General features: G+C 66.4%; 41 protein-coding genes. 36 read left to right on the top strand and 5 right to left on the bottom strand.

Going from position 1 to position 41500, the window contains the following annotated elements:
• Positions 1 to 46: 46 nt before the first annotated feature.
• On the bottom strand, positions 47 to 415 hold the full coding sequence (locus tag GM1_RS18860; RefSeq protein WP_008381540.1) for a VOC family protein: 369 nt from the start codon (positions 413 to 415) through the stop codon (positions 47 to 49).
• A gap of 182 nt (positions 416 to 597) precedes the next feature.
• On the opposite strand from GM1_RS18860, the gene GM1_RS18855 reads away from it, so the two are divergent.
• Genes GM1_RS18855 through GM1_RS18835 form a run of 5 tightly spaced genes read left to right on the top strand, consistent with a single transcriptional unit; the run spans position 598 to position 4440 of the window.
• A complete protein-coding gene (locus tag GM1_RS18855; protein ID WP_008381538.1) occupies positions 598 to 1638 on the top strand; it encodes an NAD(P)/FAD-dependent oxidoreductase in 1041 nt (346 codons plus the stop codon).
• Entirely contained in the window at positions 1635 to 2495 is an 861-nt protein-coding gene (locus tag GM1_RS18850; RefSeq protein WP_008381537.1) for an RNA polymerase sigma-70 factor, read from the top strand. The genes GM1_RS18855 and GM1_RS18850 overlap by 4 nt, the downstream gene beginning before the upstream one ends.
• Before the next feature lie 35 nt (positions 2496 to 2530).
• On the top strand, positions 2531 to 3361 hold the full coding sequence (locus GM1_RS18845; protein WP_008381534.1) for a shikimate 5-dehydrogenase: 831 nt from the start codon (positions 2531 to 2533) through the stop codon (positions 3359 to 3361).
• Positions 3362 to 3370: 9 nt separating this feature from the next.
• The gene (locus tag GM1_RS18840; protein ID WP_008381532.1) at positions 3371 to 3757 is read left to right on the top strand and encodes a DUF1304 domain-containing protein; all 387 of its coding nucleotides are present in this window, start codon (positions 3371 to 3373) and stop codon (positions 3755 to 3757) included.
• A complete protein-coding gene (locus tag GM1_RS18835; protein ID WP_008381530.1) occupies positions 3754 to 4440 on the top strand; it encodes a haloacid dehalogenase type II in 687 nt (228 codons plus the stop codon). Before GM1_RS18840 ends, GM1_RS18835 begins: the two co-directional genes overlap by 4 nt.
• A gap of 12 nt (positions 4441 to 4452) precedes the next feature.
• Here GM1_RS18835 and GM1_RS18830 read toward each other — a convergent pair whose 3' ends face one another.
• On the bottom strand, positions 4453 to 5052 hold the full coding sequence (locus tag GM1_RS18830) for a maleylpyruvate isomerase family mycothiol-dependent enzyme (RefSeq protein ID WP_223291335.1): 600 nt from the start codon (positions 5050 to 5052) through the stop codon (positions 4453 to 4455).
• A 116-nt stretch (positions 5053 to 5168) separates the two neighbouring features.
• Here GM1_RS18830 and GM1_RS18825 point away from each other — a divergent pair, with 116 nt between their 5' ends.
• The 8 genes from GM1_RS18825 (at position 5169) to GM1_RS18790 (ending at position 16190) form a co-directional block, all read left to right on the top strand.
• Positions 5169 to 6524 (top strand): hypothetical protein, encoded by a 1356-nt coding sequence (locus GM1_RS18825; RefSeq protein ID WP_157436199.1) that lies wholly within the window; start codon positions 5169 to 5171, stop codon positions 6522 to 6524.
• 49 nt (positions 6525 to 6573) lie between these two features.
• The gene (argS, locus tag GM1_RS18820) at positions 6574 to 8226 is read left to right on the top strand and encodes an arginine--tRNA ligase (protein WP_008381524.1); all 1653 of its coding nucleotides are present in this window, start codon (positions 6574 to 6576) and stop codon (positions 8224 to 8226) included.
• Positions 8223 to 9647 carry a diaminopimelate decarboxylase gene (gene lysA / locus GM1_RS18815; protein WP_040520701.1) on the top strand — a complete coding sequence of 475 codons (1425 nt, stop codon included), beginning with the start codon at positions 8223 to 8225 and terminating at the stop codon, positions 9645 to 9647. Before argS ends, lysA begins: the two co-directional genes overlap by 4 nt.
• Positions 9644 to 10954 (top strand): homoserine dehydrogenase, encoded by a 1311-nt coding sequence (locus GM1_RS18810; RefSeq protein ID WP_008381521.1) that lies wholly within the window; start codon positions 9644 to 9646, stop codon positions 10952 to 10954. The genes lysA and GM1_RS18810 overlap by 4 nt, the downstream gene beginning before the upstream one ends.
• Complete coding sequence (gene thrC, locus GM1_RS18805) at positions 10947 to 12032, top strand: threonine synthase (protein WP_008381519.1); 1086 nt, start codon at positions 10947 to 10949, stop codon at positions 12030 to 12032. The genes GM1_RS18810 and thrC overlap by 8 nt, the downstream gene beginning before the upstream one ends.
• Positions 12033 to 12040: 8 nt before the next feature.
• On the top strand, positions 12041 to 13006 hold the full coding sequence (gene thrB / locus GM1_RS18800; RefSeq protein ID WP_040520699.1) for a homoserine kinase: 966 nt from the start codon (positions 12041 to 12043) through the stop codon (positions 13004 to 13006).
• Positions 13007 to 13169: 163 nt separating this feature from the next.
• Positions 13170 to 15140: a transcription termination factor Rho gene (gene rho / locus GM1_RS18795; RefSeq protein WP_008381515.1), complete on the top strand. Its 1971-nt coding sequence runs from the start codon at positions 13170 to 13172 to the stop codon at positions 15138 to 15140.
• Between the two features lie 174 nt (positions 15141 to 15314).
• On the top strand, positions 15315 to 16190 hold the full coding sequence (locus GM1_RS18790; protein ID WP_040520697.1) for a type IV toxin-antitoxin system AbiEi family antitoxin domain-containing protein: 876 nt from the start codon (positions 15315 to 15317) through the stop codon (positions 16188 to 16190).
• Between the two features lie 92 nt (positions 16191 to 16282).
• Here GM1_RS18790 and GM1_RS18785 read toward each other — a convergent pair whose 3' ends face one another.
• Complete coding sequence (locus GM1_RS18785) at positions 16283 to 17464, bottom strand: diflavin oxidoreductase (RefSeq protein WP_008381511.1); 1182 nt, start codon at positions 17462 to 17464, stop codon at positions 16283 to 16285.
• A gap of 152 nt (positions 17465 to 17616) precedes the next feature.
• Here GM1_RS18785 and rpmE point away from each other — a divergent pair, with 152 nt between their 5' ends.
• From rpmE to GM1_RS18705, 16 genes are all read left to right on the top strand, one after another.
• Entirely contained in the window at positions 17617 to 17829 is a 213-nt protein-coding gene (rpmE, locus tag GM1_RS18780) for a 50S ribosomal protein L31 (RefSeq protein ID WP_008381510.1), read from the top strand.
• 124 nt (positions 17830 to 17953) lie between these two features.
• The gene (gene prfA, locus GM1_RS18775; protein WP_040520695.1) at positions 17954 to 19021 is read left to right on the top strand and encodes a peptide chain release factor 1; all 1068 of its coding nucleotides are present in this window, start codon (positions 17954 to 17956) and stop codon (positions 19019 to 19021) included.
• Positions 19018 to 19929: a peptide chain release factor N(5)-glutamine methyltransferase gene (gene prmC / locus GM1_RS18770; RefSeq protein ID WP_008381506.1), complete on the top strand. Its 912-nt coding sequence runs from the start codon at positions 19018 to 19020 to the stop codon at positions 19927 to 19929. Before prfA ends, prmC begins: the two co-directional genes overlap by 4 nt.
• Positions 19926 to 20585, top strand: coding sequence for an L-threonylcarbamoyladenylate synthase (locus GM1_RS18765; protein WP_008381504.1), 660 nt, complete (start codon positions 19926 to 19928; stop codon positions 20583 to 20585). The genes prmC and GM1_RS18765 overlap by 4 nt, the downstream gene beginning before the upstream one ends.
• Complete coding sequence (gene glyA / locus GM1_RS18760; protein ID WP_008381502.1) at positions 20582 to 21805, top strand: serine hydroxymethyltransferase; 1224 nt, start codon at positions 20582 to 20584, stop codon at positions 21803 to 21805. Before GM1_RS18765 ends, glyA begins: the two co-directional genes overlap by 4 nt.
• Positions 21802 to 22959 (top strand): glycosyltransferase family 4 protein, encoded by a 1158-nt coding sequence (locus tag GM1_RS18755; RefSeq protein ID WP_008381500.1) that lies wholly within the window; start codon positions 21802 to 21804, stop codon positions 22957 to 22959. Before glyA ends, GM1_RS18755 begins: the two co-directional genes overlap by 4 nt.
• A gap of 26 nt (positions 22960 to 22985) precedes the next feature.
• On the top strand, positions 22986 to 23474 hold the full coding sequence (locus GM1_RS18750) for a Cg1360 family ATP-synthase-associated protein (RefSeq protein WP_008381498.1): 489 nt from the start codon (positions 22986 to 22988) through the stop codon (positions 23472 to 23474).
• A gap of 296 nt (positions 23475 to 23770) precedes the next feature.
• Positions 23771 to 24511: a F0F1 ATP synthase subunit A gene (gene atpB / locus GM1_RS18745; protein WP_085950684.1), complete on the top strand. Its 741-nt coding sequence runs from the start codon at positions 23771 to 23773 to the stop codon at positions 24509 to 24511.
• A 115-nt stretch (positions 24512 to 24626) separates the two neighbouring features.
• Positions 24627 to 24869, top strand: a complete 243-nt coding sequence (locus GM1_RS18740; protein WP_008381495.1) for an ATP synthase F0 subunit C — start codon at positions 24627 to 24629, stop codon at positions 24867 to 24869.
• Positions 24870 to 24885: 16 nt separating this feature from the next.
• Positions 24886 to 25455, top strand: coding sequence for a F0F1 ATP synthase subunit B (locus GM1_RS18735; protein ID WP_008381493.1), 570 nt, complete (start codon positions 24886 to 24888; stop codon positions 25453 to 25455).
• A 102-nt stretch (positions 25456 to 25557) separates the two neighbouring features.
• Positions 25558 to 26379 (top strand): F0F1 ATP synthase subunit delta, encoded by an 822-nt coding sequence (locus tag GM1_RS18730; protein ID WP_008381492.1) that lies wholly within the window; start codon positions 25558 to 25560, stop codon positions 26377 to 26379.
• 46 nt (positions 26380 to 26425) lie between these two features.
• Positions 26426 to 28060 carry a F0F1 ATP synthase subunit alpha gene (gene atpA / locus GM1_RS18725; RefSeq protein WP_008381489.1) on the top strand — a complete coding sequence of 545 codons (1635 nt, stop codon included), beginning with the start codon at positions 26426 to 26428 and terminating at the stop codon, positions 28058 to 28060.
• A 1-nt stretch (position 28061) separates the two neighbouring features.
• Positions 28062 to 29015 carry a F0F1 ATP synthase subunit gamma gene (locus tag GM1_RS18720; RefSeq protein WP_008381488.1) on the top strand — a complete coding sequence of 318 codons (954 nt, stop codon included), beginning with the start codon at positions 28062 to 28064 and terminating at the stop codon, positions 29013 to 29015.
• A 34-nt stretch (positions 29016 to 29049) separates the two neighbouring features.
• Positions 29050 to 30498 (top strand): F0F1 ATP synthase subunit beta, encoded by a 1449-nt coding sequence (atpD, locus tag GM1_RS18715; RefSeq protein ID WP_008381486.1) that lies wholly within the window; start codon positions 29050 to 29052, stop codon positions 30496 to 30498.
• Positions 30499 to 30507: 9 nt separating this feature from the next.
• A complete protein-coding gene (locus GM1_RS18710; protein WP_008381484.1) occupies positions 30508 to 30885 on the top strand; it encodes a F0F1 ATP synthase subunit epsilon in 378 nt (125 codons plus the stop codon).
• A 106-nt stretch (positions 30886 to 30991) separates the two neighbouring features.
• The gene (locus GM1_RS18705; RefSeq protein WP_008381482.1) at positions 30992 to 31438 is read left to right on the top strand and encodes a DUF2550 domain-containing protein; all 447 of its coding nucleotides are present in this window, start codon (positions 30992 to 30994) and stop codon (positions 31436 to 31438) included.
• A gap of 8 nt (positions 31439 to 31446) precedes the next feature.
• Here the strand turns inward: GM1_RS18705 and GM1_RS18700 are convergent, their stop codons facing one another.
• Complete coding sequence (locus GM1_RS18700; protein WP_008381479.1) at positions 31447 to 32037, bottom strand: cob(I)yrinic acid a,c-diamide adenosyltransferase; 591 nt, start codon at positions 32035 to 32037, stop codon at positions 31447 to 31449.
• 37 nt (positions 32038 to 32074) lie between these two features.
• On the opposite strand from GM1_RS18700, the gene murA reads away from it, so the two are divergent.
• From murA to GM1_RS18665, 7 genes are all read left to right on the top strand, one after another.
• Positions 32075 to 33331: a UDP-N-acetylglucosamine 1-carboxyvinyltransferase gene (gene murA, locus GM1_RS18695; protein ID WP_008381477.1), complete on the top strand. Its 1257-nt coding sequence runs from the start codon at positions 32075 to 32077 to the stop codon at positions 33329 to 33331.
• A 171-nt stretch (positions 33332 to 33502) separates the two neighbouring features.
• Positions 33503 to 34774 carry an NDMA-dependent methanol dehydrogenase gene (mdo, locus tag GM1_RS18690; protein WP_008381476.1) on the top strand — a complete coding sequence of 424 codons (1272 nt, stop codon included), beginning with the start codon at positions 33503 to 33505 and terminating at the stop codon, positions 34772 to 34774.
• A gap of 4 nt (positions 34775 to 34778) precedes the next feature.
• Positions 34779 to 35801, top strand: coding sequence for a MadB family AAA-type ATPase (locus tag GM1_RS18685; protein WP_008381473.1), 1023 nt, complete (start codon positions 34779 to 34781; stop codon positions 35799 to 35801).
• Complete coding sequence (gene madC, locus GM1_RS18680; RefSeq protein ID WP_008381471.1) at positions 35798 to 37327, top strand: MadC family VWA domain-containing protein; 1530 nt, start codon at positions 35798 to 35800, stop codon at positions 37325 to 37327. Before GM1_RS18685 ends, madC begins: the two co-directional genes overlap by 4 nt.
• A gap of 42 nt (positions 37328 to 37369) precedes the next feature.
• Positions 37370 to 38551 carry an iron-containing alcohol dehydrogenase gene (locus GM1_RS18675; protein ID WP_008381470.1) on the top strand — a complete coding sequence of 394 codons (1182 nt, stop codon included), beginning with the start codon at positions 37370 to 37372 and terminating at the stop codon, positions 38549 to 38551.
• On the top strand, positions 38548 to 39864 hold the full coding sequence (locus GM1_RS18670) for a MadS family sensor histidine kinase (RefSeq protein ID WP_008381469.1): 1317 nt from the start codon (positions 38548 to 38550) through the stop codon (positions 39862 to 39864). Before GM1_RS18675 ends, GM1_RS18670 begins: the two co-directional genes overlap by 4 nt.
• Positions 39861 to 40511 carry a MadR family response regulator transcription factor gene (locus GM1_RS18665; RefSeq protein ID WP_008381468.1) on the top strand — a complete coding sequence of 217 codons (651 nt, stop codon included), beginning with the start codon at positions 39861 to 39863 and terminating at the stop codon, positions 40509 to 40511. The genes GM1_RS18670 and GM1_RS18665 overlap by 4 nt, the downstream gene beginning before the upstream one ends.
• Here GM1_RS18665 and mftM read toward each other — a convergent pair.
• On the bottom strand, positions 40481 to 41248 hold the full coding sequence (gene mftM, locus GM1_RS18660; protein ID WP_008381465.1) for a mycofactocin oligosaccharide methyltransferase MftM: 768 nt from the start codon (positions 41246 to 41248) through the stop codon (positions 40481 to 40483). The genes GM1_RS18665 and mftM overlap by 31 nt on opposite strands.
• Between the last annotated feature and the right edge of the window lie 252 nt (positions 41249 to 41500).

The following is a 41500-nucleotide window of genomic DNA, read 5'->3' as shown; positions in this document are numbered from 1 at the left end:
ATTCCCTCGGGTGTCGATCCCAGTACTGAGTTTGGAGAGATCTGGATCAGAGATACGCCTGCGTGAGCATTTCGAGCAGGTGGCCGGACGGATCTTTGAAGTACACGCGCTTGCCTTCATCGGTGGAGATCTCGTCCGGGCGTGTCATCTGCGGGTCGGCCCAATGTTCCACGGCGAGCGTCCTGAGGGCGTTGTACCCGCGGTCGAATTCGTCGTCGTTCATGAGGAACGCCATGTGAATCGGATCGTTGACCGGCGCGGGAGCGAACTGCAACAGCGTGTCGTCGTCGAGCTGAATGTTGATGAACGGGCCCCAGTTCGGAGCGGGCCGCGCGCCGAGAACTGCGAGATAGAAGTCGGCAGACAACGCGGGGTCGTGGGCGCCGATGATGGTGTGATTGAAACTGACTGGCATGGTGAGACTTTCGTCTACGGCACCTCCATGTCTGACGCAGTCCGTCACCGACACGCGATGCTGAGCCCAACGCTATCAGGGCCCGATCATCGTGATGGGCGACATACTGGCGAAGTGTCACAGGCAGGCGTCGGCCGGTGTCCCATGTATGTCAACCACCGACGCTAAAGGGAGGCCACACCATGAACATCGTGATCGCAGGGGCCGGATACGCGGGAACCGTCGCGGCGAATCTGTTGGCGCGCAAAGGAAGAGGACTGAAGGTCACGGTCGTGAGTCCGCACTCCGAATTCGTCGAGCGCGTCCGGCTGCACCAGGAGATCGCCGGAAGCGGACCGGCGACACGGCCGTTGTCAGAGATGCTCGACAGCCGTGTCGTGCACCGGAAGGCCGCTGTCGAGAAGGTCGGCGACGGCGTCGTCGAGCTGTCCGACGGAACGTCGCTCGACTTCGACCGCATGATCTACGCGGTCGGAAGTTCGGCCGCCGCACCCGAGGGGACGCTCGCGGTCGGTGACGTCGACCAAGCCCGTGAGGCCGCTCGACGACTGCGGGCCCTCGAAGAAGGGGCGACGGTGACCGTCGTCGGTGCTGGATTGACCGGTATCGAAGCGGCGTCGGAGATCGCCGAACAGCGACCCGACCTTGCGGTTCGGCTAGTCGGCGACGAGATCGGCGCGTCGCTCGGAGACGCCGCGCGGCGTAGAGTCGTCGAGGTGCTGTCGTCCCTGGGCGTCGAGGTGGTCCGCGGCACGTGGACGGCTGTCGACAACTCGGACCTCACACTGTGGGCAGTGGCCGCGCAGGCCGGGGACCTGGCCGCGCGCAGCGGTCTCGACACCGATGAGACGGGCAGGGTGCGAGTCGATCCGCAGCTCCGCAGTACCAGTCACCCGAACGTGTACGCGGTCGGTGACACCGCCGCGGTGGCGGGAACACGCGCCAGCTGTCAGGCCGCCTTACCGCAGGGCGCGCACGCGGCGAAGAACGTGCTCGCTGAACTCCGCGGCGACGAGCCGAAGCCGTTCTCGATGTCGTTCGTCGGGCAGAACGTGTCCCTCGGACGTCAGAACGCCGTGATTCAGCACGCCCACCGCAACGATGTGCCGACGCGCATCTGGTTCGGCGGTCGGCCGGGCGCGTACTTCAAGGAGCAGGTGTGCAGGTTCGCGGCGACGTCGGCCCGCAAGGGTTCCGCGGTGACGATCCCGGGCCCACGATGACCGACGACTTCGTAGAGCACCGGCCGCTGCTGTTCTCGATCGCATACGAGATCCTCGGTTCGGTGGCCGACGCCGAGGATGTGGTCTCCGACAGTTGGCTGCGGTGGCGAGACGTCGATCAGGCGAGCGTCGCCAACCCGCGCGCGTACCTGGCGCGGATCGTCACTCGGCAGGCGCTGAACACGGCGCGGTCGGCGGCCCGGCGGCGTGAAGACTACGTCGGGCCCTGGCTGCCGGAGCCTCTCGAGACGGCGTCCGGCGATGCCCTCGACCACGTTCTGACGGGAGAAGCGGTCACGACCGCGATGCTGCTCGTCCTCGAATCGTTGACTCCCGCCGAACGCGCGGTGTTCGTTCTTCGTGAGGTCTTCGCGTTCGAGTACAGCGAGATCGCGGCGGCCGTCGACAAGACGGAGCCCGCGGTGAGACAGATCGCCAGTCGCGCTCGAAATCACGTCCGCGCGAGGCGAAGTGCGGCTGTCGCGGAACCGTCACAGGCGCAGGCAGTTGCCGAACAGTTTCTGGCCAGTGCGATCACGGGCGACGTTCAGGGCCTGATGGACGCACTCGCGCCGGGCGCCGTGTTCCTCGGCGACGGCGGCGGGGTGGTCTCGGCTGCACGACGTCCCGTGCACGGAGCCGACCGAGTCGCACGACTCCTCGTCGGTCTGCTCGCAAAGGGGACGGGGATGGGCGAGCTCGGGTTCCGGATGACCGTCGTCAACGGGATGCCCGCGGTGATCTCATCGATCGACGGCGCGATCGACAACGTCACCTGCATTGAGGTCGTCGACGCGCAGGTGACTGCGGTATACGCCGTCCGGAACCCGGCGAAACTGCGGTCGCTCAGCCTTTGAGGCGGCAGCATCGCAGTCCGCATACGATCGAAGCCATGAGCGCACCCCACTCCCGAACTCTCGATCGCGACACGGTCCTCTGCGTCTCGCTTGCCGCCCGGCCGTCCAACATCGGGACGCGGTTTCACAACTATCTGTACAACGAGCTCGGCCTCAACTACGTCTACAAGGCGTTCGCGCCCGCCGACATCGAGGCGGCCGTCACCGGTATTCGAGGACTGCCGATCCGCGGTGCGGCTGTGTCGATGCCTTACAAAGAAGCGGTGATTCCGCTGGTCGACGTGGTTGAGAAGTCGGCTGCGGCGATCGACTCGGTGAACACGATCGTGAACGACGACGGCGTCCTCCGGGCGTACAACACCGACTATCAGGCGGTGGCGGACCTGCTCGCGGCGTCGTCGTTCGATCGGTCGGCTCCGGTCGCAGTGGCGGGCAGCGGTGGTATGGCGAAGGCGGTTGTCGCCGCACTGCGTGACGAGGGGTTCACCGATGTCACGGTGATCGCGCGGAACGTCGAGGCCGGCGGTGTACTCGCCGCGAAGTACGGATTCGCTCATGCCGCGGAACTGGGTGACGCGCGCCCGACGACGTTGGTGAACGCGACGCCGATCGGAATGGCCGGCGGGCAGGCAGCGGAGGATCTCCCGTTCCCGCAGGAAGCGGTCGATGGCGCGCAGGCCGCACTCGACGTTGTCGCCATGCCCCCGACCACGCCACTGGTCCGCGCGCTCCGCGCCCGCGGTGCAGAGGTCATCAGCGGCGACGCGGTGATCGCCGGTCAGGCGGCTGCACAGTTCGCGCTGTACACGGGAATCACTCCGACTCCGGAGCAGGTTCGCGAGGCGTCTGCGTACTCGCGGGCATAAAATCGCCGCATGCTCATCGCAGGTCTCGTCTTCGCCGCCGTCGCGGCCCTCGTCCACGTCTTCATCTTCTATCTCGAATCCATCGCGTGGACGACACCTCGGGCGCGGGCCGTGTTCGGGACCTCCGAGGCGGAGGCGGAGGCGACCAAGCCGTTGGCTCTCAACCAGGGCTTCTACAACCTCTTTCTCGCGATCCTCATCGGTGCGGGCATCGCGGTGATCGCCGCGGGGCAGCAGGCCGTCGGTGCGACGCTGGTCTTCGCGGGTGCCGGAAGCATGGTGGCGGCGGGCATCGTGCTGATCGCGTCGGACCCGTCGAAGACGTCGGCTGCGCTCAAGCAGCTCGTCCCACCTGCGATCGGTGTGCTGTTGCTGGCGATCGGACTGCTGGCGTGATCAAGGTCCTCGCGTTCGACACCTTCGGGACGGTCGCCGACTGGTACACCGGCGTGTCGACGGCGCTCGCAGAGACGTTCCCCGACCTCGATTCGTCCAAGCTCGCGCTCGACTGGCGACGCACCTACGTGCCGGGTCTGCTCGAGGTCGAGTCGGGTGAACGCCCGTGGACGCTGCTCGACGACCTGCATCGTGAATCGCTCCAGCGTCTGCTCGCCGACTCGTACGGCGTGACTGCGACCGCCGCACAGCTCGACGCGGCGGTCCACGCGTGGCATGTGCTTCCGGGATGGCCGGATTCGTCTGACGGACTGCGCCGGCTCAAGACTCGCTTCACGATCGGGGCACTCAGCAACGGCAATGTCGCACTGCTGACCGAGATGGCGAAGAACGCCGATTTCCCGTGGGACTTCGTCGGTGGGGCCGACCTGTGGCGGCACTACAAGCCTTCAGCCGAGGTCTACCTCGGCGTCGCGGACCTCTTGCAGGTGAGGCCGGAGGAAGTCCTGATGGTCGCCACGCACGTCTCCGACCTCGCCGCAGCGCGATCGTTCGGACTTCAGACCGCGTACATCGAGCGGCCCCGCGAGTGGGGTCCGGAGCCCAAGCCCGCCGAGCGCAATCCGCTCGATGAGTTCCACGTCTCCGGCATCGATCAGCTGGCAGACGCCCTCGGCTGCTGAGGAGGCTGGGGACTACCCGGCTCCGCGGCCGGAGACAGTCAGCAGCAGGTCGAGGGCGGTCCCCTCCACGTCGCGACCCTCGCCTGACACGTAGTCGCAATCGGTGGCGATCAGGCGTAGTCCTTCGGCGCGCTCGGCTCCTCCGCCCCAGCTGACGGCCGTTTTCAGTTGGTAGTCCAACGCGTCGAGGACGGCGTCCACGGGGTATTCACCGATGAGCCCGAGGGGTCGCCGCACGTCCTCGCCGTGGACGATCGCCTCCACCAACCGGGTGGCGGGCGGCGCCGGGGGCGTGCGTGTCAGGTCGGCAGCCGCACGGAGGTCGGCGACGAGGTCTGCAGGCTGGGGACGGCGGCGACGTCGTACGCCGAGGTCGTTTGCCCGGTCGAAGTCGAAACGCGCGAGCACCATGTCGCGGACGAACGCGAGACGACCCATGTGTGCGGTGTCGACGATGTGCGCGACGACGTCGGCGACATCCCAACCCGGGCACAGCGACTCCGTCTGCCACATCTCGTCGGGGATATCTGCGAGGTCGTCGGCGAGTCGCCGGCGTTCGTCGTGGACCATCGCCCACACATCGCGACGGCTGAGTCTCATCGATGGGCCCATGCCGTCCATTGTCGACCGAACAGACGAATCGTGAAGGTGTTCTCGCAGTCTTGTCGTGTTTGTCGACGTCCGTCGGGTGACCGAACGGTGTGTTCGCCGTCGATACGATGCGACTCGTGAGCACACCCGGGGAAGCAGGCGAAGTGTCGGATGACATGCGGCCGCACACGTTGGTCGTGGGTGCGGTGATGTCGCTCGCGCTGACAGCCGTCATGTCGGCACTGGCGGGATCGGTGACTGCAGCGGATGTCGTCGAGCCGCTTCCGGTGATGGTGTGGCTTCCGGTCACCTCATGCGTGATCTCGGTGCTGGCGCTCCTGGCTGCCGGATGGGACCTCACCGGTCGGGGAGCGGCGCCCGCAGTTCGGGGCGCGGCTGTCCTCGCAGCACTCTCACCCCTGGCTGTCGTGGCGACCGCGGACGGCGACTGGGCTGGCGCCCGATTCGTCGACGAGGCAGGTTCGGTCGTCTGGACGCTCACCGCGGTCGTCGCGTCGTCGTCGGCATTGCTCGTGTGGGCGGGGGCCCCGCGTGGAGGACCTCGCGGATCTGTGGGACTCGGAATCGCGATCGGAGCGGGCTGCTCGATGCTCGTCGTTCTGCTCGGGATCGCAGCCGCTGTGCCGTACCTCCAGAAGACGGAGCCGGTGGTTCACGGCGAGGGCTCGCAGACAGCTGAGCCCGCCGACGTGGGCACGCCAGGATACCGGCTGTCCGTCGAAGGCACGATCCATGCGGTCGGCCCAGGGTTCGCTCGTGTACGCGGCTCGACGCTTGAGGTGTTCGACGGGCTGGCCGGGACGAAGGTGTGGTCATACGATCTCGGAGAGTTCACAGATGCCGGCCCCACGGTGGTCGTCGGCGCCTCGGTGAACCGGACTCCGACGGTCACCGTCCAGCGAGGACACCTTCTCGCGGTGCTCGACTCGTTCTCGGGCCGGGTCGAAGACACCCGATGGACGGCCGACTCCGCAGTCGACGACGGCGCCTCGCACAGCGACCTCGCCTACGACGGCACACAAGTACAGGTGTCGACTCTGCCAGGCGAAGCGGTGACCAGAGCCCTCATCCGCGACCCGCACGGGGTGAGGATCGACGTGTTCACGATTCCGGGCCCCGTCGAAGCGACCGCACAGACCACCGATCGCCGAGTTCTGATCCAGTTCCGGCAACAGGCGCCTCTGATTCGCATCGTCGGATCCCAGACGACGATTCCGGTTGCTCTCGCGTTGGGGTCGGACGGACGCCCGCAGGAGGTCGTCGCGGTCGCATCCCTGCAGGATCGATTTCTCATCGCGACGTACCGCGAGATCTTCACTGTCGATTCGGGCTCGGGCGAGATCGAGGCGACAACGCCCTCCCCGTGCGCGGCGAACACGACCAATCGGGCGCTGACGGTGGTGCGCGGAGCCGTGATCGTCACCTGTTCCGATGTCGGCACAGGTCGCTCTGAAGTCGTCGGGATGCGATGACCCCCGCCGATTGTCCAGAACCGCGTCGGGGCCAATAGGATAGGGACCCGTGACTCCCACCGAACTCGCTGCTCTGCTGCGCGCTGCGACGCGCACCGTGTTCGCCGCCCACGACCTGGACGTCGACCTGATTCCGGAGACCGTCGTGGTGGAGCGTCCGCGCAGTCCCGAACACGGCGACTACGCGACGAACATCGCCCTCCAACTCGGCAAGAAGGCGGGTATCAACCCGCGCGAACTGGCGGGCTGGCTCGCCGAGGAGTTCGCCGCCGATCCCGGCATCGAATCCGCGGAGATCGCCGGACCCGGGTTTGTGAACCTGCGTCTCGCCGCCGCCGCCCAGAACCAGACCGTCGCCGCCGTCCTCGCCGACCGTGAGAACTACGGCCGCGGCGACGAGATGTCGGCTCTCGACGTGAACCTCGAGTTCGTGTCGGCCAACCCGACCGGGCCCATCCACCTCGGTGGAACACGGTGGGCCGCCGTGGGCGACGCCCTCGGGCGAGTCCTCGCGGCGCGAGGTGCGAAGGTAACCCGCGAGTACTACTTCAACGATCACGGGGAGCAGATCAACCGTTTCGCTCGCTCCCTGCTGGCAGCCGCACTCGATCAGCCCGCCCCCGAGGACGGGTACGCGGGCGAGTACATCAAGGAGATCGCGGCTACCGTGGTCGAGAATCATCCCGGTGTGCTCGAGCAGTCGGAGGACGAGCGGCTGGAGACCTTCCGCGCTGACGGCGTCGACCTGATGTTCGCGCACATCAAGCGCACCCTCCACGAATTCGGCACCGACTTCGACGTGTACACCCACGAGAACTCGATGTTCGATCGTGGCCTGGTGGATGCGTCGATCAACGAGCTCAAGGCCAACGGCAATCTGTACGAGGCAGACGGCGCGTGGTGGCTGCGGTCGACGAACTACGGTGACGACAAGGACCGCGTCGTCATCAAGAGCGACGGCAACCACGCATACATCGCGGGCGACATCGCGTACCTCAAGGACAAGCACGACCGCGGCGCCAACCACCTGATCTACATGCTCGGCGCCGACCACCACGGCTACGTCGTGCGCCTCAAGGCCGCGGCGGCCGCGCTCGGATACGACCCCGAGTCGGTCGAGGTCCTCATCGGCCAGATGGTCAACCTCGTCAAGGACGGCACGCCGGTCCGGATGAGCAAGCGTGCGGGCACGGTCATCACGCTCGACGATCTCGTCGAAGCCGTCGGCGTCGACGCCGCTCGCTACGCGCTGATCAGGTCGTCGATCGACGTCAACATCGACATCGACCTCGACCTGCTGCGCAAGCAGTCCTCCGACAACCCGGTGTACTACGTGCAGTACGCGCACGCTCGACTGTCGGCGCTGTCGCGCACGGCTGCCGAGCTGGGACTGGCGGCGTCGACCGAGCACATCGAACTGCTCGACGACGACGCCGAAGGCGACCTCATCCGCACGATCGGCGACTTCTCCGAGATCGTCGCCACAGCCGCGACACTCCGCGAACCGCACCGGGTGAGCCGCTACCTCGAGACGCTCGCAGGGGCATACCACCGGTTCTACGCCCGTTGCCGCGTCCTGCCGCAGGGCGACGAGGAAGCGGGCGACGTCCACTCCGCACGCCTGGCACTGTGCGAGGCGACCCGTCAAGTGCTGGCCAACGGTCTCGGCATGGTCGGCGTGAGCGCACCGGAGCGTATGTGATGGCCCACCCCGCAGGTCCGCGTCACGCGGACATCCTCGCTGCTCCGCACCTCGCGGAACGGCCGAACAGTCCTGCCGAACTGTCGCAGATCCCCGCCAACGTGTACCCGCGCGGTGCGGCCCGCAACAGCGACGAGGTGCTAGAGGTCGGCGGCGTCGCCGTCGACGAACTCGCTCAGACCTATGGCACGCCGCTGTTCGTCTACGACGAGGCCGACTTCCGGTCCCGCTGCTCCGACATGCAGGAGGCTTTCGGTCCTCACGGCCGTGTGCACTACGCGTCGAAGGCGTTCCTGTCGTCCGAGGTGGCCCGCTGGGTCGACTCGGAGGGGCTCTCGCTCGACGTCTGCACCGGCGGTGAGCTCGCGATCGCGTTGCGCGCAGGCTTCCCCGCCGAGCGCATAGCCATGCACGGAAACAACAAGAGTGAAGACGAACTCGACTACGCGCTGGAGTCGGGCATCGGCCACGTGGTCCTCGACTCGATGTACGAGATCGAGCGTCTGGACCGTCTCGCAGGCGCGCGCGGTGTGGTCGCCGACGTCCTGATCCGAGTCACCCCCGGAGTCGAGGCTCATACGCACGAGTTCATCTCGACCGCGCACGAAGACCAGAAGTTCGGTTTTGCGCTCGCAGGCGGAAAGGCGATGGACGCCGTCCGCGCCGTCTTCGCCACCGACAACCTGCGGTTGGTCGGCCTGCACAGCCACATCGGATCGCAGATCTTCGAGATCGACGGGTTCGAACTCGCCGCGCACCGTGTGCTCGGCCTGTTGGCCGACGTGGTCGCGGAGTTCGGCCTGGAGAAGACGAAGCAGATCGAGGTCCTCGACCTTGGAGGCGGACTCGGCATCTCGTACATCCCGTCGGAGGAGCCACCCCTCGTCGCGGACCTCGCGCGGTCGCTGGTCGACATCGTGCGCCGCGAATCCGAGCGCCTCGGCTTGCCGATGCCCGCCATCGCGGTCGAGCCGGGTCGCGCCATCGCCGGGCCTGCCGGGGTCACCGTCTATCGCGTCGGCACCATCAAGGATGTCGACCTGGACGGGGCTGCGACCAGGCGATACGTGTCCGTCGACGGCGGTATGAGCGACAACATCCGCACCGTCCTCTACGACGCCGAGTACGACGTCCGTCTCGCCAACCGACTGTCCGATGCACCCGCCGTGGTCTGCCGCGTGGTCGGCAAACACTGCGAGAGCGGGGACATCGTCGTCCGCGACTGCTGGCTTCCGTCCGACCTGACACCGGGTGACCTTCTGGTGGTCGGAGCGACGGGCGCATACTGCTATTCGATGTCCAGTCGCTACAACATGGCTCCGCGTGCCGCGGTCGCCGCCGTTCGCGACGGACAAGCACGTCTCATCCTGCGACGGGAGACCGTCGAAGACTTCTTGAGCCTGGAGGTGGATCCCACATGACCGCAGAATCACCCCGTCCGATCGGCGTAGCCGTCCTCGGCATGGGCAACGTCGGAGCCGAGGTCGTCCGGATTCTCACCGAGAACGCCGACGATCTCCGCTCGCGCGTCGGTGCGCCGGTCGAACTGCGCGGCGTGTCAGTTCGTGACCTGAGCCGTCCGCGCTCGGGTGTGCCGTCAGCGCTGTTGACCGACGATCCGGCAGCCCTCGTGGCTCGTGATGACGTCGACATCGTCGTCGAGTTGATCGGCGGCATCGAACCGCCGCGCACGCTGATCCGCACTGCACTGCAGTCGGGCAAGTCTGTGGTGACCGCCAACAAGGCGCTCATGGCAGTCCACTCCGGTGAACTCTCCGACGCGGCCGCGACCAGCAACGTCGATCTGTACTTCGAGGCCGCAGTGGCCGGCGCGATCCCGGTGATCCGTCCGTTGACGCAGTCGCTTGCGGGCGACCGCGTGACTCGTGTGGCCGGCATCGTCAACGGCACCACCAACTTCATCCTGTCGGAGATGGACGAGACAGGCGCCGACTACGCCGACGTTCTGGCCGAGGCAGGTCGGCTCGGGTACGCCGAGGCCGATCCGACCGCCGACGTCGAAGGGCACGACGCCGCCGCCAAGGCCGCGATCCTCGCGTCCATCGCGTTCCACTCGCGTGTCACCGCGAGCGACGTGTACTGCGAGGGCATCTCGTCGATCACCTCCGACGACCTCGCGGCGGCGAAGAAGTTCGACTGCACCGTCAAGCTTCTCGCCATCTGCGAGCGCATCGAGGCCGACGGTGTCGAGAAGATCTCCGCCCGCGTCTATCCGGCGCTGATCCCGTTCGAGCATCCACTCGCGACGGTGAACGGTGCTTTCAACGCTGTTGTCGTCGAAGCCGAGAACGCCGGACGCCTCATGTTCTACGGCCAGGGTGCAGGCGGGGCGCCGACCGCGTCCGCCGTGCTCGGCGACCTCGTGATGGCGGCCCGCAACCGCGTCTACAGCGGCCGCGGACCGCTCGAGTCGACCTATGCGTCGCTGCCGATCGCGCCGATCGACGACGTGCCGACCCGCTACTACGTGTCGATGCAGGTCGCCGACAAGCCTGGGGTACTCGAGCAGGTCGCCGCGGAGTTCGCCAAGCGCGACGTCAGCATCGCAGCCGTTCGACAGGAGGGCGCGGGTGAGAACGCGCGCCTGATCGTCGTCACACACCGCGCCTCCGACCGCGATCAGTCGGAGACAGTCGCCGCAATCGAGAAGATGGACTCCGTCATCAAGGTGTCCAGTGTGCTCCGCCTGGAGGGAACCAATGACTAACGCCGCATACAAGCCCGTCCACCAGGGCTGGCCCGGACTGATCGAGGCCTACCGCGATCGCATGCCCGTGCAGGACGATTGGAAGATCGTCACCCTGCACGAAGGCGCGACGCCGCTCATCGCCGCACCGGTCCTCTCCGAGATCACCGGCTGCGAGGTGTACCTCAAGGTCGAGGGACTGAACCCGACGGGTTCGTTCAAGGACCGCGGAATGACGATGGCCGTCACCAACGCCGTCAACAACGGCAAGAAGGCCGTCCTCTGCGCGTCGACCGGCAACACGTCGGCGTCGGCCGCCGCCTACGCGACGCGTGCCGGCATGACCTGCGCCGTCCTCATCCCCGAGGGCAAGATCGCCATGGGCAAGCTCGCTCAAGCCGTCATGCACGGCGCCCAGGTGATCCAGGTGCAGGGCAACTTCGACGACTGCCTCGAACTCGCCCGCAAGGTGACCGCTGAATTCACTGAGATCGAACTCGTGAACTCGGTGAACCCGGCGCGTATCGAAGGCCAGAAGACCGCGTCGTTCGAGATCGTCGACGTGCTCGGCAAGGCGCCCGACATCCATGCGCTGCCGGTCGGCAACGCGGGCAACATCACCGCGTACTGGAAGGGTTACCGCGAGTACCACGCGGACGGCATCATCGACACGCTGCCGCGCATGCTCGGCGTGCAGGCTGCCGGTGCCGCTCCGCTGGTCAACGGTGCGCCGGTCAGCGATCCGGAGACCATCGCGACCGCGATCCGCATCGGTTCGCCCGCCAGCTGGAACCAGGCCGTCGCTGCGAAGGACGAGTCGAACGGACAGTTCCGCGCGGCGACCGACGAGAAGATCCTCGAGGCTTACCGCCTGGTGGCAGGCCGAGAGGGCGTCTTCGTCGAGCCCGCATCGGCAGCAAGCGTCGCCGGTCTGCTCGCCGCGCACGAGGAGGGCTGGGTCACTCCCGGGTCCACCGTCGTGTGCACTGTGACTGGCAACGGTCTGAAGGACCCCGACACCGCGCTGCTCGGCATGCCGAAGGTCGACGCCATCCCGGTCGATCCTGTGGCTGTGGCTCGTGCGCTCGGCGTCAGCTGACATTCATCATGGAGAACGCTGTGACCGCTGTGACGATCGGCGCGCTTGACGCCGACTTGGTGCTGACCCCCGGGGTGACCGCGCGTGTGCGAGTGCCCGCGTCGAGCGCCAACCTCGGCCCTGGTTTCGACTGCCTGGGTCTGGCTCTCGGGCTGTACGACGAGGTCAGTGTGACGGTCACGGAACCGGGCACCGGTGTTGTGGTGACCGCGGAGGGGGAGTCGGCGGACGACGTCCCGCTCGATGAACGGCATCTGGTGGCGCGCGCAGTGATCCGCGGCCTTGAAGCCGCGGGCGTCGCGGCGCCGGGCATCGCACTGCACTGCGTCAACGCGATCCCGCACTCCCGTGGTCTCGGCTCGTCGGCGGCAGCAGTCGTCGGCGGCCTCGCCGCCGCATCGGGCCTGCTGGTCGCCGATGCGCGCCGACCTGCGCTGACGCAGACTCAGTTGGTCCAGTTGTCCAGCGAGTTCGAGGGGCACCCCGACAATGCCGCTGCGTCCGTGCTCGGATCGGGCGTCGTCACATGGACACACGGCGACACGGAGTTCTTCGCCCGCAAACTGCCGCTGCACCCGTCGATCAAGGCGACGTCGTTCGTTCCGCAGACGCAGTCGTCGACTGCCGAGACCCGCGGACTTCTGCCTGACGAGGTCCCGCGAGCGGACGCCGTGTTCAACGTGAGCCGGGTGGCGCTCGGCGTTGTTGCGCTCACGACCGACCCGACGTGCCTGATGGACGCGACGAGCGACCGTCTGCATCAGACGTATCGCGCTGCCGCGATGCCCGCGTCGAGCGGCTTGATGAACGCGCTGCGCGATCGTGGACACGCCGCAACGGTGTCGGGTGCAGGGCCGTCGGTGCTGGTCCTCGGCACGAGTGACCTCGGTGACGAAGAGGCACAGCTCGCTGCAGAGTACGGCTTCGCGATGCTTCCGCTCGACATCGCCGGTGGTGTCGAGATCCTGCCGTAGGGGCGGGTTCCGCTCTACTTGCCTTACCCGGTGGTACGCTGTAGGCGCTGCGCTACGAAAGTCCACGATCTAGTGGCTTTCCCTTCTTCGGCGCATTGACATACTCCCGCTCGATTCCGAGTGGACGCCCCGGCCTCTGGTGTCGGGGAACGAAAGGATATCCGTGACTGAAACGGACCTGCAGGCTCCCAAGCGCGCACGTACCGGGCTGTCCGCGATGCTGCTCCCCGAACTGAAGTCGCTGGCCGGCGAGCTCGGCATCAAAGGGACCTCCGGCATGCGCAAGGGCGACCTGATCGACGTCATCCGTGCACATCAGCAGGGTGGACGTCCCCCGGCCGCGAAGAATGCCGCCCCCAAGGCAGAGGCGCCGAAGGCCGACGCCCCGAAGGGTGACGCGCCTAAGGCTGCGCGTACGACCGAGGCCCCCAAGCAGGACGCCCCGAAGGTCGAGGCCCCCAAGAACGACTCTCCCAAGAACGACGCTCCGGCGGCCCCGAAGGCCGCTGTCGAGAAGTCGGCAGGTGAGAAGCCTGCGGGGGAGAAGTCGGGTGATCAGCCGGGTGAGAACGCCTCCGGCGACCGTCCCGCACGCAATCGTGATCGGGACCGGAACCGGAATCGAAACCGCGACCGCAATCAGGGCGACCAGGGCCAGTCCGGTGAGAAGCCCGCGGGTGACAAGCAATCCGGCGACAACGCCCAGAGCGACAGGTCCCAGAGCGACAGGTCCCAGGGTGAGAAGTCTCAGGGTGAGAAGTCCGAGAACCAGGGCGACAAGAACCAGGGCGAGAAGAATCGCGGCGGCCAGAACCAGGGCGGCCAGAACCAGGGCAATCGCCAGAACAACAACGATGACGACGACGGTGACGGAAACGGTCGTCGGCGTGGGCGTCGGTTCCGTGAGCGTCGTCGTGGACGTGACCGCGGCGGTGACGGCGGCGGCGCAGAACCGCAGGTCAATGAGGGCGACACCGTTGTTCCCGTTGCAGGCATCCTCGATGTCCTCGACAACTACGCGTTCGTTCGCACGTCGGGTTATCTCGCCGGTTCGAACGACGTCTACGTGTCGATGAACCTCGTCCGCCGGAACGGTCTGCGTCGTGGCGACGCGATCACCGGCGCGGTCAAGGTGGCCAAGGACGGCGAGGGCCAGCAGGCCGGACAGGGCAACAATCGCCAGAAGTTCAATCCGCTCGTCCGTTTGGACACGGTCAACGGCGCGCCCGTCGAGGCCGCACGGAATCGTCCCGAGTTCTCCAAGCTCACGCCGCTCTACCCGAACCAACGTCTGCGCTTGGAGACGACTGCAGAGCGCCTGTCGACGCGCGTCATCGATCTGATCATGCCGATCGGCAAGGGCCAGCGTGCACTGATCGTGTCGCCGCCGAAGGCAGGCAAGACGACGATCCTGCAGGACATCGCCAACGCGATCTCGACGAACAACCCGGAATGCCACCTGATGGTGGTGCTCGTCGACGAGCGTCCGGAAGAAGTCACCGACATGCAGCGATCGGTGAAGGGCGAGGTCATCGCCTCGACGTTCGATCGTCCGCCGTCAGATCACACGAGCGTCGCCGAACTCGCCATCGAGCGCGCCAAGCGGCTCGTCGAGGGCGGCATGGACGTCGTGGTGCTTCTCGATTCGATCACCCGCCTCGGTCGCGCGTACAACAATGCGTCGCCCGCGTCGGGCCGCATCCTGTCCGGTGGTGTCGACTCGCAGGCCCTGTACCCGCCGAAGCGCTTCCTCGGCGCCGCTCGCAACATCGAGAACGGCGGATCGCTGACGATCATCGCGTCTGCGCTGGTCGAGACCGGTTCAACGGGCGACACGGTGATCTTCGAGGAGTTCAAGGGCACCGGCAACGCCGAGCTCAAGCTCGATCGCAAGATCTCCGAGCGGCGAGTGTTCCCCGCGGTCGACGTCAACCTGTCGAGCACCCGCAAGGACGAGCTCCTGCTTTCGCCGGACGAGTTCGCCATCGTTCACAAGCTCCGTCGCCTCCTGTCGGGCCTCGACTCGCAGGCGGCGATCGACCTGCTCGTCAGCCAGCTGAAGAAGACGCGCAGCAACGTCGAATTCCTGATGCAGGTCAGCAAGAACGCTCCCACCGTCGCCGGCGACGACTAGTCACTCGGCGCGATAAGCCAGAAAAGTCACGCCCCGCCCATGTTCATCCACGGGTAGGGCGTGACTTTTCTGGCTTTCTGCAAGCCTGTGGAAATCCGACTGAACCGAAGCGCGGCTCGGTGCGTCTAATTGGTATGAACCTCGAACACGTTTCCGACGGACGATCACGGACTCATCCTGCGGCGACGCGCCCTCGCTCTCGGGTGTTCAGCTGCGCAGTTGTCGCGAGCAGTGGACGCGGGCCTCCTCGAGCGGATCGACCCAGGTGTCCTGGTGCGGGCGACAAGACGCACGCCGCGTGAACTGCACGTTCTACGCGCGCACGCGGTCGCGGAGAGGCATCCCGGCGTCGTGTTCGTTGATGAGACCGCCGCGACGATTCTCGGCCTGCCCTTGTTGAAACCGGTGCGTGACAAGGTGCACGTAGCCTTCGAGACCCGCCGGCGTGGAATCAACCTGGCGGCACGCTGCGGGGGAGTGCCCGAGGAACGCCGCACCATGGTCGGTGGCCTTCTTGTCACGTCCCTTGAGCAGACCGCAGTCGACGTCGCGTGCACCACTTTGCAGGGGTTCGCCGGGGCCCTCACTGTTTTCGACTCGGCGCTCCGGGCGGGTGCGTCGAGACGCCGAATGGAGGGGATGCTGTCGACGCCGCGCCCGGGCGTCGGTGTGGCGCGGGCTGCGCTTCCGTTCGCGAGTTCCGCGTCGGCCAATCCGGGAGAGTCGTGGAGTCGCGCCCAGATGATCGAGGCGGGTCTGCCCTCTCCGCGTCTGCAGCATCGATTCTTCGACGATCAAGGGCGATTCGTCGCCCGATCGGACTTCGACTGGGACGGGCTGCTCGCAGGCGAGTTCGACGGATACGGCAAGTACGTCGACTATCTGGACGGCGCGGAGACGGCCCTCGACGCTGTACGACGAGAGAAGCGGCGGCAGGCCCGGCTGGAGGACCTCGGTGTGAGCGTCGTCCGCTGGGACTGGTCCGACCTGGAAGCCAAACGCATGGCGGCACGAGTGGCGGCGCGCCTCCGTGCATTGCACATAGGCTGACCGAACCATCGCTAGATGGAGGATTCGTCACAGACGGGCACCGGACGAACCCGGCCTAGGCGTGACGTTTCCGGCCTGACGCGATGAATCCGTCAGTACACGTCGCGGAGGTAGCGGCCTTCGGAGCGGAGGCGGTCGAGTTCGGCGCGAGCGTCGTCGGGTTCGACCTCGCCGTGCTCGGCGATGATCGCGGCGAGGGCGTTCTCGACGTCGGCGGCCATGCGGTCGGCGTCTCCGCACACATACAGGACCGCGCCGTCGCGGAGCCAGGTGTAGATGTCCTCGCCGTGGGAGTCCATGAGGTGCTGCACGTACACCTTGTCCTCCTGCTCACGAGAGAAGGCCACGTCGAGGCGATCGAGACTGCCGTCGTGATGCATCTGCACTATCTCGTCGCGGTATAGGAAGTCGTGGTCACGCTTGCGGGCGCCGTGGAACAGCCAGTTGCGGCCCGAGCCGTCGTCGTTGGCGCGCTCGTGGACGAACGCGCGGAACGGCGCGATACCGGTGCCGGGACCGATCATGATGATGTCGGTGTCGGGCTCGGGGAGCCGGAACGACTTGTTCGGCGTCAGGTAGATGCCGACGGTGTCGCCGGGTTCCACCCGATCGGCGAGGTACGTGGACGCTGCGCCGCCCCGATCGCGGCCGTCACCCCACTCGTCTGTCGCGTAATGACGGATCGTCGCAGGCGTCAGGTGAACCGTGCCCTCATGGACGGTGGGCGACGACGAGATCGAATAGGTCCGCGCGGTGAGCGGCTTCAATTCGGCTAGGAACGCCTCGGGAGTGGGGAACCAGTCGGAGTCGAGGTTCAGCAGGTCGAGGACGTCACGCCCGCGCGCCCAGGCTTCGAGTTCCGCGCGGTCGCCTGCAAGGAGTGCGGCGACGTCCTCGCGTCCCCGGGCGTTCGCCAAATGATCGAGCAGGTACGGCGAGACCGACGTGATCTCGAAGCCGTGAGTGAGTGCCTGCGCGAGCGTGCGGTCGCCCTTGCGGTCGGTGATCACCGTGTCGGCCGGCACGCCGAGCCGGTCGATGAGCGCGGCGACCAGCGCGGGCTCGTTCGCCGGGGTGACGTTCACAGCGTCGCCGGGCTGGTAGTCGAGGCCCGAACCGGCGATGTCGAGCACCAGGTGGCGGACTTCCTTGCTGCTCTCCGGCGCTGTCAGCAGAGTGTTCTCCACGACGGTGGCCGGGAAGGGATTGCGCCGTGACCAGCGCTGACGCTTCGCGTCGCGGGTGGGCCGTCCTCTAGTGCTGCCTTCGCTCATACCATCAGGTTAGGCCACCCCAAGACGCTCGCGTCGAGGAGGATTGGCAGCCGCCCGTGACCTTGTGGAATAATCGTTCGGTCAGTCCGGTTCCGGTTCACACCGATGGCATTCTGCCCGGTGACCCGGCGACCACCTTCGAAAGGGACGTAATGAAGCAGGGAATCCACCCCGACTACGAGGTGACCACCGTCAACTGCGGTTGCGGCAACGAGTTCACCACGCGCAGCACCGCCAAGGGCGGCCACATCACCGTGGAAGTCTGCTCACAGTGCCACCCGTTCTACACGGGCAAGCAGAAGATCCTCGACACCGGCGGCCGCGTCGCTCGCTTCGAGAAGCGTTACGGCAAGCGCACCAAGTAGCTCGCCTTCGACGCCCGACTCCGAGATCCTCACCGGTCTTGGTCTCGGGCGTCGTTTCGTTTTCCACCACGCCGCTCGGGACCGGGCGGGCCACTCTTTGACGGGGAAGTGAACTCACGTGAGCATGCAGGCACCGTCCGCGATCGACGACATCCTGGCCGAGCACGCAGGCCTCGAACAGCAGCTGTCCGATCCGGCACTGCACGACAACGCCGCCAATGCACGCCGCGTCGGCAAGCGGTTCGCTGAACTCGCGCCGGTGATGGCTACGTACACCAAGCTAACCTCGGTGCGTGACGATCTCGCAGCCGCTCGCGAGCTGGCGGCGGACGATCCGGCGTTCGCTGACGAGATCCCCGCCCTCGAAGCGAGCGAAGCCGAGCTCGATGCCCAGCTCACGGACCTGCTTGCACCGCGCGACCCTCACGATTCCGACGACGTTGTCCTCGAAGTGAAGTCGGGCGCCGGCGGCGAGGAGTCCGCACTGTTCGCCTCCGATCTGGTCCGCATGTATCTGAAGTACTGCGAGCGCCAGGGCTGGAAGGCGCTTGTCCTCGGCGTCACCGAGTCGGACCTCGGCGGTTACAAGGACGCGACCCTGTCGATCAAGGCACGCGAATCGGTGCGCGACGGCGTCTGGTCCAAGCTCAAGTTCGAGGGCGGTGTGCACCGTGTGCAGCGTGTGCCGGTCACCGAGTCGCAGGGCCGCATCCACACGTCGGCCGCAGGTGTGTTGATCTACCCAGAGCCCGACGAGGTCGCCGAAGTGCAGATCGACGAATCTGACCTGCGCGTGGACGTCTACCGCAGTTCCGGAAAGGGCGGCCAGGGCGTCAACACCACCGACTCCGCGGTCCGCCTCACACACTTGCCGACCGGAGTGGTCGTGACCTGTCAGAACGAGCGTTCCCAGCTCCAGAACAAGGCCCGAGCGATGCAGGTGCTCGCCGCCCGCCTCCAGGCGCTGGCTGAGGAGGAAGCCGCAGCCGAGGCATCGGCCGGACGCGCGGCACAGATCCGCACCGTCGACAGGTCGGAGCGGATCCGCACCTACAACTGGCCGGAGAACCGGATCACCGACCACCGGATCGGTTACAAGGCGAACAACCTCGACGCCGTCTTGAACGGTGAGATGGACGGCCTGATCGGCGCCCTCGTCGACGCCGACAAGCAGGCACGACTGCAGCAGTGACGTCGGCGGACGCACTCCGACGTCGCGCCGCCGCCGAGTTGACCGCGGCAGGCGTCGAATCGGCATCGCACGACGCTGCCGAACTCCTTGCTCATGTGCTCGCCGTCGAGCCCGGGCGACTTCTGCTGATCGACGACGTCGACATCGAGCAGGAGGAACACTTCGCCGAGCTCGTTCGACGCCGTGCCCGGCGCGAACCGCTGCAGCACATCACAGGCACGGCCCACTTCGCGGGCCTCGAACTGGCAGTCGGGCCCGGAGTGTTCGTCCCGCGCCCAGAGACCGAGCTGATCGTCGAGTGGGCCACGCGCGTGGTCGCGGGTCGCACAGCGGTGGTGGCAGACCTGTGCTCCGGAAGCGGAGCGCTCGCGCTCGGTATCGCGGCCCATTCGCCGAACACGCAGGTGGTGGCCGTTGAACGGTCGTCGGATGCGCTGGACTACCTGCGTCGGAACATCTCGGCCGCGTCACTGGAGACACGCGTCACCGCTCTGCACGGTGATGTCACCGATGCCGCTGCGATGCACAAGGCCCTCGGGGCGTGCGACGTCATCGTGTCGAACCCGCCGTACGTCCCGTCCGAGTCGCCGGTGTCTCCGGAGGTCGCCCACGACCCGTACGACGCCGTGTTCTCCGGGACGACGGGAATGGACGTCATCTCGGCGATGATCCCGATCGTCGCCGACGCACTCGTCGGCGGGGGAGCGTTCGCCGTCGAACACGACGACGAGACGGCAGACGCCGTTGTCGCCGCGCTGCGCGCCGACGGCCGATTCTCGTCCATCGAGGCCCATGCGGACTTGGCAGGTCGACCGCGTTTCGTCACGGCGACCCGCATCTCCTCTCATACATCGTTCGGCCGGGGCGAACCCGACCCGGCAGCCGACCGTGCAAGGATGGAACAGTGAGCGTCGTCTTCGATTGCAGTGACCCGTCCGAGCGTTCCGCAGGCCTGAGCGCCGCGGTCGGAGCAGCCCGCGGCGGCCGTCTTGTGGTGCTGCCGACCGACACCCTGTACGGCATCGGCTGCGACGCATTCGACAGCGAGGCGGTCTCGTCTCTGCTCGCCGCCAAGAATCGCGGCCGGGACATGCCGGTGCCGGTTCTCGTCGGCTCTTGGCAGACCGTCGACGGACTGGTCCGGTCGGTGTCGCCGCAGGCCAGGGAACTCGTCCAGTCGTTCTGGCCTGGTGGACTCAGTCTTGTCGTCGAACAGGCGCCGTCCCTCGCATGGGACCTCGGCGACACCGATGCGACCGTGATGATCCGGATGCCGTTGCATCCGGTGGCGATCGAACTTCTCCGCGAAGTCGGGCCGATGGCCGTGTCGAGCGCCAACGTGTCCGGGCAACCGCCCGCCACCACGGTCGGCGCGGCGCAGGACATGCTCGGCGATCTGGTGTCGGTGTACCTGGACGGCGGGCCCGCGGCGAAGGCCGTCGCGTCGACGATCGTCGACCTGAGCGGAGTCACGCCGCGCATCCTCCGCGAAGGAGCGATCAGCGCCGAGGAGATCGGCGAAGTGCTCGACATGGATCCCGACGAGCTGAGGGCGCGTCCGTGACCGGGCCGCTCGACGCGGTCGACCCGCAGATCAGTGAGCTGATCAGCCGCGAGGCGGCACGCCGTGCGGGCAGCCTCCAAATGCTCGCCGCCGAGACGATCGCGACGCCCGCGGTCCGTGCCGCAATGGGCTCTGTGCTCGCCGACAAGTACGCAGAGGGATACCCCGGACGCCGATATCACGGCGGCTCCGACGTCGTCGACGAAGTCGAACGCCTCGCCGTCGACCGTGCGCACACGCTGTTCGCCGCGGACTACGTGAACGTTCAGCCGCTGTCGTGGGCCCTGGCCAACTTCGCCGTCTACGCGGCGTTCGCCCAGCCGGGCGACCAGGTGATGTCGCTGAGCCTCCGCCATGGCGGGCACCAATCGCACGGATCTCGGGCGAATCTGTCGGGTCGCTGGTTCAGCGTGGTGAATTACGAGGTCCGCCACGACACCGAACAGGTCGACTACGACCGCATCCGCGACATGGCACTCATCCACCGGCCACGGATCTTGCTCGCCGGCGGCACGGCCTACTCGCGGACCTGGGACTACGCCGCGATGCGGACCATCGCCGACGAGGCCGGTTGTGTGCTCTGGGTGGACGGCGCGCACGTCATGGGCTTGGCGGCGGGGGGAGTGATCGAGTCTCCCGTCCCGTACGCCGACGTCGTCTCAGTGGCGACCAACAAGGTGATGCGTGGACCGCGCGGAGGGCTCCTCCTCGCCCGCGGAGAACACGCCGAAGCGCTGTCTCGGGCCGTGTACCCGTTCTTGCAGGGGGCGCCCGCCATGCATTCGATCGCGGCCAAAGCGGTTGCGTTCGCGGAATCGTCCACCGAGACGTACAGGCGGTACGCGCGAGACGTCGCGGCTCTGGCATCCGACCTCGCGGACGACTTCACCGCCCGTGGACTGCAGGTGGTCAGCGGGGGAACGGACACTCACATCGGAATCGTCGACGTGACTCCGCTCGGCGTCACCGGACGCGAAGCGACCCGCAGATTGGCGGCATCGGGGATCGTCGTCGACAAGGCGATCACGCCGTTCGACCGTGCAGCTGTCTCCGAGGGGTCGGCGATCCGCTATGGAACTGCCGCCATCACCGCAGAGGGAATCACTCCCGCCGATGCTCCCGCGATCGCCGACCTCATGATGGCCGCGATGACGTCCGACGACGCCGCGGTGCACGCCGACGTGGCCGCCTCGGTCGCACGGCTCGGAGCGTCCGAATGAACCTGCTGGCACTCGACGCCGGGACCGGGGGAGCGGGTGTCCCGTTGCGCGAGCTCGCGCTCGTCGGTCTCACGGCGGCGGGCGTCACGTACCTGCTGACCTCGCTCGTCCGCGTGTTCGCGGTCAAGGCCGGCGCTGTCGCCGTTCCTCGTGAACGCGACGTGCACGTGATTCCGACTCCTCGCCTCGGCGGAGTCGGCATGTATTTCGGCGTTGTGTGCGCCATCGGTCTCGCAGCCCAACTACCGGCCCTGAACAGGGGATTCGCGTACACGCACGACATGCTTGCCGTCATCACCGCAGGCCTGGTGATCGTACTGGTCGGCGTGATCGACGATCGGTGGGGGCTCGATGCCCTCACCAAGTTCGTCGGTCAGCTGACCGCTGCGGGTGTTCTGGTGATCATGGGTGTCAGCTGGTATCTGCTGTATGTGCCGTTCGGCGACATCGGGACCGTGGTCCTCGACCCGCTGCAGGCCGGGTTGCTGACGGTCGCGATCACCGTCACGACGATCAACGCCATGAACTTCATCGACGGACTCGACGGCCTGGCCGCCGGGCTCGGCCTGATCGCGGCCGCCGCGATCTGCCTCTTCTCGCTCGGTCTGCTGCACGACCAGGGTGGAGACGTCAGCTACTACCCGCCGGCGCTCATCACCACTGCATTGGCCGGAGCGTGCCTGGGCTTCCTGCCGCACAATTTCTCACCTGCGCGAATCTTCATGGGCGACTCGGGCGCCATGCTGATCGGCCTCATGCTGGGTGCCGCGTCAACCAGCGCCTCGGGCCGCGTCGCCCGGAGTGCGTACGGTCCGGCTGACATGTTCACCCTCCTCTCTCCGCTGATCTTGATCGCGGCAGTGATGTTCATCCCGCTGCTCGACATGGTCATGGCAGTCATCCGCCGCACGCGTTCGGGTGTCGGGTTCTACACGCCCGACAAGATGCATCTGCATCATCGCCTCCTCGAGATCGGTCACACTCAGCGCCGAGTCGCCCTGGTCATCTACCTGTGGGTCGGCCTGCTGGCGTTCGCCGTCGCGGCGTCCACGCTCGTCCCGCCCGCCGTGGTCGGCCCCGTGTTCGGCGTCGGAGTCGTGCTCGCACTGATCGCGACCTTCGCACCGCGTCTGCACCGCCGGTTCGCTAGATAGCCCTATGCCTCGATAGCCTGGTGCGCGTGTCTGTGAATGATGAGAACTCGCCCGCCGACGAATCCCCAGCGGACGAGCCGACAGTGAAGCATGAATGGGACGATCCGGCTGCGCCCCTCTGGAACGGTTTGAAGTACGGCGTCACCGGGCTCGGTGTCTTGCTGGTCGCCGGATTGCTGATCTTCTGGCCCTGGAAGGGGACGCCCGGGCTGTGGGGCGTCTTGATCGGCGCGGGGATCGGCGGAGCATTCATTCTGATCACGGTCATCACGATCCTCCTGACGCGGAACGCACTGCCTGCGGTCGTCATGGGCGCTCTGATGGGGTCATACCTGGTGAAGGTTGTCGCCGCGATCGCCGTGACCGCCCTCATCAAGGACATGGACTTCTACCACAAGGGCGCACTCGCGACGACGCTGATCGGCGCCATCATCGCAGTCCTCGGCGCCGAGCTGTGGGGTGTGATGTCGACCCGACAGACATATACAGACTCCGACGGCACTACTGCCCAGTAGGTGTGACCACCCTCACTGTGGCTACCCTGAGCAGCTACTACACTCGATAGTAGGACGACGAACCGCCACGCGGCTCGTTCCTGATTCGCCGCCGAAGGTCAAGACTTGCTAATCTGCTGCACGCAGGCAGATTCAGGTGACGTGCGCCGTACAGCGATGTCCGAATCGCCAAATGACAGTAGGACCCCCGCAGACCGTGAGGTCGGTGGGCCCGAGAACGGGAGAGAACGCTGAGCGCCATCCTCGCAGCTGGAGACGAATTCCACGCGCCGACACTGTGGGATTTCTATCCCGTGATGTTGTTCGGTGGAAACCAGCCCAACCCCGAGTGGTGGGGCATGGACCGCCTCATGCTCATCCGAGTCATCGTGTCTGTGCTGGTAGCCGGTGGCTTCCTCATCGCGATGCGCAGTCCGAAGGTCGTGCCGACCCGAGCGCAGAACGTCGCCGAGAGCATGCTCGACTGGGTCCGGATCAACATCGCCGAAGAGATCCTCGGCAAGGAGAACGGCCGCAAGTTCCTGACGATCATCGCCTCGATCTTCTTCGCGACGATCTTCCTCAACCTGACGTCGATCCTTCCGTTCCTGAACATCTCGACCAACGCGCGCATCGGCATGCCGCTGGTCATGGCGCTCGTCGCCTACATCACCTACTGCTGGGTCGGCATCTCCAAGTACGGGTTCTTCGGCTTCATCAAGTCGTCGATCGTGCTCCCGGGAGTGCCGCTGCCCGTGCACTTCCTGCTAGTCCCGATCGAGTTCGTCTCGACCTTCATCCTGCGTCCGTTCACGCTGACTGTCCGACTTCTCGCGAACATGCTCGCCGGCCACATCATGCTGGTCCTCTTCTTCTCGGCGACGCAGTTCTTCGTGATCACCAAGGGCGGCCTATGGAGCCTGGCGGGTGTCGGCGGAATGATCGCGGGAATCGGATTCACGTTCTTCGAGCTTCTGGTCATCGGCCTGCAGGCGTACATCTTCGCGCTGCTGACCGCCGTCTACATCGACCAGTCGATTCACGCAGACTCGCACTGACGCCGAGCTGTCCAACGACCAACTGAATAACTCGGATCCGGGACACTCCGGATTCGTCACGAACTGACTCACTCGCTCGACCGGGCGAGGAGCCATTAAGAAAGGGAATCGCAAGATGAGCATCGCCCAGACTCTGGCTGCAGACTCGACCATCACCGGTAAGGGCTTCGGCGCGATCGGTTACGGCCTCGCAGCCATCGGCCCCGGCATCGGTGTTGGCATCGTCGCCGGCAAGGCCATCGAGGGTATCGCCCGTCAGCCCGAGCTGGCCGGTCAGATCCGCACCACCATGTTCCTCGGTATCGCACTCTCTGAGGCTCTGGCGCTGATCGGTATCGTCGCCGGCTTCATCTTCTGATCGAGAGACGACTTCAATGATCAACGAACTGATGATTCTGGCGGAAGCAACGCCGGAAGAGGGCGGCGAACACCAGCCGCCGAATCCGCTGCTGCCGCAGTGGTACGACATCACCTGGTCGCTGGTCGCCTTCGCTGTCGTTCTCTTCGTCTTCTGGAAGTTCGTCATTCCGAAGTACCGCCAGGTGCTTGACGAGCGTCGCGACACGATCGAAGGCGGCATCGAGCGCGCCGAGGCCGCGCAGGCCGAAGCCGCTGCGTCGCTGAAGGCGTACCGCGAGCAGCTCGCAGGCGCTCGTGAAGAGGCAGCCGGAATCCGCGAAGAGGCCCGCAACCAGGGCACCCAGATCATCGCGGATCTGAAGGCTCAGGCGACCGCCGAAAGCGAACGGATCATCGCCAACGGGCACACCCAGCTCGACGCGCAGCGTCAGCAGGTCGTCTCCGAACTGCGCGGTGACCTCGGAAAGATGTCGGTCGACCTGGCCGAGAAGCTCGTCGGAGCTTCGCTGCAGGACGACGTCAAGCAGGCCGGAACCGTTGACCGGTTCCTCGCCGAGCTCGACGACGCGGCAAGCGCCAAGTAATCCAGGCAGCGACGGTGAGGAATGTGGGACGGCGAGCGGGCATCGACATGCCCCTCGCGCCCACTGACTCCTCGCCCAGCGGAGAAGAAGGAATGCAGATAGATGTACGCAGCGTCTAGCCGTGAAGCCCTCGAAGGGGCTCGCGTCGAGCTGGAGACCGCATTGCGCGGTTCGTCCGCACCGGCCACCGATTCGGTGACCGTCGGCGACGAACTGCTGTCGGTCGCCGAGACCGTCAACGACAATCGCTCGCTGCGCACCGCGCTGGCCGACTCGGCCACCGCTGCGGATGAGCGTGCGAAGATCGCCGACACCGTGCTGACCGGCAAGGTGTCCGATACCACGCGCGCTGTCGTCTCGTCGGCGGCGGCCCGAAACTGGTCGAGCGACGCCGACCTCGTCCGCGCACTCCAGTCCCTCGGTATCGAGGCTCTGCTGTTCGCTGCCAAGGAGACCGGTCGCATCGACACCGTCGAGGAGGAGCTCTTCCGCCTCGCTCGGATCGTCAAGGGCGACAACGCCCTCGAACAGGCTCTGTCTGATCGCACTCGCAGCGCCGCCGATCGCTTCGGCCTGCTTCGCAAGCTGATCAACGGCAAGGTCGACACGGTCACCGAGAAGCTGGCCGGTTACGGCGTCGGTCGCACCGACGTCCTGCCGGGCGACGCGATCGACGAGCTCTCGCAGCTCGCCGCCGCAAGCAACGGCCGCAAGGTCGCTTACGTGACCAGTGCAGGGGAGCTCTCCGCAGATCAGCGCACCGCGCTGTCGGCGAAGCTCGCCGCCATCTACGACGCGCCGGTCACCCTGCACGTCGACATCGATCCGGAACTCCTCGGTGGGGTCGTCGTCCGTGTGGGCGATGAGCGCATCGACGGCAGCCTGTCCGGCAAGATCGCAACGCTGCGCAGCGGCTTGCGCTAACCCATACGATTCCCAGATCACTTAGACAGCCAGGAGAAGCAGGAAAATGGCGGAGTTGACCATCTCCTCCGATGAAATTCGGAGCGCGATCGCAAGTTACACCCAGGAAGTGGGCGGCCAGGCCACTCGCGAAGAGGTGGGCACTGTCACCGACACCGGTGACGGCATCGCTCACGTCGCAGGCCTGCCCGGTGCCATGGCCAACGAGCTCCTCGAGTTCGAGGGCGGCATCCGCGGTGTGGCTCTGAACCTCGATCTCGACGAGGTCGGCGCCGTCATCCTCGGCGATTCGCAGAACATCGAAGAAGGCCAGGAAGTCAAGCGCACCGGCAACGTGCTCTCGGTTCCGGTCGGCGACAAGTTCCTCGGCCGCGTCATCGACCCGCTGGGCGCACCGATCGACGGCCTCGGCGCCATCGAGTCGGAGGGCGACCGCGTCCTCGAACTCCAGGCAGCCTCGGTTCTCGAGCGTCAGCCGGTCGAGGAGTCCCTCGCCACCGGTATCAAGGCCATCGACGCGATGACCGCGATCGGCCGCGGTCAGCGTCAGCTGATCATCGGCGACCGCAAGACCGGCAAGACCGCGGTCTGCATCGACGCGATCCTGAACCAGAAGGACAACTGGGCGACCGGCGACCCGGAGAAGCAGGTTCGCTGCATCTACGTCGCAGTCGGCCAGAAGGGTTCGACCATCGCAGGCGTCAAGAGCGCCCTCGAAGAGGCCGGCGCGATGGAGTACACCACCATCGTCGCAGCTCCCGCGTCCGACTCCGCCGGCTTCAAGTGGCTCGCACCGTACACCGGTTCGGCACTCGGCCAGCACTGGATGTACCAGGGCAAGCACGTCCTCATCGTGTTCGACGACCTGTCGAAGCAGGCTGAGGCCTACCGCGCCATCTCGCTGCTGCTGCGTCGCCCGCCGGGCCGCGAGGCATACCCGGGTGACGTCTTCTACTTGCACTCGCGTCTGCTGGAGCGCTCGGCCAAGCTGTCCGACGCACTCGGCGGCGGTTCGATGACCGCACTGCCGATCATCGAGACCAAGGCCAACGACGTGTCGGCGTTCATCCCGACCAACGTCATCTCGATCACCGACGGCCAGGTCTTCCTGGAGTCGGACCTCTTCAACAAGGGTGTCCGTCCCGCCATCAACGTCGGCATCTCGGTGTCGCGTGTCGGTGGCGCCGCCCAGACCAAGGGCCTCAAGGACGTCTCGGGTTCGCTGCGTCTGGAGCTCGCACAGTTCCGTGAGCTGGAAGCCTTCTCGGCCTTCGCCTCGGACCTGGACGCCGCTTCGAAGGCACAGCTCGAGCGTGGCGCCCGCTGGGTGGAACTGCTGAAGCAGGACCAGTACAGCCCGGTCTCGGTTGAAGACCAGATCGTGTCGCTCTACCTCTGTGGTGAGGGCTTCATGGACTCGGTTCCGGTCGCCGATGTGCGTCGCTTCGAGTCGGAGCTGCTGGCCGACCTGCACCACACGGCCGCAGGCGTCTACTCGAACATCGAGGGCGGCAAGAAGCTCTCGGGCGACGACAAGGCTGCTCTCGAGACCGCGACGAACAACTTCAAGGCAGGCTTCATCGCGACCGACGGCAGCCGTGTCGTCGAGGTCGAGGCCGATGCTCTGGCTGCCGAGGACGTCGAGTCCGAGACGATCCGAGTGACGAAGAAGCAGAAGTAACATGGCCACTATTCGGGAGCTGCGCTCACGGATCAGGTCGATTCAGTCGACCAAGAAGATCACGAAGGCGCAGGAGCTGATCGCGACCTCGCGTATCACCAAGGCACAGGCTCGCGTGGCTGCCGCGCGTCCCTACTCCGAGGAGATCACGCGGGTCGTCACGACGCTGGCCAGTGCGAGCTCGTCGCTCGACAGCCCGCTGTTGACTGCTCGCGAGACGCCGAAGCGTGCTGCCGTCCTGGTCGTGACCAGCGACAGCGGCCAGTGCGGCGGCTACAACTCGAACGTGCTCAAGGAGACCGAAGAGCTTCTGTCGCTGCTCCGCAGCGAGGGCAAGACCCCGGTCGTGTACGTGATGGGCCGCAAGGGCATCGGGTACTACACGTTCCGCGATCGTCCGATCGCAGCGAGTTGGTCGGGCTTCTCGCAGCAGCCCGCATTCGCCGACAGCGCGGCAGCCGTTCACCACCTGGTGGACGCGTTCCTCGCCGGTTCGGACGAGTCGGTCGCGCTGCCTCAGGGCGGCGAGATCGAGGGCTTCGACGAACTGCACGTGGTCTACACGCGCTTCGTGTCGATGCTGACTCAGAAGCCGATCGTCCGCCGTATGGCGCCGATCGACATCGAGTTCGAGACCGAGCAGTTGCAGATGGGCGACGACATGCTCGTCGACAACGGCAACGCACACGTCTCGGCCGAGGTCGAGTTCGAGCCGGAGGCCAAGGAGCTGCTCGACGCGCTGCTGCCCAAGTACGTCGCGTCCCGCATCTTCGCAGCCCTGCTCGATGCCGCTGCATCGGAGAACGCCGCACGTCGTACCGCCATGAAGGCGGCAACCGACAACGCGAACGAGCTCGAGAAGAGCCTGTCCAGGCAGGCCAACGCGGCACGTCAGGCACAGATCACCCAGGAAATCAGCGAAATCGTCGGCGGCGTCGAGGCGCTGGCGAACTGATCGCGACAAGACAACCGAGGAAAGTGAAACAACAATGACTGCAGCAGTCACCGACTCGAACGCGGGTGCCGCCACGGCCACCGCGGGTCGTGTCGCCCGGGTGATCGGCCCCGTCGTCGACGTCGAGTTCCCGCGCGGCGCCATCCCCAACCTGTTCAACGCCCTGCACGCCGAGGTCACCCTCGCCGCTGTCGCCAAGACGCTGACCCTCGAGGTCGCTCAGCATCTCGGTGACAACATGGTGCGCACCGTCTCGATGCAGCCGACCGACGGCCTGGTCCGCGGCGCTGCCGTCGTCGACACCGGCAAGCCGATCTCGGTTCCCGTCGGCGACGTCGTCAAGGGCCACGTCTTCAACGCACTGGGCGACTGCCTGGACGCACCGGGCACCGGTCGCGACGGCGAGCAGTGGGGCATCCACCGCAAGCCCCCGGCCTTCGACCAGCTCGAGGGCAAGACGGAGATCCTCGAGACCGGCATCAAGGTCATCGACCTCCTGACCCCGTACGTCAAGGGCGGCAAGATCGGTCTGTTCGGTGGTGCCGGTGTCGGCAAGACCGTTCTGATCCAGGAGATGATCACCCGTATCGCTCGCGAGTTCTCCGGCACCTCGGTGTTCGCAGGCGTCGGTGAGCGTACCCGTGAGGGCACCGACCTACACCTGGAGATGGAAGAGATGGGCGTCCTTCAGGACACCGCCCTCGTCTTCGGCCAGATGGATGAGCCCCCAGGGACGCGTATGCGCGTCGCCCTCTCGGCCCTGACCATGGCCGAGTACTTCCGCGACGTGCAGCAGCAGGACGTTCTGCTGTTCATCGACAACATCTTCCGCTTCACGCAGGCCGGTTCCGAGGTCTCGACCCTTCTCGGTCGTATGCCTTCGGCCGTCGGTTACCAGCCGACGCTGGCCGACGAGATGGGTGAGCTCCAGGAGCGCATCACGTCGACCAAGGGCCGTTCGATCACCTCGCTGCAGGCGATCTACGTCCCCGCCGACGACTACACCGACCCGGCACCGGCGACCACGTTCGCGCACCTCGATGCGACCACCGAGCTCTCGCGCCCGATCTCGCAGCTGGGCATCTACCCGGCCGTGGATCCGCTGACCTCGACGTCGCGAATCCTCGAGGCGTCGATTGTCGGTGACGAGCACTTCCGCGTCGCCAACGAGGTCAAGCGCATCCTGCAGAAGTACAAGGAACTGCAGGACATCATCGCCATCCTCGGTATGGACGAGCTCTCGGAAGAGGACAAGGTCACGGTCGCCCGCGCGCGTCGTATCCAGAAGTTCCTCGGCCAGAACTTCCTGGTCGCCGAGAAGTTCACCGGCCAGGTCGGCTCGGTCGTGCCGCTCGCCGAGACCATCGACGCGTTCGACCGCCTGTGCAAGGGCGAGTTCGATCACCTGCCGGAGCAGGCGTTCAACAGCTGTGGCGGACTCGACGACGTCCTCGCCGCTGCTGAGAAGATCGCCGGAAAGTAGTCGACCGCGATGTCTGACAAGACTTTCCGTCTCGACGTGGTCGCACCGGACGCCGCTCTCTACTCCGGAGAGGCGACGTTCGTCAGCGCACAGACCACCGTCGGTCAGATCGGCATCCTGGCCAACCACGAGCCGATGCTGGGCGAACTCGCCCCGGGCGGTGCCGTGGTCCTCACGGAGGCAGGCGGTGCTCGCAAGGCACTCGCCGTCCAGGGTGGATTCCTGTCCGTCTCGGCCACCACGGTGACCGTGCTCGCCGAGTCCGCGCAGTTCTCCACCGACATCGACGTGGCCGCAGAGCGTGCCGCACTGGAGTCGGCAACCGAGGGCAGCGAGGCGTTCCTCACCGCGAAGTCCCGTATTCGCGCCGTGGAAGCCGTGAGCTGACAGCGGTCAGATCTGTGAAGTGATCCATTGACGAAGAGCCGTCCTGCACCGCAGGGCGGCTCTTCGCGTACCTTCGATGACGACGAGACGAGAGAAGGAGGCGCATATGCCACCGTGGTTGTGGATTCTCTGTCTAGTCGTGCTCGGCGGAGTCGCCGGCGTGAGTCTGGTCGTGTACCGACTCCGCCTGATGCGATCGGCAGGAACGCCGATGCTGCTGCGCGAACTGCCGGCGGCCGCTGACGCAGGCTGGCGTCATGGCGCCATTCACTACACGGACGACGCACTCGTGTACTACCGGCTGTCTTCGTTGCGGCCGGGACCGACGCTGAGCCTGTCCCGGCGCCGCATCGACGTCGTCGCCCGCCGAAGCCCCTCCGGCACCGAGCTGGAGATCATGGACGCCGACGTCGTGGTGGTGGAACTCGCTGTCGGACGCCGCGGCCAAGGCGGTCGCTACGAGATCGCGATGGCTCCGGAACTCGTCATGGCGTTCCAATCCTGGATCGAAGCTCGATCACCCAAACGCGCGCGCCGGCGCCCCGCGGCGTGAGCGCTTCCTCAGCGTTCGCGATCCCCTCCGGGAACCCACTTCACGTCGCCCACTCCGGCTCGGACGTTGGCGACCCGTCCGAGGATGAACAGAAGATCCGACAGCCGGTTGAGGTACTTCGCCGGAAGTACCGACGTGTCGTCCGGGTGGCCGTCGATGGCCGCCCACGCTGACCGTTCTGCCCTCCGGACAGTCACTCGAGCCTGGTGAAGGTACGCCGACAGGGGAGTGCCGCCGGGGAGAATGAACGAGTCGAGCGGCTCGAGTTCCTCGCCGAAGGTGTCGCACCAGGTCTCCAACGCGTCGACGTACGACGCGTCGACGCGCAGCGGCGGATACTCGGGTTCTGCGACGACCGGGGTCGACAGGTCGGCGCCGGCGTCGAACAGATCGTTCTGGACGGTCGTGAGGACAGACGCGATGTCGCCGGGCACCTCACCCGCCACGGTGAGGGCCAGACCGATCGCTGCGTTGGCCTCGTCGCAGTCGGCGTAGGCGACCACCCGCAGGTCGGTCTTGGCGACTCGGGAGAAGTCCGACAGGCCGGTGGTTCCGTCGTCGCCGGTGCGGGTGTAGATGCGTGTGAGATGAACTGCCATGACAGGGAACTTACGCGCCTGCCGATAGACTGTGCCGGTGAGTGATCGCTATCTAGTGACCGGTGGGGCACGTCTCGTAGGTGAAGTTGTCGTCGGCGGCGCCAAGAACAGCGTGTTGAAGCTGATGGCGGCGGCCCTTCTGGCGGAGGGGCGCACAGTTCTGACAAACGCTCCCGAGATCGCCGATGTGCCGTTGATGGCCGATGTGCTTCGTGGGCTCGGTGCCACCGTGGAGATCACCGGTGACACCGTCGTGATCGATTCGCCTGCCGAACCCGAGTACCACGCCGACTTCGACGCCGTGAAGCAGTTCCGTGCGTCGGTGTGCGTCCTCGGTCCGTTGATGGCTCGCTGCAAGCGGGCCGTCGTTGCGCTGCCCGGTGGAGACGCGATCGGTTCGCGACCGCTCGACATGCATCAGGCCGGCCTCCGGGCGCTGGGCGCGCGGAGTTCCATCGAGCACGGATGTGTGGTCGCCGAAGCCGACAGTCTGCACGGGGCGGAGATCGCGCTCGGGTTTCCGTCGGTGGGGGCAACCGAGAACATCCTCATGGCGGCGGTCCTCGCCGACGGTGTCACGACGATCGAGAACGCTGCCCGCGAACCGGAGATCGTCGACCTGTGCGAGATGCTCCAGCAGATGGGCGCCGTCATCGATGGTGCAGGCACCCCGACGCTCACCGTCACCGGAGTGCAGGCTCTGCACCCGACGACCCACCACGTGGTGGGCGATCGCATCGTCGCGGGCACGTGGGGTACCGCAGCGGCCATGACGCGCGGCGACATCACCGTGCGGGGCATCGATCCCGAACACCTTCGACTCGTCCTCAAGAAGTTCGAGGACGCGGGCGCCCGTGTCGATCGTTTCGACGACGGCTTCCGGGTAGTCCAGGAGAAGCGACCGGTTGCGGTCAACACCGCCACTCTGCCGTTCCCCGGGTACCCGACCGATCTCCAGCCGATGGCCATCGGGCTCGCGACGATCTCCGACGGACTGTCCGTCGTGACCGAGAACGTCTTCGAAGCGCGCTTCCGATTCGTCGAGGAGTTGGTCCGTCTCGGCGCCGACGCCCGCACCGACGGCCACCACGCGGTGATCCGCGGCGTGGATGCGCTCTCCAGCGCACCGGTGTGGTCGTCCGACATCCGTGCAGGAGTCGGTCTGGTGCTCGCCGGACTCGTCGCCGACGGTGTGACCGAGGTGCACGACATCGAGCACATCGATCGCGGCTACCCGGACTTCGAGAATCAGCTGCGGACGCTCGGCGGGACGATCGAGCGCGTCCGCGACTGACGTCGCGTATCCCTGTACGGGAGGGTCGCGGGCACCTGTCCGATCGGACAGGTCGGGCCCTGATCGCCTGGACCGAGTCGCTGCGCTGCAGGTCAGGAGCGCTGGACGGCCCAGTGACGTGGGGCACACGCTGTGAGGGACAACAGTCCACAGTCACAGGAGTTGAGCCGCATGGCAATCGAACTGAATCAGATCTGGGATTTCCCGATCAAGGAGTTCCACCCCTTCCCCAAGGCCAAGTTGGGTGTCGGCGCCCATGACATGCTCGGCGTCGAGGCGAAGGAACTCGGCATGACCCGCGTACTCCTGATGACCACGGGACTGCGCGGCTCGGGAATCATCGAAGAGTTGACCGGCAAGATCGAGTACCAGGGTGTAGACGTCGTCCTGTTCGACGAAGTGCAGTCGAACCCCAAGGACACGAACGCGATGGACGCCGCGGCGCGGTACCAGTCGGAGAAGTGTGACGGCATCATCTCCGTCGGAGGCGGATCAAGCCACGACGCGGCGAAGGGCGCGCGCATGGTGATCGCGCACGACGGTCGGAACATCAACGAGTTCGAGGGCTTCTCGAAGGCCACGAATAAGGAGAACCCGAAGCACATCGCGGTCTCGACCACGGCGGGCACCGGTTCGGAGACGTCCTGGGCGTACGTCATCACAGACACCTCCGATATGGAGAAGCCCCACAAGTGGGTGGCTTTCGACGACACCTGCCTCGTCGATCTGGCGATGGACGACCCGTTGTTGTACTACTCGTGCCCGCAGGAGTTCACCGCCTACTGCGGCTTCGACGTCCTCGCACATGCCAGTGAGCCGTGGGTGTCGCGCCTGGACTTCGCTCCTTCGCTCGGCAACGCCAAGTACTCGATCGAACTCATCGCGAAGCATCTGCCGACCGCGGTGTACGACCCGCACAATCTCGAGGCCCGCACCGGCATGATGCACGCCCAGTACATCGCCGCGCAGGCGTTCAACTCGGGTGGTCTCGGTCAGATCCACTCGATGTCACACGCGGTCAGCGCATACTTCGATCTGCATCACGGCCTGAACAATGCGATCGCACTGCCTCGCGTGTGGGAGTACAACCTGCCGGCCCGCTACGAGCGTTTCGCCGAGATGGCGCCCCTCTTGGGTGTCGACACCAGGAACATGACGACGGTCCAGGCGGCCGACTCGGCCGTCGACGCCGCGATCCGACTGTCGAAGGATCTCGGCATCCCGGACAACTTCGGGGCCGTCCGACCGGAGAGTTACCAGAAGAACCGAATGAACACGGGACTGTACGAAGGCCGCGGAACCCAGATCGACACGTCGGACGAGATGGTCCGCACCATCTCCGAGCACATGATGGGCGACTGGTGCACGCCGGCGAACCCCCGCGAGTGCACGGTCGAGTCGCAGCTGCCGATGATCCGTCACGCCATGACTGGAAGCTACTGACCCGATGATCAACGTGGACGCCGACCCCGTCGACGGTTTCGAGACCGCAGACGACCTCACCGATGCACTGGCCGGGCAGGGTTACCTGATCCAACCCGACCTCGCGGTGGTGCTGCACCTGGCGACTCTCCTCGGCAGGCCCCTCCTCCTGGAGGGGCCTGCCGGGGTGGGCAAGACTGAGCTCGCCAAAGCCCTCGCCGCAGCATCTGGTCGGGAGCTGATTCGACTGCAGTGTTACGAGGGGCTCGACGACTCTCGATCCCTGTACGAGTGGGACTACGCACGCCAACTGCTGCATGTGCAGATGCTCCGCGACCGCATCAGTGAGGAACTGTCGACGCACCAGACGCTGGCCGCTGCGTCGGCGGCACTGGCCCGGACCGATGTCGGTGTGTACACCGAGGAGTTCTTGGTGCCGCGGCCGCTGTTGGCGGCGATCCTGTCGCCGTCGCCGACAGTCCTGCTCGTCGACGAGATCGACAGGACGGATGAGGCAGTCGAAGCGGTGATGCTCGAAGTGCTCGCCGAACGCCAGGTGACCGTGCCCGAACTCGGAACGTTCACCTCACGGTCGGAACCGTGGGTGATCCTGACGTCCAACGACACCCGCGAGTTGTCACCTGCCCTCAAACGGCGGTGTCTGCATTTTCAAGTCGACTATCCGACGGCGGAACGCGAACAGCAGATCGTCGCGGTGCGTGCGCCGGAGGTGCCTGCTGAGATCGTCAGCGATGTCGTCGACCTCGCACGGCGTCTCCGTGAGTTGCCTCTGCGCAAGAGCCCGTCGATCGCGGAAGTGATCGACGCGGCCCGGGCGTCGGCGCTGTTGACCGGTGCCGACGGCGACGTCGACACCAGTGCTGACGGCGCGCTGATGTCGTTGCTCGTCAAGTTCGGCACCGACCTCGACCAGGTCCGGCGCAGCCTGGCCGCGCCGTCGCGATCGACGAGCCGGACGGTGGGCACGTCGACCGAGGCGGCGTTCGGTGCGGGTCGGTCTCGCGTGGGGGTCGGAGCGCGGGGATGATCACAGCGCTGACGCCGGGTGTCCTCGACGAGTTGGCTGTCGCCTTCGGACGGGCTCTGCGCCATGTCGGGATCCCGGCGTCGCCCGCGGAGGTGATCGAGGTCCGGCGGGTGATGGCTTTCATCGGCGCCTCGGACCTCCAGCGCCTCCGCTGCGCGCTGCGCGCGGTGAGCGTGAAGTACGGGCACGAGAGGCCGTTGTTCGAGATCGCCTTCGACGTCTACTTCGATCTCGGTGAGGCGCCGGAGCCGGATGCGAACCGGGCGGTGATGAGGAGCGTCGCGAACGATCTCCCCGACGACGTCGACTGGGACGACGATTTCGTCGGCGCGGGGCGCATGATCGGCGCCGACGAGCACACCGAGGAGATCGGTGCGCTGATGATCGACGATCCGGACGCCCGTGAGCGGACCGGCGAGAGCTCACATCGCGAGGACGACGACTTCTCGGTGTCGTCCGGCACGGAGGAGCTCCAGGTCGCGACCGAATCGTCGACGGTCGGCAGCGGTGCGACGTACACGATCGACGTGGATCACGCGTCCGCGGCCGATGTCGGTGAGCTCGTCGGCACCGGTGCCAGAGTGGAGAGTGGATCACTGTCACTGGCCGACGCAGCGGGTCTGCTCCGTGCGCTCGGTGCAAGCGACGGCAGAGCGGCGTACCAGGCCGAGGGTGTCGACGACGCTGTACTGAATCAGCGACAACGCGAGTCGCTGCAGGAGGCGCTCGCGAGATTCGTCGCCGCGTTGTCCGACCGTCTCGAGGCCACGAGCGATGCACGTGCGGGAGCTGCAGCCGACCCGAAGTCGCAGGTTCACCGTGACCAGGCCGACATCGACCGTGCCTGTCACCGACTGGTGCAGCGGATGCGAGGCGCGCCTCGACGCGTGCCCCGACTCACCGACCGCGGTCGACTCGACATGCGTGCCACCATGCGGTCCGCAGTCGCGACAGATGGAGTTCCGGTGGAACTCTGGCGTCGACGCGTGGTGCCCGGCCCGGTCCGTCTATTGGTGATGGTCGACGTGTCGCTGTCGGTACGGCCGGTCGCGGGCTTCATTCTTCGACTTGCGCAGACCTTGCACAGGTTCGGCGACCGGTGCGAGGTGATCGCATTCGTCGATCGACCGGTCCTGGTCACGTCGGCCCTTCGCTCGGCGTCGTCGGACGATGCGCTCGCCGCAGTCCTCGCCGCCGACGGGCTCGACCTGGCCGCGACAAGCGACTACGGGAGAGTCTGGACGGAGACCCTCGACGTGTTCGGTGACCTGGTGTCTCGCCGTACCAGCGTCCTGGTGGTGGGGGACGCTCGCAGCAATGCATTCGATCCTCGCGTCGACCTGTTCGCCGACCTGGCGAGACGATCACACCGGGTGGCGTGGCTCACTCCCGAGCCGTCCCGCTACTGGGGCCAGACCGGTTGCGCCCTGGACGATTACGAGGAGCATTGCGCGGGCGTTGTCAGCGCTCGTGACGGCGCCGAGATCCTGACTCGGTGTGACGAACTCGGTGCCGCCCTCGGATGAGGACGGTAGCGTCGTGAGTCAGCAGGAGGAGGTGGACGGCCGGTGACCAGCGACGGCGAATTCGGGCGTCGGCGTGCAGCCACGGTGGCCAAGTTCCACACGCCGGAGATCGTGCTCGGCCGGGGAGCGTTTCCCGAGGCGGCCATCGCGGCCGCTGGGCTCGGGATCCAGCGGCCGCTCATCGTGTCCGACCGCAAGATCGAGCAGACCCCCTGGTACGAGCGGCTCGTCGCCGATCTTCGCGGGCAGGGGCTCGAATCAGGGTCGTACCTCGGGGTGTCCCCGAACCCGAGGGCCCATGAGATCGCCGAAGGGTTCAGCGCGTACCAGACGCACGCCGCAGACGGCATCGTCGCCGTCGGCGGCGGATCCGTGATCGACGCCGCGAAGGGGATCGCCGTCCTCGCGTCGAACGGTGGACTGATCCTCGAGTACGAGGGCATCGACAAGGCACGACGGCCGCTGCCCCCTTTGGTGGTGGTGCCGACGACCGCAGGCAGCGGCGCGGACGTGTCGCAGTTCTGCATCGTCAACAACCCCGACCGGCGCACCAAGGTCACTATCATCGGGCGGACTCTCGTGCCGAACGTGACGGTGATCGACCCCACGATGCTCACCACCGCACCGCCGGAGGTGACGGCGCAGGCCGGTATGGACACGCTCACCCACTGCATTGAGGCGTACGTGTCGCTGGCACACGGCAGTCTCACCGATGCTTTGGCCCTCGAGTCACTGACCGGGGTGTGGGCGAATCTCGAGCGGCTCGTCGACGACAGGACCGATCCGGTGGCAGGCGAGGAGATGGCACTGGCGTCGCTGCGCGCGGGCATGGCGTTCACCAACGCGATCCTCGGTGCCACCCACGCCATGAGTCACCCGGTCGGCGGACACTGCGACGCTCCGCACGGAACGATCAACGCCGTCCTCCTCCCGCACGTCATCCGATACAACGCGCTCGTGTGCGCAGACGACTTCGTCCGCCTCTCCGACGCAGTCGGGCTCTCCACCAGCGGTGATCCTCGAACGGTCGCCGACCGTCTCGCCGACGCGGTGGCCCGACTCGGTGCGCGGGTCGGCATGCCCGACACTCTGGGGCCGCTCGGAGTGGAGACCGTCGACGTAGGCCTCCTCACGACGAACGCGCTCGCCGATTCGTGCATGATCACCAACCCGCGCCGCCCGGAAGAGGCGGAGATCGCCGACCTGTATCGGCAGGCGCTGTGAGCTCGCCCATCGATCCCGATCTGGCCTCCCTCGTCGGGCTGCGCACCGTCAAGGGCGGTCACTACGCGCAGTACCGCGGCAGCGAGGCGAGTCTCAATCGCGTGATGATGGCGCTCGAAGGAATCTCCAAAGCACTCGTTCAGACAGCGGCGGGCCCGGAGACGTTGCTCGTCGCGGTTGTGGAGACCGTGCGCACCCACCTCGACGCCGAGTGGGTGCTTTTCGCGCTGGCCGACGGACAGTTGTCGGGGACTGAGCCGCGGCACCTGATCGCGAACGGAGACGGCGAGATCCTCGCCTTCGAGGGAGTCACGATAGCGACCCCGCCCACCGGGCTTCCCGATCCGGTGCTGAATCGGCTCAACGATGTGCTCCGCGGTGAAGTCACCGTGCTGCACGCGCCGATCGTCGACGACCATCACGTGCACGTGCCGGTCGAACTCGACGGCGCGGTGGTCGGTGGATTATCCGCCTGGACGAGCGGCGACCGCCGGGGCGATCCGTCGGACCTCACGGTTCTACGGATTCTCGCCGGTCAGGCGACCGTTGCGCTCGTCAACTCCTCGTTGTTCCTCCAGGCTCAGCAACGAGCAGAGGAACTCGCCGAACGAAATGACGAACTCGTGCAGACGCAACGCGAACTGTCGGCAGTGCAGCGCTACGCGCTGCTCAGCGCCGAACGTGCCCGGATCGCGCGCGAACTCCACGACTCCGTCGGGCAGACAGTTCTATCGGCTGGACTTCAGATGGAGCTGTGCCGGGGCGAGGTGAGCCCGGCCGGGGCAGATCATCTGGAAAAGGCTGTCCGTCTGAGCCGGGACGCCATGGAGCATCTCCGCGGCGCGATCTTCACCCTCACTCAACCGAGCGAACCGTCGTCGAGCATCGCGGACACCCTCGAGGAACTGTGCGGTCTGCACATGCCGCCAGGAGTCGATACGAGCGTGTCGGTGCGCGGCCGCGTTCGGGAGCTGCCAGGCGACGTCCAGCACGCTGTCCTGCGGATCGTGGGGGAGTCACTCGTCAATGCAGCGCTCCATGCCGATCCGTCCCGTGTGGCCGTCACCCTCGAGTACAACTCGGAGGGGGTTCGCCTGCGCGTCGACGACGACGGGATCGGGGATCCATCCGTCTTGCGATCGGTCCTCCGGTCCGCCGAGCGCGGCGACATCGCTCAGGGCCGCAGCCGGGGACTCGCGAACATGGCTTCCCGAGCCTTCGAACACCACGGCTCGTTCTCGATCCGGCGATCCCGACTCGGGGGCGTTCGGATCGCGGCGTCTGTGCCCTCACCTGCAGAGGAGCGTCCATGACCACACACGAACAAGTCATCCGCACGGTTCTCGTCGACGATCACGCGCTGCTGCGGGAAGGTCTCCGGGCCCTGCTCGGTCGGTCGGAGGATGTCACCGTCGTCGGCGAGGCCGACTCATACGAATCTGCGCTCGCCGAAGTCGCGATCAGCAGACCGGACGTCGTGGTGGTCGATCTCAAACTCACTGCGGGCGCGGACTACGACGGTCTTCGGTTGGTCGGTGAGATCACACGTCGTCACCCCGACGTCGCCACGCTGGTCCTCACCACGTTTCTCGATGACGACCTTGTGGTCCGAGCGGTCCGCGCCGGCGCACGCGGGTACGTGGTGAAAGACGTCGACACGACGGAGCTCGTACGGGCCGTGCGGGCGGTCGCCTCCGGTGGCAGCGCATTCGATCCCCGCAGCGCGACGAGTGTGCTTCGCACGATGGCGGGAGGACACGATCCGTCGGCCGAACTGACCGACCGCGAACGTGAAGTGCTCCGTCACCTGGCGCAGGGAGAGTCGAACGGGCAGATCGGTGCGGCGCTCTACATCTCGGAATCGACGGTCAAGTTCCACATCCGCAACGTCATCCGGAAGCTCGGAGTGAGCCGCCGGACAGACGCGGTCTATGTAGCGAGCAAACGCGGCTTGATCTGACCGGAGTCGGAGCAGGGGGCGACGTCGAGAACAAGCCAACCGCCGCAGTCGGTGAACACAGTGGCCCGCACGCCGCATCGGACCCACGGGGCCGCCCACGTCAGCAGATCCTCCTCGCTCAGGCTCACCAGATGACCGAAGTGTTCGGACGGTTCGTCCTCGAAAGGGACCGCGATCACCACTCGTCGACGTGCGACACGGACAGCTTCGGTGATCGCCGTGGCGACATCGCCGGGTTCGAGATGCTCAAGGAGGTGAATCAGAGTCACCGTGTCGACGGAGCGGTCGGGGTAGGGGAGGGCTCGCGCGTCGCCGATGCGCGGAGTCAGCGGCAGGCCGAGACGGAGAGACTCGTCTGCGAGTCGTTCCACGGCACCAGGGCAGATGTCGCAGGCGTCGACCACATGCCCGTCCTGAACGCATTGCAGGGCGAAGAGCCCGAAGCACGAACCGACCTCGAGCACGCTGGAACCCGAGAGCAACGACAGCGCCTGTCGATGGATCCGCGCGAAGTCGACTGTGCCGGCGCGCAACTCCGCCAGCGAGTTGACGTAGAAGGCGTGCCATCCGTCGGCGGGACTGTCGCCGCAGGTCTCGATGACGTGGACCATCGCCTCTTCGAACCCGCGCTGTCCGTCGAGATCTCCGGCTGCTGCCATGGCACTGAGCACCGGGACGAGCGCACCGTCGCTCACCGAATCGAGGGTGAACGTGCGGTGCAGATCGGCGATCGTCATGCTGTCGACGCTAGGACCGCTTCGAATCCTCGAGAACTGCCTGATCGGGTCGTTCAGCCACCCGAAAGGTCAGGTCCCCTCCTCCGACGTGCCGGGCGCGAACGTCTGACCAGGCGATTTGTCATCCGGCGCGGTTGTGCGTAACTTATGTCGAGTCCGAGCGGCCAGGCCGCGAAGGACAAACTCCCTTCAACTTCTTCACCGGGTCGCGAGATTCTGGTGGTGGTGTTGGTGGGTCCGGTTGCCGCCGAT

The organism is Gordonia malaquae NBRC 108250, from assembly GCF_000344135.1.
Classification (GTDB): Bacteria; Actinomycetota; Actinomycetes; order Mycobacteriales; family Mycobacteriaceae; genus Gordonia; species Gordonia malaquae.
The sequence above is the reverse complement of the archived record's forward strand: the minus strand, read 5'-3'. Positions and strand labels throughout refer to the sequence as shown.

Excerpts from the sequence above, each read along its gene's own strand:
- GM1_RS18855 (WP_008381538.1), top strand. The coding sequence starts at position 598 with ATGAACATCGTGATCGCAGGGGCCGGATACGCGGGAACCGTCGCGGCG.
- atpB (WP_085950684.1), top strand. The coding sequence starts at position 23,771 with ATGTTGTTCGGTGGAAACCAGCCCAACCCCGAGTGGTGGGGCATGGAC.
- atpD (WP_008381486.1), top strand. The coding sequence starts at position 29,050 with ATGACTGCAGCAGTCACCGACTCGAACGCGGGTGCCGCCACGGCCACC.
- mdo (WP_008381476.1), top strand. The coding sequence starts at position 33,503 with ATGGCAATCGAACTGAATCAGATCTGGGATTTCCCGATCAAGGAGTTC.
- GM1_RS18850 (WP_008381537.1), top strand. The coding sequence starts at position 1,635 with ATGACCGACGACTTCGTAGAGCACCGGCCGCTGCTGTTCTCGATCGCA.
- GM1_RS18840 (WP_008381532.1), top strand. The coding sequence starts at position 3,371 with ATGCTCATCGCAGGTCTCGTCTTCGCCGCCGTCGCGGCCCTCGTCCAC.
- thrB (WP_040520699.1), top strand. The coding sequence starts at position 12,041 with ATGGAGAACGCTGTGACCGCTGTGACGATCGGCGCGCTTGACGCCGAC.
- GM1_RS18845 (WP_008381534.1), top strand. The coding sequence starts at position 2,531 with ATGAGCGCACCCCACTCCCGAACTCTCGATCGCGACACGGTCCTCTGC.
- thrC (WP_008381519.1), top strand. The coding sequence starts at position 10,947 with ATGACTAACGCCGCATACAAGCCCGTCCACCAGGGCTGGCCCGGACTG.
- GM1_RS18730 (WP_008381492.1), top strand. The coding sequence starts at position 25,558 with ATGTACGCAGCGTCTAGCCGTGAAGCCCTCGAAGGGGCTCGCGTCGAG.
- GM1_RS18710 (WP_008381484.1), top strand. The coding sequence starts at position 30,508 with ATGTCTGACAAGACTTTCCGTCTCGACGTGGTCGCACCGGACGCCGCT.
- GM1_RS18740 (WP_008381495.1), top strand. The coding sequence starts at position 24,627 with ATGAGCATCGCCCAGACTCTGGCTGCAGACTCGACCATCACCGGTAAG.
- GM1_RS18785 (WP_008381511.1), bottom strand. The coding sequence starts at position 17,464 with ATGAGCGAAGGCAGCACTAGAGGACGGCCCACCCGCGACGCGAAGCGT.
- GM1_RS18700 (WP_008381479.1), bottom strand. The coding sequence starts at position 32,037 with ATGGCAGTTCATCTCACACGCATCTACACCCGCACCGGCGACGACGGA.
- GM1_RS18665 (WP_008381468.1), top strand. The coding sequence starts at position 39,861 with ATGACCACACACGAACAAGTCATCCGCACGGTTCTCGTCGACGATCAC.
- mftM (WP_008381465.1), bottom strand. The coding sequence starts at position 41,248 with ATGACGATCGCCGATCTGCACCGCACGTTCACCCTCGATTCGGTGAGC.
- rpmE (WP_008381510.1), top strand. The coding sequence starts at position 17,617 with ATGAAGCAGGGAATCCACCCCGACTACGAGGTGACCACCGTCAACTGC.
- GM1_RS18705 (WP_008381482.1), top strand. The coding sequence starts at position 30,992 with ATGCCACCGTGGTTGTGGATTCTCTGTCTAGTCGTGCTCGGCGGAGTC.
- prfA (WP_040520695.1), top strand. The coding sequence starts at position 17,954 with ATGCAGGCACCGTCCGCGATCGACGACATCCTGGCCGAGCACGCAGGC.
- GM1_RS18830 (WP_223291335.1), bottom strand. The coding sequence starts at position 5,052 with ATGGGCCCATCGATGAGACTCAGCCGTCGCGATGTGTGGGCGATGGTC.
- GM1_RS18685 (WP_008381473.1), top strand. The coding sequence starts at position 34,779 with ATGATCAACGTGGACGCCGACCCCGTCGACGGTTTCGAGACCGCAGAC.
- GM1_RS18720 (WP_008381488.1), top strand. The coding sequence starts at position 28,062 with ATGGCCACTATTCGGGAGCTGCGCTCACGGATCAGGTCGATTCAGTCG.
- atpA (WP_008381489.1), top strand. The coding sequence starts at position 26,426 with ATGGCGGAGTTGACCATCTCCTCCGATGAAATTCGGAGCGCGATCGCA.
- madC (WP_008381471.1), top strand. The coding sequence starts at position 35,798 with ATGATCACAGCGCTGACGCCGGGTGTCCTCGACGAGTTGGCTGTCGCC.
- GM1_RS18810 (WP_008381521.1), top strand. The coding sequence starts at position 9,644 with ATGACCGCAGAATCACCCCGTCCGATCGGCGTAGCCGTCCTCGGCATG.
- GM1_RS18755 (WP_008381500.1), top strand. The coding sequence starts at position 21,802 with ATGAACCTGCTGGCACTCGACGCCGGGACCGGGGGAGCGGGTGTCCCG.
- GM1_RS18735 (WP_008381493.1), top strand. The coding sequence starts at position 24,886 with ATGATCAACGAACTGATGATTCTGGCGGAAGCAACGCCGGAAGAGGGC.
- GM1_RS18860 (WP_008381540.1), bottom strand. The coding sequence starts at position 415 with ATGCCAGTCAGTTTCAATCACACCATCATCGGCGCCCACGACCCCGCG.